Annotated in this window: 51 protein-coding genes, 1 other RNA gene and 2 pseudogenes (2 of these 54 cut by a window edge); 33 read left to right on the top strand and 21 right to left on the bottom strand. The window is 42.7% G+C overall.

Annotation, left to right across the window (positions count from 1 at the left end):
- Positions 1 to 117, bottom strand: partial view of a 1-aminocyclopropane-1-carboxylate deaminase/D-cysteine desulfhydrase gene (locus H4I94_RS09200; protein ID WP_261182890.1) — the 5' end (the start) only. Its footprint begins 765 nt before the window's first position; 117 of the gene's 882 nt are visible here — the first part of the coding sequence; the start codon lies at positions 115 to 117; the stop codon falls past the left edge of the window.
- A gap of 273 nt (positions 118 to 390) precedes the next feature.
- Between H4I94_RS09200 and H4I94_RS09195 the strand changes: the two genes are divergently transcribed.
- The 5 genes from H4I94_RS09195 (at position 391) to H4I94_RS09175 (ending at position 3,457) form a co-directional block, all read left to right on the top strand.
- Complete coding sequence (locus H4I94_RS09195; protein ID WP_261182878.1) at positions 391 to 579, top strand: NF038215 family lipoprotein; 189 nt, start codon at positions 391 to 393, stop codon at positions 577 to 579.
- Between the two features lie 426 nt (positions 580 to 1,005).
- Entirely contained in the window at positions 1,006 to 1,629 is a 624-nt protein-coding gene (locus H4I94_RS09190; protein WP_092818834.1) for a LysE family translocator, read from the top strand.
- A 151-nt stretch (positions 1,630 to 1,780) separates the two neighbouring features.
- A complete protein-coding gene (locus H4I94_RS09185) occupies positions 1,781 to 1,912 on the top strand; it encodes a hypothetical protein (RefSeq protein WP_261182877.1) in 132 nt (43 codons plus the stop codon).
- Positions 1,913 to 2,032: 120 nt separating this feature from the next.
- Positions 2,033 to 2,476 carry an ABZJ_00895 family protein gene (locus H4I94_RS09180; protein WP_261182876.1) on the top strand — a complete coding sequence of 148 codons (444 nt, stop codon included), beginning with the start codon at positions 2,033 to 2,035 and terminating at the stop codon, positions 2,474 to 2,476.
- 72 nt (positions 2,477 to 2,548) lie between these two features.
- Positions 2,549 to 3,457: a TIGR01777 family oxidoreductase gene (locus H4I94_RS09175; RefSeq protein ID WP_261182875.1), complete on the top strand. Its 909-nt coding sequence runs from the start codon at positions 2,549 to 2,551 to the stop codon at positions 3,455 to 3,457.
- Here H4I94_RS09175 and thiO read toward each other — a convergent pair.
- Positions 3,443 to 4,567: a glycine oxidase ThiO gene (thiO, locus tag H4I94_RS09170; RefSeq protein ID WP_261182874.1), complete on the bottom strand. Its 1,125-nt coding sequence runs from the start codon at positions 4,565 to 4,567 to the stop codon at positions 3,443 to 3,445. The two genes, H4I94_RS09175 and thiO, sit on opposite strands and share 15 nt — an antisense overlap.
- An 18-nt stretch (positions 4,568 to 4,585) precedes the next feature.
- Positions 4,586 to 5,599, bottom strand: coding sequence for a porphobilinogen synthase (gene hemB / locus H4I94_RS09165; protein WP_092818830.1), 1,014 nt, complete (start codon positions 5,597 to 5,599; stop codon positions 4,586 to 4,588).
- A 102-nt stretch (positions 5,600 to 5,701) separates the two neighbouring features.
- On the opposite strand from hemB, the gene H4I94_RS09160 reads away from it, so the two are divergent.
- From H4I94_RS09160 to H4I94_RS09150, 3 genes are all read left to right on the top strand, one after another.
- Positions 5,702 to 6,202: a thioesterase family protein gene (locus tag H4I94_RS09160; protein ID WP_131273655.1), complete on the top strand. Its 501-nt coding sequence runs from the start codon at positions 5,702 to 5,704 to the stop codon at positions 6,200 to 6,202.
- A 278-nt stretch (positions 6,203 to 6,480) separates the two neighbouring features.
- Positions 6,481 to 7,632, top strand: a complete 1,152-nt coding sequence (locus tag H4I94_RS09155) for an HlyD family efflux transporter periplasmic adaptor subunit (RefSeq protein WP_261182872.1) — start codon at positions 6,481 to 6,483, stop codon at positions 7,630 to 7,632.
- 6 nt (positions 7,633 to 7,638) lie between these two features.
- Complete coding sequence (locus H4I94_RS09150; protein WP_261182871.1) at positions 7,639 to 9,168, top strand: DHA2 family efflux MFS transporter permease subunit; 1,530 nt, start codon at positions 7,639 to 7,641, stop codon at positions 9,166 to 9,168.
- Between the two features lie 56 nt (positions 9,169 to 9,224).
- Here H4I94_RS09150 and glpK read toward each other — a convergent pair whose 3' ends face one another.
- Positions 9,225 to 10,709 carry a glycerol kinase GlpK gene (gene glpK, locus H4I94_RS09145; protein WP_261182870.1) on the bottom strand — a complete coding sequence of 495 codons (1,485 nt, stop codon included), beginning with the start codon at positions 10,707 to 10,709 and terminating at the stop codon, positions 9,225 to 9,227.
- Positions 10,710 to 10,840: 131 nt separating this feature from the next.
- On the opposite strand from glpK, the gene ssrA reads away from it, so the two are divergent.
- The 6 genes and pseudogenes from ssrA (at position 10,841) to H4I94_RS09105 (ending at position 18,028) form a co-directional block, all read left to right on the top strand.
- Positions 10,841 to 11,200, top strand: a transfer-messenger RNA (tmRNA) gene (ssrA, locus tag H4I94_RS09140).
- A gap of 183 nt (positions 11,201 to 11,383) precedes the next feature.
- Positions 11,384 to 11,620 (top strand): Arm DNA-binding domain-containing protein, encoded by a 237-nt coding sequence (locus tag H4I94_RS16320; RefSeq protein WP_409976757.1) that lies wholly within the window; start codon positions 11,384 to 11,386, stop codon positions 11,618 to 11,620.
- Positions 11,607 to 15,806: a hemagglutinin repeat-containing protein gene (locus tag H4I94_RS16315; RefSeq protein WP_409976760.1), complete on the top strand. Its 4,200-nt coding sequence runs from the start codon at positions 11,607 to 11,609 to the stop codon at positions 15,804 to 15,806. Before H4I94_RS16320 ends, H4I94_RS16315 begins: the two co-directional genes overlap by 14 nt.
- A gap of 2 nt (positions 15,807 to 15,808) precedes the next feature.
- Positions 15,809 to 16,138, top strand: coding sequence for a hypothetical protein (locus tag H4I94_RS09115; RefSeq protein ID WP_261182869.1), 330 nt, complete (start codon positions 15,809 to 15,811; stop codon positions 16,136 to 16,138).
- Positions 16,139 to 16,143: 5 nt separating this feature from the next.
- A pseudogene (locus H4I94_RS09110) lies at positions 16,144 to 17,471 on the top strand (VENN motif pre-toxin domain-containing protein); the annotation flags it as partial.
- 2 nt (positions 17,472 to 17,473) lie between these two features.
- Positions 17,474 to 18,028: a hypothetical protein gene (locus H4I94_RS09105; protein ID WP_261182868.1), complete on the top strand. Its 555-nt coding sequence runs from the start codon at positions 17,474 to 17,476 to the stop codon at positions 18,026 to 18,028.
- A 246-nt stretch (positions 18,029 to 18,274) separates the two neighbouring features.
- Here the strand turns inward: H4I94_RS09105 and H4I94_RS09100 are convergent, their stop codons facing one another.
- Both H4I94_RS09100 and H4I94_RS09095 read right to left on the bottom strand, forming a co-directional pair.
- The gene (locus tag H4I94_RS09100) at positions 18,275 to 19,006 is read right to left on the bottom strand and encodes a Fic family protein (RefSeq protein WP_261182867.1); all 732 of its coding nucleotides are present in this window, start codon (positions 19,004 to 19,006) and stop codon (positions 18,275 to 18,277) included.
- Between the two features lie 363 nt (positions 19,007 to 19,369).
- Positions 19,370 to 19,993 (bottom strand): TetR/AcrR family transcriptional regulator, encoded by a 624-nt coding sequence (locus tag H4I94_RS09095; protein ID WP_261182866.1) that lies wholly within the window; start codon positions 19,991 to 19,993, stop codon positions 19,370 to 19,372.
- Positions 19,994 to 20,109: 116 nt separating this feature from the next.
- On the opposite strand from H4I94_RS09095, the gene H4I94_RS09090 reads away from it, so the two are divergent.
- Positions 20,110 to 20,709, top strand: coding sequence for an NAD(P)H-dependent oxidoreductase (locus tag H4I94_RS09090; RefSeq protein ID WP_261182865.1), 600 nt, complete (start codon positions 20,110 to 20,112; stop codon positions 20,707 to 20,709).
- Between the two features lie 150 nt (positions 20,710 to 20,859).
- On the opposite strand, the gene H4I94_RS09085 is transcribed toward H4I94_RS09090, so the two are convergent.
- Complete coding sequence (locus H4I94_RS09085) at positions 20,860 to 22,305, bottom strand: amino acid permease (RefSeq protein WP_180176442.1); 1,446 nt, start codon at positions 22,303 to 22,305, stop codon at positions 20,860 to 20,862.
- Between the two features lie 417 nt (positions 22,306 to 22,722).
- Positions 22,723 to 24,225 carry a PLP-dependent aminotransferase family protein gene (locus tag H4I94_RS09080; protein WP_131273627.1) on the bottom strand — a complete coding sequence of 501 codons (1,503 nt, stop codon included), beginning with the start codon at positions 24,223 to 24,225 and terminating at the stop codon, positions 22,723 to 22,725.
- Positions 24,226 to 24,544: 319 nt separating this feature from the next.
- Between H4I94_RS09080 and H4I94_RS09075 the strand changes: the two genes are divergently transcribed.
- The 7 genes from H4I94_RS09075 to H4I94_RS09045 all read left to right on the top strand — a co-directional run bounded on the left by H4I94_RS09075 (position 24,545) and on the right by H4I94_RS09045 (position 34,629).
- On the top strand, positions 24,545 to 25,816 hold the full coding sequence (locus H4I94_RS09075) for a Glu/Leu/Phe/Val family dehydrogenase (protein WP_409976761.1): 1,272 nt from the start codon (positions 24,545 to 24,547) through the stop codon (positions 25,814 to 25,816).
- A gap of 145 nt (positions 25,817 to 25,961) precedes the next feature.
- On the top strand, positions 25,962 to 27,143 hold the full coding sequence (locus H4I94_RS09070) for a hypothetical protein (protein WP_409976758.1): 1,182 nt from the start codon (positions 25,962 to 25,964) through the stop codon (positions 27,141 to 27,143).
- A 280-nt stretch (positions 27,144 to 27,423) separates the two neighbouring features.
- Positions 27,424 to 28,686, top strand: coding sequence for a 4-aminobutyrate--2-oxoglutarate transaminase (gene gabT, locus H4I94_RS09065; RefSeq protein WP_261182862.1), 1,263 nt, complete (start codon positions 27,424 to 27,426; stop codon positions 28,684 to 28,686).
- Positions 28,687 to 28,702: 16 nt separating this feature from the next.
- A complete protein-coding gene (locus H4I94_RS09060) occupies positions 28,703 to 30,151 on the top strand; it encodes an NAD-dependent succinate-semialdehyde dehydrogenase (protein WP_131273702.1) in 1,449 nt (482 codons plus the stop codon).
- Between the two features lie 406 nt (positions 30,152 to 30,557).
- Positions 30,558 to 32,753, top strand: a complete 2,196-nt coding sequence (locus H4I94_RS09055; RefSeq protein WP_261182861.1) for a TonB-dependent receptor — start codon at positions 30,558 to 30,560, stop codon at positions 32,751 to 32,753.
- Positions 32,754 to 32,826: 73 nt separating this feature from the next.
- Positions 32,827 to 33,111 carry a hypothetical protein gene (locus tag H4I94_RS09050; protein WP_261182860.1) on the top strand — a complete coding sequence of 95 codons (285 nt, stop codon included), beginning with the start codon at positions 32,827 to 32,829 and terminating at the stop codon, positions 33,109 to 33,111.
- Entirely contained in the window at positions 33,112 to 34,629 is a 1,518-nt protein-coding gene (locus H4I94_RS09045; protein ID WP_261182859.1) for a PepSY-associated TM helix domain-containing protein, read from the top strand.
- 476 nt (positions 34,630 to 35,105) lie between these two features.
- Here the strand turns inward: H4I94_RS09045 and H4I94_RS16260 are convergent.
- The 4 genes and pseudogenes from H4I94_RS16260 to hcaE form a co-directional block, all read right to left on the bottom strand.
- Positions 35,106 to 35,231 (bottom strand): annotated as a pseudogene (locus H4I94_RS16260) (FAD-dependent oxidoreductase); the annotation flags it as partial.
- A 13-nt stretch (positions 35,232 to 35,244) separates the two neighbouring features.
- Positions 35,245 to 36,210 carry a 3-carboxyethylcatechol 2,3-dioxygenase gene (locus H4I94_RS09040; protein WP_261182858.1) on the bottom strand — a complete coding sequence of 322 codons (966 nt, stop codon included), beginning with the start codon at positions 36,208 to 36,210 and terminating at the stop codon, positions 35,245 to 35,247.
- A gap of 48 nt (positions 36,211 to 36,258) precedes the next feature.
- Complete coding sequence (hcaF, locus tag H4I94_RS09035; protein ID WP_261182857.1) at positions 36,259 to 36,777, bottom strand: 3-phenylpropionate/cinnamic acid dioxygenase subunit beta; 519 nt, start codon at positions 36,775 to 36,777, stop codon at positions 36,259 to 36,261.
- Entirely contained in the window at positions 36,774 to 38,141 is a 1,368-nt protein-coding gene (gene hcaE, locus H4I94_RS09030) for a 3-phenylpropionate/cinnamic acid dioxygenase subunit alpha (RefSeq protein WP_131273617.1), read from the bottom strand. Before hcaE ends, hcaF begins: the two co-directional genes overlap by 4 nt.
- A 1,592-nt stretch (positions 38,142 to 39,733) precedes the next feature.
- Here hcaE and H4I94_RS09025 point away from each other — a divergent pair.
- Positions 39,734 to 40,216 (top strand): VOC family protein, encoded by a 483-nt coding sequence (locus H4I94_RS09025; protein ID WP_261182888.1) that lies wholly within the window; start codon positions 39,734 to 39,736, stop codon positions 40,214 to 40,216.
- Positions 40,217 to 40,243: 27 nt separating this feature from the next.
- Here the strand turns inward: H4I94_RS09025 and H4I94_RS09020 are convergent, their stop codons facing one another.
- The 6 genes from H4I94_RS09020 to fahA are packed head-to-tail and all read right to left on the bottom strand — an operon-like array spanning position 40,244 to position 44,347.
- On the bottom strand, positions 40,244 to 40,456 hold the full coding sequence (locus tag H4I94_RS09020) for a hypothetical protein (RefSeq protein WP_261182856.1): 213 nt from the start codon (positions 40,454 to 40,456) through the stop codon (positions 40,244 to 40,246).
- A complete protein-coding gene (locus H4I94_RS09015) occupies positions 40,440 to 41,090 on the bottom strand; it encodes a 3-oxoacid CoA-transferase subunit B (RefSeq protein WP_261182854.1) in 651 nt (216 codons plus the stop codon). The genes H4I94_RS09020 and H4I94_RS09015 overlap by 17 nt, the downstream gene beginning before the upstream one ends.
- A 3-nt stretch (positions 41,091 to 41,093) precedes the next feature.
- A complete protein-coding gene (locus H4I94_RS09010) occupies positions 41,094 to 41,795 on the bottom strand; it encodes a CoA transferase subunit A (RefSeq protein WP_131273616.1) in 702 nt (233 codons plus the stop codon).
- A gap of 17 nt (positions 41,796 to 41,812) precedes the next feature.
- Entirely contained in the window at positions 41,813 to 42,388 is a 576-nt protein-coding gene (locus H4I94_RS09005; protein WP_131273615.1) for a VOC family protein, read from the bottom strand.
- A 22-nt stretch (positions 42,389 to 42,410) separates the two neighbouring features.
- Complete coding sequence (gene maiA, locus H4I94_RS09000; RefSeq protein WP_261182852.1) at positions 42,411 to 43,049, bottom strand: maleylacetoacetate isomerase; 639 nt, start codon at positions 43,047 to 43,049, stop codon at positions 42,411 to 42,413.
- Positions 43,050 to 43,066: 17 nt separating this feature from the next.
- Positions 43,067 to 44,347 carry a fumarylacetoacetase gene (fahA, locus tag H4I94_RS08995; protein ID WP_261182851.1) on the bottom strand — a complete coding sequence of 427 codons (1,281 nt, stop codon included), beginning with the start codon at positions 44,345 to 44,347 and terminating at the stop codon, positions 43,067 to 43,069.
- Positions 44,348 to 44,693: 346 nt separating this feature from the next.
- Here fahA and H4I94_RS08990 point away from each other — a divergent pair, with 346 nt between their 5' ends.
- From H4I94_RS08990 to H4I94_RS08980, 3 genes are all read left to right on the top strand, one after another.
- Entirely contained in the window at positions 44,694 to 45,479 is a 786-nt protein-coding gene (locus H4I94_RS08990; RefSeq protein ID WP_092818801.1) for an IclR family transcriptional regulator, read from the top strand.
- A gap of 168 nt (positions 45,480 to 45,647) precedes the next feature.
- Positions 45,648 to 45,992 (top strand): FAD-dependent monooxygenase, encoded by a 345-nt coding sequence (locus H4I94_RS08985; protein WP_261182850.1) that lies wholly within the window; start codon positions 45,648 to 45,650, stop codon positions 45,990 to 45,992.
- 28 nt (positions 45,993 to 46,020) lie between these two features.
- Positions 46,021 to 46,326 carry a hypothetical protein gene (locus H4I94_RS08980; RefSeq protein WP_261182849.1) on the top strand — a complete coding sequence of 102 codons (306 nt, stop codon included), beginning with the start codon at positions 46,021 to 46,023 and terminating at the stop codon, positions 46,324 to 46,326.
- Positions 46,327 to 46,580: 254 nt separating this feature from the next.
- Here H4I94_RS08980 and H4I94_RS08975 read toward each other — a convergent pair whose 3' ends face one another.
- Entirely contained in the window at positions 46,581 to 46,868 is a 288-nt protein-coding gene (locus H4I94_RS08975; protein ID WP_092818800.1) for a hypothetical protein, read from the bottom strand.
- A gap of 305 nt (positions 46,869 to 47,173) precedes the next feature.
- Between H4I94_RS08975 and apbC the strand changes: the two genes are divergently transcribed.
- Positions 47,174 to 48,451, top strand: coding sequence for an iron-sulfur cluster carrier protein ApbC (gene apbC / locus H4I94_RS08970; RefSeq protein WP_261182848.1), 1,278 nt, complete (start codon positions 47,174 to 47,176; stop codon positions 48,449 to 48,451).
- Positions 48,452 to 48,623: 172 nt separating this feature from the next.
- On the opposite strand, the gene H4I94_RS08965 is transcribed toward apbC, so the two are convergent.
- Positions 48,624 to 49,166, bottom strand: a complete 543-nt coding sequence (locus H4I94_RS08965) for a DUF2062 domain-containing protein (protein WP_261182847.1) — start codon at positions 49,164 to 49,166, stop codon at positions 48,624 to 48,626.
- Positions 49,167 to 49,442: 276 nt separating this feature from the next.
- On the opposite strand from H4I94_RS08965, the gene H4I94_RS08960 reads away from it, so the two are divergent.
- From H4I94_RS08960 to H4I94_RS08935, 6 genes are all read left to right on the top strand, one after another.
- A complete protein-coding gene (locus H4I94_RS08960; protein ID WP_261182846.1) occupies positions 49,443 to 50,036 on the top strand; it encodes a LysE family translocator in 594 nt (197 codons plus the stop codon).
- Between the two features lie 157 nt (positions 50,037 to 50,193).
- Complete coding sequence (gene dcd, locus H4I94_RS08955) at positions 50,194 to 50,763, top strand: dCTP deaminase (protein ID WP_092818796.1); 570 nt, start codon at positions 50,194 to 50,196, stop codon at positions 50,761 to 50,763.
- Positions 50,764 to 51,008: 245 nt separating this feature from the next.
- The gene (locus tag H4I94_RS08950) at positions 51,009 to 53,102 is read left to right on the top strand and encodes a hypothetical protein (RefSeq protein ID WP_261182845.1); all 2,094 of its coding nucleotides are present in this window, start codon (positions 51,009 to 51,011) and stop codon (positions 53,100 to 53,102) included.
- 11 nt (positions 53,103 to 53,113) lie between these two features.
- A complete protein-coding gene (locus H4I94_RS08945; protein ID WP_409976759.1) occupies positions 53,114 to 53,833 on the top strand; it encodes a hypothetical protein in 720 nt (239 codons plus the stop codon).
- A gap of 28 nt (positions 53,834 to 53,861) precedes the next feature.
- A complete protein-coding gene (locus H4I94_RS08940; RefSeq protein ID WP_261182844.1) occupies positions 53,862 to 56,186 on the top strand; it encodes a DUF6160 family protein in 2,325 nt (774 codons plus the stop codon).
- Positions 56,187 to 56,225: 39 nt separating this feature from the next.
- Entirely contained in the window at positions 56,226 to 57,518 is a 1,293-nt protein-coding gene (locus H4I94_RS08935; protein ID WP_131273607.1) for a hypothetical protein, read from the top strand.
- Positions 57,519 to 57,572: 54 nt separating this feature from the next.
- Here the strand turns inward: H4I94_RS08935 and H4I94_RS08930 are convergent, their stop codons facing one another.
- Positions 57,573 to 57,671: the end of a proline--tRNA ligase gene (locus tag H4I94_RS08930; protein WP_261182843.1), read on the bottom strand. Its footprint extends 1,620 nt past the window's final position; the window shows 99 of its 1,719 coding nt (coding positions 1,621–1,719); its start codon lies off the right edge, out of view; the stop codon is at positions 57,573 to 57,575.

The raw sequence follows: 57,671 nt of genomic DNA, 5'->3' as shown, positions 1-57,671 counted from the left end.
AAACTTGTTGCCGGAAATTTGTGGATGAATCTGATCCAAACGCTTCACGGTCACAGTCACGGGGGCATCCAGTCTTAGCTTTTGGTAAGTCACTGACTGGGCAATAGGGTCAAACATTTCATCATGATCCATCAATATGAGACTGCATTGTACGTAAAATAAAATGATTTATGGCACGCTGTTTTCGTCAGGATCATCACAGCGATATTTCAATATCAGGCAGGACCTGAAAATAATGCCTGATGATTTTTGCTCTTGCGCATATTTACACAGGGCTTATTTGTAAATATATCTTAAATAATTGAATTAAAATTATAAAAATAATGATTGAAAAATACTCATTAGTGTTAATCTAAAAGTTAGAACAATGATGAAAAAAGAGGATATGTGATGAAGACGCTATCCGTGGGTTTATCGCTATGCATGTTACTGTTAATGACAGCTTGCGATGCCGAAAATGATTATAACAAGCCGAAAACAGCACGTACCATGATTATTGGTGGTGTACCTGTGCATGATCAGGATTACCAGCTTTCTCAACTGAATGCGCGTGAAATCCAGCCTGTTGCTCAAGAGTAAACCGAGCTGAAACCGATATTTAATCTCATGTTAAATCAAGCTCGACCTGCCAATTGGCAGGTCTGAATTTATATGTATCTAAAAAATTATTACTGAAATGATATGCGGATTTTTTGTCTGTTTGAGTACATTCATAAAAATATATGTATACAGCCAATTTCATTGTAACTGTAACGATCTTTTACCCTATAAACCTCTATTTTATATTCCTCCATATCTCTCGCTACGCAGAGCCATACTTGTGTTCATTTCATCCATTTTCTAATAAATGAGGGCTTTGATTGCCTGCTTAGTGATTTATTAGGCAATTGATTTAATTCTTGGTGAATGATGCGGTGAAATTCTGAAAAAGAGGTGAAATTCAGGGGGATATTCAGGCTTTTAAATTGTAAAATTGCCGCGGAATTAATTTCAGTAGGTGGACTTGTGGAATCATTTTGGATTTTGGGCTCAATTGCATTTGCCTTAATGCTAGGCGCAATGAGTCCTGGACCGACTTCGATTTATGTCGCTAAAAATTCAATTGCGATTTCACGTCGGCATGGTGTGTTTACCGCTTTAGGGACAGGCACAGGCGCTGCCATTTTTGGCCTGTTGGCTGTGCTTGGATTGCAGGCATTTTTATTGGCGGTGCCATCTGCTTATTTGGCTTTGAAAATTTGCGGCGGTTTATATTTGCTGTGGCTGGCGTTTAAAATTATTAAACATGCCAAAACACCGATTGAATCTGGCCATGATTTACAGGCCCAAATGTCATTGCGCCGTGCATTCGCCACAGGCCTGATTACCCAGCTTTCCAATCCGAAAATTGCGATTGTGCTGGCCAGTATTTTTACCGCACTTTTACCCAAAGAAATTCCGACCTATTATTATTTTGTGTTGCCGCTACTGTGTTTCTTTATTGATGCAGGCTGGTGCTCACTGGTTGCAGTGGCCTTGTCGGCGGAAAAACCACGCCGTGTCTATTTAAAATTTAAAGCCGCTTTTGACCGTGCCGCAGGCGGGATCATGACGCTGTTGGGATTGAAGCTCATCTTTGGAATGAAGTAAATCACGGCATGGGTAAATCAATTTTGAATGGCTTACTCATTTGTTATTTTATAAAAACAGTGATTGATGCAAGAAGTGTATAGATCTATTCCCGGACTGAAACTTAAGATTAAAATAGAATGTAGAAAATAAAAGACCGACGATTCGAGTGATGATGAAATCGTCGGTCAAAAAATCTGTTGCAAGTTTTAGCTTGGGCTGCTGTTCCTCACTAAAACCTGAAACCAAGTTTATTGCTTTAGAAAAGTTCACCGAAAATATTGTGGATGCCGGTACAAATTAACGGTTTATGAACTTCGTACCCTATATAACGCAGCATTTTACAGATTGGTTGACAATAAAATGAAAAAAAACTCAATTTTTTTTATACTGATCATCTAAAAGTTGCTCATGCAGGCCTGTTGTGTCACTAACCCGATATTTTTTATGGTTTTTTTTCTTCTGTTTTATTTTTACCTGTATCTGCGGTGTATTGGCTGCTTTATTGCCAACCGGCATGGGCGGCATTCTGACCATCGTGCCTTATTTAACGGCCATGATTTTGGTGCTGTATAAGTTTTTAAAACAGCAACGACGCGCGCCAACCGCGCAAGAACAAAAAAAAATCACCTTGGGATTCAGCCTGATTTTCTGGGGCTATAACCTGGCCTTTTTATTGCTCGGCATTGTCCTTTTTGCCAAAAATGACCCCGAAGTCTGGCAGAATTTTCTTTTATATCTCAAAAATCCGAAATTTATGAGTATGGTGCTGATCATGGTCTTGCTGATTGCCATTCCGCTGTATCTTTTGACCTATTGGTTTTACGGCAAACAGGCACAGCGCATGGCGCAAAAAATGTTTGGCTAAACGAAACGGATGTAGGCTTGAGTTTTATACCGTCTTGATCTATAGATAAGAAAAAACAGGCGAGATCCGAAAATGCAAAAAGCATGTGTCTTGATTACAGGCGGCAGTGGTTTTATCGGCTCGCATCTGCTGCCTTATTTGTTGGATCGGGATTATGCCGTGGTGGGGCTGACCCGCCAGAAAAATAAACGCTCAAATCATCCGGATCTCATCTGGATTCAGCATTTAGATGAACTGAAAACCGACCGCATTGATTACGTGATCAACCTGGCGGGTGAAAGCATTGGACAGGGACGCTGGACAGCCAAAAGAAAACAACAACTGATTGAAAGTCGGGTAGAAACCACGCAGCAGCTCTATCGCTACCTGGAAAAAAGACAGATTTTTCCAAAGCGGATTATTTCCGGTTCCGCCGTTGGCTATTACGGTATAGACCCGACTGAACAATGGTTAGAAACATGTACCGAACAGTCCGCACCCCAGTCCATTTTTATGTCGGAATTGTGCCAGTTGTGGGAGCAGGCTGCCCTCAGTTTTAGTCAGCAAAAAACCACGATTATTCGTCTTGGCATTGTGTTTGGGAAAAATGGCGGGATTCTGCCGCGCATGCTCTTGCCGATTAAACTGAATCTGGCGGGACAGATTGGACACGGGCGGCAACCCGTCGTGTGGGTGCATGTTCAGGATGTGCTGCGTGCCATCGAATTTTTAATGCTGCATGAAACTGAAGCACAAATATTTAATGTCGTGTCACCTGAAAAAGTCTCGCAAGCGCAGTTTGTCCAAACTGCTGCCCAGGTTTTAAAACGTAAACCGGTGTTCTCTTTACCAGCTTTCGTTTTGCGATGCATGCTGGGTGAGCAGTCACAACTGGTATTGAATGGCCAATATGTACAATCACAAGCACTCAAAAAGGCCGGTTTTGAGTTTAAATATCCGACCTTGAACAGCGCTTTGGAAGAGATATTAGTGCACCATTAACTCTGCTTCAGATTTGAGGCGTGCAGGGCTGTAAGCTGCCGGGTTTACGAGAGGAGTTTGGCCCAGCATCAGCTGTCTGAGCAATTGTGCAGAGGCGGGACCCATACACAAGCCATTACGGAAATGTCCGAAGTTGGCCCACACATTCTCCATCTCGGGTATTTTACCGACATAAGGGATACCGGTTGGGGAACCCGGTCTTAAACCGGCCCATTGTTTTTCGATGGGAAAATTAGCCAGTTCGGGTACCATCTCGAAACAGGCCTCCAGAATTTTCTGCTTGGTTGCTACTGTTGGGGTGGTGTCAAAACCACAATCCGCCATACTGGAACCACAGACCACATGACCGTCCAGACGTGGAATTAAATACATCACATCATTCATGCACATGGTCGGTAACCAGTTTGCCGGGGTTTTAAACAGCACCATCTGTCCCTGAACCGGACGAACTGGAATTTCCAGATCCAGTTGTTCAGACCAGCGCTGCGACCAGGCGCCAGTGGTGATTACAAACTGATCTGCATCATAAGTTTTGCCATTTTTAGCCTGTACAGACTGAACCTTGCCATTTTTGATATTGAACTGTTCAATCGGGCAGTGTTCGATAAATTCGACTTGTGGATGCTGTTTTAAATAGGCCACCATAGATTGCAGTAAGCGCGGGTTTCGAACATTGGCAATCTGGGGAAAATAAATGGCGTGTTGAAATTTGGAATCAATATAAGGATTCAGCTGTTCGATCTGTTCCTGTTGTAAATATTCACATTGCTGCATCGGTTCCTGAAACTGCTCGGCATAATTCAGACCGCTTTCAAAATCAGCTTCATCAAAAATCAGCATACCGCTTTCATGAATTTCAAAGTCAATGCCGGAAACAGGCTTTAACTTTTTGTTCCAGTCTAAATACAATTGCTTGCCATATTGCGCCAGCTGATTCACCGCGTGCGGATAGCGCCATGGATACATTGGGGAGAGAATCCCGCCACCGGCCCAGGAGGCAGCTTTTCCTGCCTGCTGCTGATCGAAAATCCTCACGGAACATCCCTGTTCCACCAGTTCTAAAGCAGACAGCAGACCGCTAATGCCCGCTCCAATAATGGCAATTTTCATCGCTTAGACCACAAATCCTTATTTCATGTCTTTCAGTTTAAGAGCCGCTTCTTCGGCAAAGTAGGTCCAGATGCCATCAGCACCGGCACGGCGGCAACTCATCAGGGATTCAATAATCACGCTGTCGGACAGCCAGCCATTTTGAATGGCACCGGCCAGCATGGCGTATTCACCACTGACCTGATACACGAATGTCGGAACCCCAAACGTGTCTTTCACTTCACGGACGATATCCAGATAAGGCATGCCCGGTTTGACAATCACCATGTCTGCACCTTCCTGAATATCCAGGGCAATTTCATGCAGCGCTTCGGCACGGTTGCCGATGTCCATCTGGTAATTGTACTTGTTGCCACCTTTCAGGTTTGTCGATGAACCGACGGCATCACGGAAGGGACCATAGAAGCTGGAGGCATATTTGGCTGAATAAGCCATGATATTGGTATAGATATGACCATTGGCTTCCAGCGCATGACGAATAGCACCAATCCGGCCATCCATCATGTCACTCGGTGCAACCACATCTGCACCGGCTTCGGCATGACTTAAGGCTTGTTTAATCAGACATTCTACCGTTTCATCATTTAGTACATAGCCGGTGTCATCAATGATGCCGTCCTGGCCATGCGTGGTATAGGGGTCTAAAGCGCCATCCGTGATCAGCACCATTTCTGGCAATTCTTTTTTTAGCAGGCGAACGGTATTTTGGACCAGACCATCCTCACGCCAGGCCGCTTCAGCGGACAGACTTTTATCTTCTTGTGGGGTAACAGGGAAGAGCGCTAATTTAGAAACGCCCAATTCCAGTAGACGTTCAGATTTTTTTAACAGCAGGTCGGCAGACAGACGCTGTACATTCGGCATGCTTGGAATGTCTTGGGTTTGGTTCTGCCCCGGAAGGACGAATACTGGGTAAATGAGATGATCGGTCGTCAGCTGGGTTTCACGTACCATGGCACGTAACTGGTCGTTTTTACGGATGCGGCGCATGCGGGTAGCGGGAAATGCTGGACGATTGAACGTATAGGTCATAACAATCTCAATGATCAGTATTAAACTTTGGCTATTGTAGCCCTAGAATATGTTTTTGGGTGATGTTTAACAGATTTTTATTCAATCAGGAAATTCGAGCGAATGGTAAACGAAAGAGAAAAAAGTTGGACCGGTCATATACATTTCGGCTCGAAAGTTGATATTGATGTACTGCTGAACCAGTTATGCAAGGCTTTTAACAAATCTCCTTTCTTTCAGCACAATGGCATGAACATGCGGGTGGTGGATGGGCAGATTGAGGCCCATATCGACATGCAGCCGTATATGATTGGCAATGTGGCATTCCAGATTTTGCATGGCGGCGTTGCGGCGACCATTTTGGACAGCATTGGCGGCATTGTGGCTATGGGGGAGCTGTACAAGAAAGCTACGCCTGATGATTTACCCGAGACCATTAAAAAGGTATCGCGTTTGGCAACAGTCGATATGCGGGTCGATTATCTCGCGCCGGGTCGTGGCAAGTCCTTTACCGCACATGCCGAAACTTTACGTTTAGGCCGTAAGGGGTGCACCATGCGCATGACTTTAGTGAATGATGAAAACAAACCGATTGCAACCGCAATTGCTTCTTATGCGTATTAAGTTTGTTTTAAGCCTGACAAGGTAAAAGAAGTAAAACCAAGAGCAATAATTCGGCATTGAATGAAAATTCGGTGCCGAATTTGTTTTCTAAACTGGCGAGTTACATTTTTATTCTCATATTATGAATTTTTACCATTAAAATTGGCAGTATAAAATTGAAAAAATGACTTTCTCATCGATATCATCTCAGGGCAACTCTTGTCTCTATGCCTGTAGCTTAACACTACAAGGCATTCAGGATGGCTGGTGACCAAGTTTGTTGGATTTAGGACATATTGATGACAGATGCTCAAAACACCCTGCCAGAAACAAAAAACGATGAACCCGTTTCAGATACGACCTTAAAAGCCAAGCGTAAAAAAGCCTTGGGTTTTGTCGCGCTGATTTTAATCATTGCCGTGATTTTGTATGCCGTCTGGACAGTATTTTTTAACCATTCTGTTGATACCGACAATGCCTATGTCGGGGCTGAAACAGCATCAATTACCTCCATGGTGACTGGACAGGTTGAACAGGTACTGGTGAGTGATACTCAAACGGTCAAAAAAGGTCAGCTGCTGGTTCGTGTTGATCAGCGCGATGCAGAAATTGCCCTGGCTACCGCCAAAGCGGAACTGGTCAAGGCGCAGCGTCAATACAAGCAGACGCAGGCCAATAGCAGCTCGCTGAATTCACAGATTTTTGTCAGTGATGATGCCATTCATAGTGCCGAAGCCAAAGTGGCCGAAGCCAAAGCAGAAATGGACAAGGCACAGGATGACTTAAGCCGTCGTGAAAAGCTCAGTGCCTCTGGTGCCATTTCTAAAGAAGAACTCAGCACTGCGCAAAGTGCATTGAATACCGCCAAAGCGGTTTATGCATCGGCTCAAGCCGGTTTGGCGCAAGCGAAATCTAGCCAAAAAGCCGCACAAAGCAACCTGGCGGCCAATGAAGCGCTGATTCGCGGTGCCGATGAAAATAGCACGCCTGATGTTTTGGTGGCACAGGCCAAATTAAAGCAGGCCTTGCTAGATCTGGCACGTACCGAAATCAAGGCACCTTTTGAGGGGGTGGTGACACGCCGTAATATTCAGGTCGGTCAGCGTGTGGCACCCGGCACAGTATTGATGATGGTGGTGCCGACCTCACAGCTGTATGTTGATGCCAACTTTAAAGAAAGCCAGCTGGAGAAAGTCCGTCCCGGTCAAAAAGCGGTGTTAACCTCTGACCTGTATGGCGATTCAGTTGAGTATCACGGCACGGTACAAGGTTTCTCTGGCGGAACTGGTTCTGCTTTTGCCCTGATTCCGGCACAAAATGCGACGGGTAACTGGATTAAGGTGGTTCAGCGCTTGCCGGTTCGCATCAAGCTTGATCCCAAAGAACTGGCTGAACATCCATTAAGGGTCGGCTTGTCCATGGAAGCGAAGATCGATTTGTCTTCGAAGTAGTCATGTATGAATAACTACGCTCCAATACCGAACTTGACTGGCGGCCGCTTGCTTCTGGCGGCATTTGTACTGGCCTTTGCCAACTTTATGGTCGTGCTGGACATGACCATTGCCAATGTCTCGGTTCCGCATATTACCGGCAGCCTTGCGGTTTCTGCATCGCAAGGGACCTGGGTCATTACCTCCTATGCCGTTGCCGAAGCCATTTGTGTGCCTTTAACCGGTTGGCTGGCGGGACGCTTTGGCACGGTCCGGATTTTTGTCATCAGCCTGTTCGGCTTTACCCTGTTTTCGGTGCTATGCGGTTTATCCACCAGCCTGGAAATGCTGGTATTTTGCCGGATTGGACAAGGCCTGTTTGGCGGGCCGATTATGCCGCTCAGTCAAACCCTGCTGATGCGTATTTTCCCGCCGGAGAAACAGTCGCAGGCCATGGGCATGTGGGCCATGACCACCGTGGTAGGACCCATTCTGGGGCCAATTCTGGGTGGTACCATTAGTGATAACTGGTCCTGGCACTGGATTTTCTTTATCAATATTCCGGTCGGGATTGGCTGTGCGCTCGCTGCGATGCGTTTGCTGAAATCTGCGGAAACAGCCACCAATACACTGAAAATTGATAGGGGCGGATTATTGCTGTTGATTTTATGGATTGGGGCATTGCAGCTGATGCTGGATTTAGGCCATGAGTATGACTGGTTTAATCATCCCTTTATTGTCATTTTGGCCATGATTGCCTTGATCGGGCTCATCGTTTTTACCATTTGGGAGCTTACCGAGCGTCATCCAGTGGTCAATATCCAGATCTTCAGATATCGTGGTTTTACCATTTCTGTCCTGGCACTGGCCTTTGGCTTTGGTGCTTTCTTTGGCAGTATCGTTATGATTCCACAGTGGTTACAGGTGAATCTGGGCTATACCGCCACCTGGGCAGGCTATCTGACCGCAACCATGGGTTTTGGCAGCTTGCTGATGTCGCCCATTGTGGCCAAACTGGCGACCAAATATGATCAGCGGGCTTTGGCCAGTTTTGGTTTGTGCCTGCTGGGCGGAGTAACCTTGATGCGGGCCTTCTGGACCACAGAAGCCGACTTTATGGCCTTGGCATTGCCGCAAATCTTGCAAGGCTTTGCCGTACCGTTCTTCTTTATTCCACTCTCGAATATGGCATTGGCTTCAGTGTTGCCACAGGAAATGGCTTCTGCCGCAGGGTTGATGAACTTCCTCAGAACCATGGCAGGGGCAATTGGTGCATCGATTGCGGTAACCCTGTGGGATGATCATGCAAAGGTGGCACGTAGTGAGATGGCAGGAAGCCTGCATGTGGATGAAGTGCAAAATACCCTGCTGCAAAGAGGAATGAGTCCAGAAAGCAGTTTGGCCTATATTTCGAGTCTGGTCGATAAAGAAGCCTCTACCTTATCTGCCAACCATGTGTTTTTAATTCTGGCGATGGTGTTTGTTTTTGCCGCGCTGATTATCTGGCTATGTCCAAGACCCAAAACCGGTGTCACCGGGGGTGGACATGCACATTAAGCAAAAACCGCTTTTCGAGGCGGTTTTTGCTTATCTGGGACTAACATTTGAATATATTAAATATCTGATTTGGCCCGCTTTAATGCAGTTTGCCATTTGCTGAGATGAAACTGGCGCTGGTCTTCATTCATATTGGGTTCAAAAGCCCGCTCCAGTTGCCAGGATGCGGAAATATCCGACATACTGGAAAATACGCCAGCTTTTAATCCGGCCATGGCTGCCGCACCCCAAGCGGTAGATTCCAGCATCTTAGGACGCAATACCGGCACATTTAAGATATCCGCCTGAAACTGCATCAGCATGTCATTGCTACTTGCACCGCCATCGACACGTAGTTCTTTTAAGGGATGGGTAATATCGGATTGCATGGCCATCAGGACATCGGAGACCTGAAAGGCAATCGACTCCAGGGCAGCACGGGCAATGTGAGCTTTATTTGTTCCACGCGACATGCCGCAGAGCAGGGCACGCGCATCACTGTCCCAATGCGGCGCACCGAGTCCGGTAAACGCCGGCACCAAAACTACGCCGTCGGTATCTTTTACCTGACAAGCCAGCTGTTCGACTTCACGACTGTTTTGAATAATTCCTAAACCATCACGCAGCCATTGCACAATGGCACCCGCCATAAATACACTGCCTTCCAGTGCATACGTGGTTTTTTCATGACATTGCCAGGCTAAGGTGCTCAAGAGCTTGTTGTGGCTAAATTGCACCTTATGCCCGGTATTGAACAGCATGAAGCAACCCGTGCCATAGGTATTTTTTGCACTGCCCACTTCAAAGCAGGACTGACCAAAAAGGGCCGATTGCTGATCGCCCAGAATTCCCATAATGGGGATATTTGCGCCCAATAAACCTGTAGCCGTGTCGGCCATATAGCTATCCGAAGCAATAATTTGCGGCAGAACCGATTTAGGGATATTAAACAGCTCCAGCAATTCTTCATCCCAGGCCTGAGTTTGCAGATTCATTAGCATGGTACGGGAGGCATTGCTGGCTTCAATGACATGTTCTGCACCTTGGGTTAGATTCCACATCAGCCAGCTATCGACGGTACCAAAAGCCACATGTCCCTGTTGTGCCAGATCATACAGGCCTTCGATATTTTCCAGCAGCCAGACCAGTTTTCCGGCACTGAAATAAGGGTCGATCAATAAACCGGTTTTTTGCTGGATGGTCGGTTGCAAATTTTGTTGCAGTAGCTGGTTGCACCATTCGGTTGCACGGCGGTCCTGCCAGACAATGGCAGGGGCAAGCGGCTTGCCATTGCGCTTATCCCAAACTACGGTCGTTTCACGCTGATTGGTCAGTCCAATGGCTTTAATGTCTTTGGCCAGAATACGGGCAGAAGCAAGGGCTTGCTGCACAACGGCAATTTGTGTGGTCCAGATTTCCTGTGCATCCTGTTCTACCCAGCCTGAATGTGGGGTAGAGATATGTATTTCACGCTGAGCTGTTGCCTGCACTTTTCCCTGTTCATTGAAGATAATTGCACGGCTAGAAGTGGTTCCCTGATCGAGTGCAAGTAAATAGCTCATAATTTTTTTCTTTTATAGGACTTGAAAAATAAAATATTAACGCAATTATTGAATTAATCGCATCAGTTTGTGTAAATGTTTAAAAAACGCGCTGCGGGTTTGAACATTTATGTTATGATTGTGATTACTTTGGGGGTGTTTCTGGCTTCGACGCTGGTGATGAAACTCATAGATGCATGTCGAGAGCGCATTTTCTCTCGTAAATCAAATTTGCATTTTAATAGTCGCAAACGACGAATCATACGCTCTAGCTGCCTAAGGGCAGCTTGTCCGCATCTCTGAATACTTGTGGTTAGAGATCCCGACTGAAGCGCACGCACACAAGTCCGTATAAAGCCAAGCCTCGGGGCTTTGTACTAAACTTAGAGGATCGCGATTTGTACCCTGTTCGTCGGGTCACAAAGAGTTAAAACAATAGACGATATCTAAGCATGTAGTATTCTCGAGCGTAGTGCTGGCGGACGCGGGTTCAACTCCCGCCACCTCCACCAAAATTCTTTCCGAAGTAATCCATCGGAATCTAAAAAAGCCTTTAAACTCAATGTTTAAAGGCTTTTTTATTGGCTGTATTGTCCGACCATGTCCTAAGCTGTTTGACCCTATTTTTGCTTTCTTGGGGTCAAAATTGGGACAATTTGACCCACTAAATAAGTTTAATTATGTGGGACAAAGATATGTCGCTTACTGATGTGCTGTGTAAAAAAGCATTACCGAAGGAAAAACAGTACCGCCTTTCTGATAGTAACGGTCTGTCTTTACGAATCGATCCGAATGGCAAAAAATATTGGTCTAGACCGTGTTGCCGGACTGTATGTCAACGGTTCGCTGAATACGCAAAATACCGATACAGAGAATTTAAGCACCACAATCAGTATCCGTGTGGGCGGCAATACCCACATGAAGGCTGCTGAAATCGCCAACAGCAATGGCTCTACTGTTATTCAGACGGCTGGGGATGTGGATGTCGGGACAGTCAATGTGGGCCGTACTACGCATATTCAGTCAGATGCGCAAAACTTCAACCATAGCAGCTACCGAACAGATGTCGGCAGCCAAATTGCAGGACAAGGCGATATTTACCTGACGGGTCAGAATATTCAGATCACAGGTTCTAACATATCCAGTGTTACAGGAACTGCGGCGCTTTCAGCGCAACACAATTTGACGATCTCAGAAGGGCGGACAGAACAGAAAGTTGAAGCGCGGAATATTGAAACCGGCGGCAGCGCTTTCAGTAAAAAAACCTCAAATTCGTATTTTAAAACACAGCGCAATGAAGCGCTTGCCAGCAGCATTGATGGCAACAAGGTCATTCTGGATGGCAATAATGTCAGCATCCGCGGCAGCAATGTCATTTCTGATGATTTAACGCAGATACAGGCGAAAGAGAATATTTCAATTAAGGCTGCTGAAAACCAGTCTTCAGAAGTATCAGAAAGCACGGTTAAAAAATCTGGATTTACAGCCAGTGTTTCAGATGGCGTGGCAAGTGTTGGCTATGGAAAATCCAATGTGCACAGCAAAGATGCCGCTCAATCTACCGATTTGACGCAAAGTGTGGTATCGAGTCTGGCTGGCGATGTGAATATTGTGGCTGGTAAAGATTTGACTGCAGAAGCGGCACAGCTGTCAGCAGCTAAAGACATGAATCTGCAAGGCGCGAATGTTCATTTAAATGCCTTGAATATCAGTCAGGAACAGCAAAGCCAGTTTGATAGCAAGCAGTCCGGCATCTCTGTCGGCATCACTTACAGCGCTGAAGCTGCCGCGGCCTCTTCTGTGAAGAAGAGCAAGGAGAATAATGACTTCTCTGACAGCGCAGTGGGCAAGATCATGTCCAGCGCAGAAACTGCACGCAAAGCGACTATGTCGGCAACGACACCGGTTGTGATCACGGCCAGTCATCAAAAGATTAACAATAGCTCTCAATCAACATCCACTCAGTCGGTAGGCACCGAAGTGACCGCCGGCGGCAATTTAAATATTATTGCCAGAGACGGTGATATCCGCAGTCAAGGTGCGAAAATCTCTGCAGAAGGCAATGCTTTGCTGCATGCCAAGAATAATATTGATCTGTTGGCGGTTTCCAATACAGAAAGCCAAAGTGCAGATACCAAACGCAGCGGCTTCAGTATCGATACCCGGGATCACCTTGCCCCAATCGGTGTTTATAACGACAAAGGGGTCGGCAATGGCAGTTTGAGTCAAAGTGTAGGGACAGAACTTTCTGTCGGCGGAAAAACAGTCCTGCAGACAGAGGTGGGTGATATTAATATCATTGGCAGCAAAGTGGTTTCACAAAATGATCTCAGCCTGTCTGCAGGCAGGGACATCAACATTCAGTCTGCGCAAAGCACCCAAAATCAAAGCGAAAGCCAAAAGGGCAAAGGCTGGGGCAGCGCACAGATTTCTGATACAGAACGCTTTGACGGCTACATGGCCAATCAGAATAACAGCAGCAGCGTCAGTATGACGCAAGAGCGCAGTCAACTGGGCAGCTTAGATGGCAATGTCAACATTGCAGCAGGGAATAACGACAATCAAAAAGTAGCTGATGTGGTTGCCGGTAAAGATATCAACATCACCGCAAAAAACATCAGCATCGTCGATGACCAGAATACTGGCAGTGACAGCCAATCGAGCAAAGACCTCAAAGTAGGTGTATTTAGCCGAATTACATCGCCACTCATTGATTTGATTAATGCAGTCGATAATGCTGGCAAGAGTAAAGCTGATGACCGTACACAAGCATTACAAGGTGTTGCTGCAGCAGCACAAGGTTACCAAACCTATAGCGATATCCAAGGTGGCGCATTATTTAAAGCTGAGACTGGTATTGGGTTTAGTACCAGTAAAAACAGCCAAGACAAGAGCTATTCAGCGTCACAATCCAATTTGCTGAATGCAGGTGGCAATATCAATCTGACCAGTACAGCGGGAGACATCCATCTCAAAAACACACAGGTTAAAGCAAAAGATACCATCAGCTTAGACTCTGCAAAAGATATCCTTTTAGAGTCAGGTCAAAGCCAGCAAAAAGCGGATGGTAAAAACAGTAATGCCGGTGCACAAGTTGGTGTAGGTGTATCAGTAGGCGCACAAACAGGTGTATATGTCTATGCCGAAGCAGGTTATGGCAAAGGCAGCAATCACTTAGAAAGCACCACACATAACAACACGGCGCTTAATGCAAATCAAATCAGCATCAAGAGCAAAGGCGATATCACGCTGAAAGGTGCACAAGCCAGAGCCAACCGTATTGATGCAGATGTCGGTGGAAAGCTTAATATCATCAGCCAGCAAGATACCCTTGCACAAGACAGTGAGCAAACAGGGGCTGGCATACGTTTACAGGCATCACTTGGTACGGCATGGCAAGCCTCAGGAAATTATAGCAACAGTAATGCTTCCGGTGATTATGCGAGTGTTAATCAGCAGACAGGCTTATTTGCCGGTGATGGCGGTTATCACGTTAAAGCGGACAGTGTAGACTTGCAAGGCGGCGCAATTACTTCCACTGCCAGCAAAGAAAACAATGATTTAACTGCCAACAGCCTGAGCTTCAGCAATATTGAAAATCACAGCGGCTATAAAGCGACTTCGGTTGCCTTGTCGGGCGGTACCCAACTGGGTCAAGCAGACGGTAAAAGCCCAGCACCGCAGCCGACTAGCAACAGCAACTGGAAAGACAGCAAAAGCTTTAGTCCAAGTCTGCCGCAGCAGGATAAAGATAAAGACAGTAGTATCACTTATGCGACGATCAGTGCAGGTAATATTAATATTGGTGGCAAGGCAACGACAGTAGAACAGCTCGGTATACATAGTGATGCAGCGACAGCGAGCAGAACACTTGAGACCTTACCAAACTTACAAGCCATTTTGGATAAGCAAAAGACAGTAGCGGATGCAACTTCTACGATTGCGGCAGCTTCACGGACCTATGCTCAAGACCAAGTAAAACAAGCGGTTTCTGAAAAAGAAGCGATTGGTAAACAACTTGCGAGTCAATTAAGTCCAGAAGAACAGGCTAAACTTGAAAAGATGCCTGTGGCAGAGAAGGATAGCTATTTGGCGCAAAATGCTGCTTATGCTTCGGCCCTTGCGAATGAAAAAGCAGTAACCCAACAATGGGGTATGGGCGGCGACAAGAGTCGAGCATTGAATGCAGTGACGATGGCAGTCACAGGTGCACTTGGTGGTCAAACCGATCTTCAAGTTGCAGCCAACGCACTTGCTCCGTATGCAGCCAATGTGATTGGTGAGAAGTTTGGGCATGGTGAGGACAAGAATACCGCAGCACAGTTAGTGTCTCATGCGATATTAGGTGCAACACTTGCTTATATTAATGGTGGTGACCCAACGGCAGGCGGAAGTGCTGCGGTTGCCAGTGAAGCTGCAGCAAACTACTTAACCAACCAACTCGCAGAAAAATATAAAGATGATCCTAAGTACTTTGTAAATGGTGAGTTCCAAGCGAACTTGCTGTCAGAAGCCGAAAAAGCGCAAATCAGAGATTTAACCGCAGGGATTGGTGCAGTGATAGGTGGAGCGGCAGGAGATTCTAGCTATAACGCGCAATTGGCTGGTGTGATTGGGCAGAATGCTGTGGAGAATAATGAGATGAATATTCCATTTCCTGTTAATCCAGATCGTATGTCTTCTGCCCAATCCCTTATTAAATATGGCGTTAATCAAGGATGGAGTAATGAAAAAATACAAGAAGAAGTTAATAAAACTTTAAGAGGAAAAGGGGTTGAAATCTCAAATGAGAATATTGTTGAGGTCTTAGATAAGACTGGTAAAGTTGCTACAATTATTGGAATTTACCCTTCACCATATACAAAGCCTATAGGGGCTGTAGGTGGAGCTTTAGGTACTGCAAGTATATTAGTTGATAATAAAAAAACTGGGAAGCAAAAAGTTTTTGAAATATTTGGCTCATCACTGGGTTCATTTGGTTCTGGTAGAGCATTAAAAAATGTACCTGTTTCAGAAGGTGTTAAAAATGCACATAGTACTATATCTGGTGAAATTGGTGGAAAAGCAGGTGAGGCTATGTACCAATGTATACAAAATCCTAAACAAGCTGGATGTTAAAAATGTTAAAAAAAGTACTTCTGAATTATGTAATGGGAAAATATCGTAAAAATTTAGCTATATTCTCAAGTCTTGTATGTACATTAAGTACAATACGATATTGCTATGCTATAGAGACACCATTATATTTTCCTGAGATAATATTTCTTTTATTAGTTCCTGTACCATTTGTGTTGGCACTTTATAATACTGCTGTAGTGGGAATGCCTTCTATAGATGAAAATTCGAGCGACTTAGATATTCAATTAAGATTTTATGGTTTAGTTGGAATGTTCGTCTTATTGCTAGGTTATATTTTTTTAACTTTTAATCCAGAGTTAATGAATTCCTAAAAGTAGGACAAACCGACTTACAAGTGGTGACTAATACTCTAGCACCGTATGCAGCGCAAGTGATTGGACAAGAATTTGGTCATTGTGAATATAAAAACACGGCTGAACAGTTAGTGTCTCATGCGATATTAGGTGCATCGCCTATATTAATGGTTGAGACTCGACTGCAGGCGGAAGTGCTGCGGTTGCGAGTGAGGCAGCAGCAACTTATTTTACGAACCAATATAATGATGGAAAAACAGCGATTGACCCTGTCACTGGAGAGTTTAATCCTAACTTATTATCAGAAGATATTAAAACCCAAATTAGGGATTTGACCACAGGCATAGGTGCTGTGATTGGCGGAGCAGCAGGTGATTCAACCTATAACGCTCAGTTAGCAGGTGTGATTGGGCAAAATGCGGTGGAGAATAATTATTTAAGCTATAAAGAAGTTTTGATTAAAGAACAAGCAAAAACAAAGCTTGCTAATTGTAATAGGACTAATAAATGCAGCCCTGATGAAATTAGACAAGCGGAGTTAACTGTAAAACTACTTGAGTCTAAAGATCAAATTACTGATACAAGAATTCTAGAGGCTTGTCGTGCAAATCCACAATCACCTGCATGCCAGCAACAGAAAAAAGCTCTTCAGACAGCAATTGCTTCATATGCATTTAAAGATAGCCCAGCTCAATATCAAGCAGCTTTGAACGCTGAACGAAATCAGGATTTAGGTTTATTGAAGAATTTACCAAAATCTTCTATTGTTCCTGCAGACTATACAAATGGTAATGGATTCGTCTATGAATTAGCACCAACATTCTTAACTGGGTTGCAACTAACAAGTGGTGGTAGTATTTCAAGTTTAGGAAAATATTCTGGTGAAATTATTGGAGCAGCAGGCGGTGCTGCGGCTGGCTATGTATCTGGTGGTGATGCTCAAAGTGTAGGGATAGGAGCAGCAGTAGGTATATTAGGTGGGAGATTGAATGAAAGTGTGGTTGGGAAAATTGATAGAAAACTTACTACAGCTGGTTATGACCCCTTAGCTGTAGGAATGGCAAAAGGAACAACTACGATTGGTATGGGAGGATTGAGTGGTGCAGGGGGAACTGTGATTAATAATTATTTTAATAATGATCCTTTAAAGAAAGATGTACCTAAATCTGCAGTTGTTGGTGCTTTAGTACCTGCAATCAGTGGTGAGGCGGCAGTTATTGCGGCAGGTGTTGGTGGTAAAATTCAAAAGGTTGTGAGTATAAATTCCGCTGTAGTTGGTACTGCAGCGGAAAAAATTCAAAAGGTAGAACCAAAAAAAGCTACTCAGAATCATAAAGAAGGAAATAAATAAGGATGGATAATTTAAAACAGTTAGAGCCCTCTTATATATATAAGGCTTCTGGTTGGTTGATAACATTAATAGCTTCAGTAATTGGTTGTGTAGGTTTATTCTTTGTTTTAAGAAGAATCTATCAAACAGGTTTTACTAATCTAATTATTAATTTTAATTTTGAAACAATTGTTTTAGTTGGGGTTTTAGTAGGATGGTTCTTTATGCTGCTTTCAGGGCTTTCTTCTGTATTTCCGGTTTATATTGATAGCCATGGTGGGCATTATAGGACGCTTTTTTTAAGGAAAAAAAATCTTGAGTGGAATGAAGTTAAAGAGATAATAATTGTAAAACAGAAAAACAATTGGAAACTCCAGTATCATATGATGGTTTCTCATATAAAGCCTGGTTCTTTAGTGTGGGGTGTGCCAACTTATAAAGGTGATAATTACGAGGAACTTTATAAGGTTGTTAATTATTATGTACAAAAATATAAAATTAAGGTGATATTGCAAGATCGATTGAATAATTCAATTCGGGTACTTGATGGTATGCCAAAAAAATTGGATTTTTTGTAAATTATGATAAGCAGTTTAAAGGAATATTGGCAGTATTTTTTAACAAGTTACTCATGTGGTGACAGTTAAAGACCTGAGCATCACTGCAAAATCGATCAATATTGTGGATGATCTGGGTATCGGTAGTGACAGTCGCTTCTCCAAAAACTTGAAAATAGGATTATTCAGCCGAATCAGTCTAACTATGAAGGTTTTTATGCTTAAAAATTGAAGAGATATTCTTTAAACCATATGTTAGCTTAGGGCTTATATATTTAATACAAGTTGATATGGTTTAAACCCTTCTACTACTGCATCAGCAACCAATTGTATAAAAGGCTTAGTCTTACCATGTGCCATCCACTGATCCAAAGCTTCATAGTATGACAATCTATTCTCAACAGTAATGACACAAGCTGGATAGCCTGCTTTAAGCAATTCTAGATTCATTAAAAGACGTGATGTGCGACCATTGCCATCAATAAACGGATGAATACTAACAAAATCAGCATGTACTTTAGCTGCACGTTCAATAGGATGAAGCTTATGTGCTTCAAGGTTATACCAATCAACTAGCTGGGCCATCTTGTCATTTAGCAGTGTATAGTCGGGTGGGGTGGTTGTAGCGCCTGAAATTAAGACGTTTTGCTGGCGATAACGCCCTGCATTGTCATCATCGATATTTTTTAAAATGAGTTGATGAATATTGCGAATTTGCCATTCAGAAAATGGTTCCTCTTTACGAATAATATCTTCCACGTAATAAATGGCATTTCTATGGTTAATTGCTTCGAAGTGCTCTCTTAATGCCTTCCCACCGACAGTTATACCTTCTAACACAACTTTGGTTTCTAATAGAGTAAGTGTATTCCCTTCAATAGCATTGGAATGATAAGTCCATCGTAGAATAAGGTCTTCTTGTAAATTTTTTACTATTGCAGGTGATAGAGGGCGATGCTGATCTAACTTATTTTTTAAATCATCAATAATTTCAAACATTACCTTGTCCCTGAGTGTGCCTAAAAGAATGATACATCAAAAAAGAAATATCAAAAAATGTAACCATATATCATTACATTTTATATTGATTGTAGAAGTGGTAATATTGGTACACCATTTCAAATCCTAAGACAGGATTTGAACAAGATATTAAAGTGATTTAATGCACTAAATCTAAGTTGGGTCAATGAATTTTTTTATTCAATAAAATATATTTAAAATTAATAGGTTAGGTTTTGAGTTCAATTGACGCCACCTCCACCAAAATTATTGTTATAAATCAGCCACTTACATAAGTGGCTTTTTTATTTTCATATATTTATTATAAAAATGTAGCTTACTTCCAGTTGTGAGACATTGGCTTCAATTTATATCCGTATTTAGGACTTCAAGACTGTGGTTTAAACTTTTAATAATAATATCTATATATTTTTCAATGTCATCTTTAAAAATCATATATTGCAAGGCTAAACCATAACTTAACGAGATGAGTTCAACAGTTATGTTCTCAATACGCTTCTGATCGACCAATTGCGTTGCTGGAATGAGTCTGCTTAAAATTCTGGCGACTTCATCTTGATGCGTCTGCCAAATTTTTTGATATTCCAATGCAAAAGCTTGATCACGAGCTGCATATAATTGCAGTTCAATGGATATTTTTAACCATTCAAAATTATTAAAAAAATCACTAAGCCAAATCCGGAGTCCATCAATAGTATGATCAATATTTGAGTTTTCTGTGGATATTATTTTTTGAAGCTGAATATTTTCCTTTTCAAACTGTAATCGCATTAATTCCAATAAAAAATCTTCTTTGTTGCTGAAATTAGAATAAAAAGCCCCTTGAGTATAATTGGCATGCTTGGAGATATTTCTAATAGAAACTGCCCCATAACCATGACTGGAAATGAGTGAAAATCCAGACTCAATGAGCGCCAGACGGGTTTTAAGCTGTTTTTCATCGCGTGAAAGTTTTGCTGGATTCATAAAGATAAAAGAAATGAGATAACAATTGATATCTTAAATTTTATACGATAAATTTGCTACTTGTTTTCAGATATCAATTGTAATTTGAAAAATATGGTTCAATTATAGAGATTGTTATGAGTTTGAGTACAGATAAACAAATCGTTGTTATTAATGGGCATCCTTCAAAAACCAGTTTTAATGCTGCCTTAACTGAAGCCTATGTATCCTATCTGGTAAAGTCCAATGTACAGGTTGATTTGATTGAAGTAGGGCTCTTGCATTTTGATCCTAATTTGAAACATGGCTATGAAAAGAGAATGGAGCTCGAGCCGGATTTAAAAGAGGCTTGGAAAAAAATTCAGCTTGCTGATCATTTGGTCTGGATTTTTCCAGTATGGTGGGGCGGACTACCTGCAATAACAAAGGGTTTTATTGACCGTGTATTTTTGCCTCGTACTGCTTTTAGTTATGTGGAGAACAGCCACCGTATCCAAGGGCATTTATTCAATAAAACAGCCAGAATCATCACCACATTGGACCAGCCGGGCTGGTTCTATAAATGGTATTATGGTGAACCGAGTACTCGGCAGCTGAAAAAAACCACCTTAGCATTCTGCGGTATAAAAAAGATCAAAACGGCTTATATTGGTTCTGTTCGCGGTTCAAGTGAGCTAAAACGTGAAAAATGGTTAAGACTAATGGAAAAGTATGCCAAACAGGATGCAACAGTTTAATGGCTTGGAAAGCCTGCTGATCAAAGAAGAGCAGTTTTTGAATGATAAAAGATTTTTTTATTGCGATTGGTAGGTGAAAATTTAGATTAAACATTCACCTACCAGCTGGGTCTGATTCTGTCAGCAAGATTTATTTTATCAGCTTGAGCATTAAATATTGTCGCTCAAGTTTATTCTATTTTGTGAAATTTTTTTTTGTGAATCTTTACCCCAATTGAATTTTTGTGCACAGATGCCTAATCCGACAATAAAGAGCGCAAGCAAGCTGGTATAAGTCACTTCTTTGAAATATGTTCCTTCAACCAGCATGGTAATCAGGGCGCCAATAATAAAGAAGATTGCCAGATAAGTCAGCCAAGGGAATAACCACATTTTAAAGTCAATCACTTGTCCTTCCGCTTCTAATTTCTTACGCATACGTAATTGAGAAAAAGCAATGGTGAGATAGACATAGAGTGCTGCTGTACCTGTCGCTAACATAAAGATGTCGTAGACATTCATGCTTTCAGTGGCAGTCAGGTAGGTTGCCAATAAAGCGAATGATGATGACACCAGAACACCCATCCAAGGACTACCATTACGGTTGATTAAACCAAAGCTTTTCGGTGCATCGTGACGTTTTGACAATGAAAACAGCATACGTGAACAGGTATACAGTGCAGAGTTAAAACAGCTACACACTGAAGTCAGGACCACAAAATTGACAATGTGTTTTGCTTCTGGAATACCGAGTGCAGTTAAGGTCACACTATAGGTTCCCCAAGTTGGGTCTTTGAGTAGTGGATTGTTATGTGGAATCAGGCAGACGGTAATAAGCATTGAACCGACATAAAACAACATGATACGCCATACCACTGAGTTAGATGCTTTGCGGATTTCACGTGCAGGGTTTTGTGATTCTGCGGCAGCCACCGTCACAATTTCAGCGCCAATGTAGGCAAACATAACCCCGAGTAATGCCGTGATTACCGCAGAGAAACCATTGGGCATGAAACCTTCAGAGGTTAAATGGGTAATACCTGACACACCTGCTTGGCTCCACGGCCATAAGTGCATAACTGCCAAGCTACCAATGACTAAGAAAATAACAATTGCGATTACTTTGATCAGGGCAAACCAAAACTCAAATTCGCCATAGTTTTTGACATTTTGTAAGTTAACGACAACCAATGACACAATAACTAGGAGCATGTAGCCCCAGATGGGGATAAACGGAAACCAGCTGTTGAGAATTTTACCTGCGACATACGCTTCCCAGCCCATCAGTAATGCCCAAGAACACCAATACAGCCAGCCAATGGTAAAACCTGCCCAGCGGCCAATTGCACGATCAGCATAAGTTGAGAATGAACCGCTATCCGGGTTGAGAACGGCCATTTCACCCAGCATGCGCATGATTAATAGAATGAGCAATCCACCAAAGGCATAGGCCAAAATTGCAGCGGGACCTGCCGAGTAGATTACATTACCAGAGCCAATGAACAGTGAGCCACCAATTACCCCGGCAATCGAGATCATTGTAAGATGACGTGACTTAAGTCCACTTTTTAAGCCGTGTGATGAATCGGGCGTGGAGACATGTTGATGTTCTGCCATATAATTTCCCTTAATATCCATAGTGCAACAGCAATAGAGCTCTCTACCTTGTGTACACTATCTATCCTTTGAAACTGTAACCGAATTCGCAATCACTTCATTAATTTTAAGTTAAACTTAATAAAGCCGATGTTTCTATAAACACATGAAAAATCACACTTAGATTACAAAACTGTTACATGCTGTGTATGTATGCTGCTAATTTCTCTTTTTTGTTGTCAGGTGACGAGAGCCATTTTTTAGCTATTGAAGGGAGCCAATTGCGTTAAAAAGGTGAAAATTACAGAAAGAAATGTTTACAGAAAAATAAAGACTAAATAAAATGAAGGGGCCATAAAAGGTTTTACTCCTTGTTTAAAAACAGGCCGAGAATATATTGATTTTAAAAATAAAATTTTAATTAGAATCGAAATTTTACTAATTTAAAGTATGAATTCCATTGTCGCGCAAGCATTTCAACAGTACGCCGAAAGCCACCAATATTTCTTGTTCGCTCACGCAGGCGAAACCGAGCAGTAATCCTTTCTGCCGGGTAGAATAGTGCTTGGTATAGTATTGCGACAGGGCTCTGACCTTAATACCTTGATCAAGTGCATTCGATGCAATCAGGACATCGTCACTGCTGCTTGGCAATTTTAAAATCAGGTGTAGGCCTGCTGCCGTGTTGTATTCGTGCAGAAAATCTTCACCTAAATGGCGATGAATTAAATCAATCAGAAATGCATGACGTTTACTGTAGAGTAATCGCATGCGCCGGATATGCGCCTCATAATGGCCCTCACGGATAAATTCTGCCAGTGCCTTCTGATCAATTAAATGTCCACCGCGATAGAGTTCTGAGGCCACAATGCGTAGCGGGGAAAACAGTTTCTTCGGAACCACCAGATAGCCGATACGCAGGGCAGGATAAATGGTTTTGCTGAATGTGCCCATATAAATGACCGGGGAATCAGGTTCCAATCCTTGTAAAGACGGATAGGGCTGGCCTGAAAACCTGAATTCACTGTCATAATCATCTTCCACAATCCAGCTTTTATGCTGCCGGGCAATTGCTATCAGCTGTTTGCGCCGTTCCAGGCTGAGATGTGAACCTAGGGGATACTGGTGGGAAGGTGTAACAAAGATCAGCTTGGGAGGTACTTTCGGATCAAGATCAGGAATAATGCCTTCCTGATCGACCGGTAGTGAACGCAGATTGACCCCGTTAATGCGCAAAATATTGCGGGCGCCCCAGTAGGCTGGGTCTTCGATCCAGACTTCATCGCCAATGTCGCTCAAGGTACGCGAGACTAGATCAATCGCCTGATGCGTGCCTTCGGTAATAATGATCTGATCGGCATCGCATTGCACCGAACGTGCAATTTTCAGATATTCCGCCAGTTCTTGGCGCAGTTCCAGACAGCCGCCGGCATTGCTGTAAATTAGGCGGGTAATTTCCGGTTCACGGCTCAAACGGGTCTGAATTTTGCTAAAAATGTGATGCGGAAACTCTGTCACATCTGGTGCACCAGGGACAAAAGCACCCCATTGATAAGGCGAAGCTGCTGAATAACCGATTAAGTAAGAACCGCGCTGGGACAAGCTGTAACTTTGCTGAGATTTTTTTTCTTGAACAGGGGCGTTGCTATTTTCCGCCTTGACTAAAAAGGATTCGGGCAGTTTATCTGTGACCCAGGTGCCTTGTCCTGTGCGGGCATCGACATAGCCTTGTGCCTGTAATTGTTCATACGCGCTTAATACCGTATTGCGGGAAACCTTGATCTCTTTGGCCAGATCGCGGGATGCCGGCAGGCGAGTCTTGGGTGCCAATACGCCATCAATTATGGCATTGCGCAAGCAGCGAAATAATCGCAGCTGCAATGTTCCATCGATATCTTGCTGTAATCGCTGCAGCAAATAGTCTCCAAGCAAGCTACGCAATTGGCTCTCTCCTACAAATTCAAAGTGGCTCTCGTGAGAGCGATATCGGTATGTGCAAAATAATCTGGTCAGGCAGTAATTGTAAAGTATCCCGTTCTTGCGCAGTGCATGTAAATACGGGCCTGTAAACGGCAGGCAATATACACATATCTTGGTTAAAGCCAAAGCGAAAAATCCACGCTGTATGTTTTAGCCCAGATCACGCTGGCTAGAGACCTGGATCAATAAATGCCGACAAGCAGAGATAAATTTATATTTTTTGCGGCCGCAAGGAAATGCGTCTGCATACAAAAAACAGGATCATGCAATGAACACAATGATGAAGGGGCTCACCTATACCGAGCACGGTACGACGGCCTGGAACAATTATCTGAAACAGCTGGATAAAGTGGCTCCTTATCTGGGTGAACTCAGCGAAAGACTGGATATGTTGCGACGCCCGAAACGAAGCCTGATTGTGGATATTCCGGTGATTATGGATGATGGCAGCGTTCAGCATTTTGAAGGTTATCGGGTTCAGCATAATTTGACCCGCGGTCCGGGCAAGGGCGGTGTACGCTTCCATCCTGATGTCAATCTAGATGAAGTGATGGCACTGTCTGCATGGATGACGATTAAGTGTGCGGCGTTGAATTTACCTTTTGGTGGTGCCAAAGGCGGGGTACGGGTTGATCCAAGCCAGTTATCCAAGCGTGAACTGGAACGATTGACACGGCGTTATACCGCAGAAATCAATTTGGTTATTGGGCCGCAAAAAGATATTCCGGCACCGGATGTGGGGACAAATCCGCAAATCATGGCCTGGATGATGGACACCTTTTCCATGAATGCCGGTTCTACCATTACCGGTGTGGTGACCGGAAAACCCGTGCATCTTGGCGGTTCTTTAGGCCGCAGTAAAGCTACAGGACGTGGCGTGTATATTAGCGGACGTGAAGTGGCTCAGCAAATTGACCTGGATTTAAAGGATGCCCGGGTGTGCGTGCAGGGATTTGGGAATGTCGGCAGCGAAGCCGCCTTGCTGTTTCATGAAAATGGCAGCAAAGTGATTTGCGTACAGGATCATTCCGCAACCCTATATCAGGAACAAGGCATTGATATTCCCAAGTTAATGGAATATTCAAACACCCATCACAAGATTCAGGGGTTTGCTGCAAGCGACGAAATCGCGGCGGCAAAATTCTGGAAAATTCCCGCGGAAGTGTTTATTCCGGCAGCGCTGGAAGGGGTAATTGATGTGCAGGTTGCCCAAACCATTCAAGCCAAGATCATTTTGGAAGGGGCCAATGGTCCGACCCTCACTGAAGCGGATGAAATCCTGAGTCAGCGTCAAATCACGGTTGTACCAGACGTGATCTGCAATGCCGGTGGCGTGACTGTTAGCTATTTCGAATGGGTACAAGACCTTGCCAGCTATTTCTGGACAGAAGAAGAAATCAATCAGCGCATGGACGTAATCATGAAAAATGCCGTGCATGACGTTTGGCTCAAAGCCATGCAGGCCGGATGTTCTTTACGTACCGCAGCTTATATTTTGGCATGTGAACGGATTTTGATGGCTCGCCAAGAGCGCGGCATCTATCCAGGTTAAGGGTAGGGTCTCTTGCAGGATGCAATATTTGACCCGGCATAAGTTTGGATATTTAACGCCTTTGCTGATTCCAGTTGGTCAGAAATTTTGCTTATGCCAGCGACCTGGTTTTGAAGATTATTATTTCTTTTTTGGGGCTTCTATGATGTCGCAACGTTTTTTAGTGAAACCATTTTCGTTCTGTGCGCTTGTCGCCAGTACCCTTACGATGTCTGCCACCGTGCAGGCAGATACGCTCTCTTGGGGAGATGCCGATACCGATTTAGGCAAACTGACCGTATCGGGGTGGCTACGAGCGAATTATCAGGATAAGGATTATTCGGACAGTGACCATAAATTAAAGTTTAATGCGGCGAAACTCAGCCTGAAATATGATGCCAAGTCATTGTTCGGCGATGTGGAATACCGTTGCTATCAAAATGATACCCTGTGTGATTTTTCAACCTTGGTAAATGCCAACCTGGGCTATAAGCTGAATGATGACAGCCGCATCACCCTGGGTCTGCAAGATATGCCTTTTGGTATTGGCCGCTTCTGGAGCAGCAGTTGGTACGGCAGTTCAATGGACAATGCCGGACTGGAAGATGTGCATAATCTGGGTATTAACTGGCAGCAGCAGCTCGGTACAAATACCAAGGTCAATGTGGCTTATTTTGTGCGTGATGGGGGAAGTTTTGCCGGCACTGGTGACGATGCGGCGCGTTATGCGGCCAATTATGTCAAGCCGGAAGATGCCAGCACCGATGACATTGAAGAAAAAAACATGTGGGTTGCACGCATCAATCAGCAGATTCCGCTGCAGGACAGCCCGGTTAAGCTGAATGTCGGCGGCTCTTACTGGTATTCAGATTTGGAAAATAACCGCAATGGTCAAACCGGGCATCGCAATGCATGGAATGTGTTTGGTCGCTTAAACTACCAGAATGCAAACCTGACCCTGACTGCCGGACAGAATCGCGCAGATACCCAGGCTGTAGAGAATCCAGATTATGCGACGGTAGGTTCTTTTGAATCGAAGTATCATGTGGCCAATAAAGCCAATTATTATGTGGCGAATCTGGATTATCAAATGACTGATTTTTACAAAGATTACGATCTGACGCCTTATGTCAGCTATACCGTCTTTGACAAAGAGAAGTCCGGTTTTGCCACATCTACACGCAATATTTTGGGTGCTCAGCTGGATGTTAAGCAGTTTTCGCTGGCAGCCGAATATATCACCGGTAAAAATGATGTATTCATTGGTGGTGATGCTGGTTCTTTGGCGCAAGGAGATGCAGCAGGCCATAGCCGGCTGCTGAATTTACTGTTTATGTATAATTTTTAAATTTTTGCTCTTAGTTATCAAAATGGCACCTTGTAAAAAAGGTGCCATTTTTATGGTGTAATTTCAAGCTTATGATTTGTATATAATTATCCTGTTTTTTTGATTTTTAAAATCTTCGGGGTGGGGTGAATTGGCTCTGTCTATCTGATTCAAAGTGGCTCTCGTATCAGGCCGATAAAAGCGCAAAATGAGGAAGATCAATCAGTCATTTGCATATCATCAAGCACATGATATGGATGCCAAAATTTTACAATGTATGAATCAAGAATGAGGATACAAAATGGACAGTAAACACTCTGCACTGAATGCACGTAAACAGCAAGCGACGCCTCGTGGTGTTGGTGTCATGTGTCAATGGTACGCGGAGAAAGCAGAGAACTCGACAATTTGGGATGCCGAAGGCAATCAATATATCGATTTCGCAGGTGGTATTGCGGTACTGAATACCGGTCATCGTCACCCTAAAATTATTGCTGCTGTTACTGAACAATTAACAAAATTTACCCATACCGCCTATCAGGTTGTACCTTACGAAAGCTATGTCTCTCTTGCTGAGCGTATCAATGAGCGTGCACCGATTGATGGTCCTGCAAAAACCTCATTCTTTTCTACCGGCGCTGAAGCAGTAGAAAACGCAGTTAAAATTGCCCGTGCCTATACTGGCCGTCACGGCATTGTGACTTTTGGTAACGGTTTCCATGGCCGTTCATTCATGACCATGGCCATGACGGGTAAAACTGCCCCTTACAAACGTGACTTTGGGGTAATGCCAGCGGGTGTTTTCCATGCACGCTATCCGGTAGAGTCAAAAGGCATTACTGTGGACGATGCCATCCAAAGCATTGAAGACATTTTTGCTGAAGATGTGGCTGCACATGATGTGGCGGCAATCGTACTTGAGCCTGTGCAAGGTGAAGGCGGTTTTAATGTTGTACCGGCAGAATTTTTAAAGCGTTTACGTACATTGTGTGATCAGCATGGTATTTTGATGATTGCAGATGAAGTGCAAACAGGTTTTGCCCGTACCGGTAAACTGTTTGCCATGAATCACTACGAAACCAAAGCAGACCTGATCACGATGGCAAAAAGCCTGGGCGGTGGTTTCCCGATTTCTGGCGTGGTTGGTCGTACTGAAGTTATGGATGCACCGAATCCTGGCGGCTTAGGCGGTACTTATGCGGGCAGTCCGATTGCAGTTGCTGCAGCACATGCAGTTATTGATGTGATTGAAGAAGAAGGTCTTTGTGAACGCGCCAATGTATTAGGTGCAGAGTTAGTTGAGGTTCTAAATGAACTGAAACAGTCTTCTTCTATTGTCAAAGATATTCGTGCCTTAGGTTCAATGGTTGCTGTAGAACTGGAAACGGCTGATCAAGCCAAAGCGGTGCAAAACTATGCCATGCAAAATGGCTTGCTCATTTTGACATGTGGTCGTTATGGTAATGTGATTCGTTTCTTATATCCTTTAACGATTCCTGCAGAGCAATTCCGTGCTGGCTTAAACATTTTAAAACAAGGTTTTGCACTTTCTGCTGCAGCATAATTGAAGAGTAATGACTATGCTTCAAGCGCAATATAAAGATTTATTACAGCATCCAGACATTCATTTTGATCAACCTGAAACAGGTGATTACATCGAAGTTAAAGATGCGGCAACACATGATACATTGGCATGGGTGAAATCCCATGACCGTGCGTCGGTAGAACAAGCAATTGCTCGTTCACAGACGGCACAGACGGCATGGAAAGCACAAACAGCATTACAACGCGCTGATGTGCTGTGGGCCTGGTTTAATTTGATGCAGGAAAATAAAGAGTCGTTGGCTCAGATTTTGACTGCTGAACAAGGTAAACCTTTAGCTGAAGCGCGCGGTGAAATTGCTTATGCTGCCTCCTTTATCCGCTGGTTTGCTGAACAGGCACGCCGTATTGACGGTGAAGTGCTGACACCAACGCTGCCGAATCAGCGTTTGCTGGTCATCAAACAGGCAATTGGGGTCACCGCTGCAATTACGCCGTGGAATTTCCCTGCAGCCATGATTACCCGTAAGGCTGCCCCTGCAATTGCTGCCGGCTGTTCTATGCTGGTTAAACCGGCCGAGCAAACGCCATTAACAGCCTATGCTCTGGAAGTGCTGGCTTTGCAGGCAGGTTTACCACAAGATGTATTGCTGCACATTAGTGGCGATGCCATTGAAGTGGGCAAAACCTTGTGTGAAAGCGATACAGTGAAAAAGCTGAGCTTTACCGGTTCAACTCAAGTCGGCCGCATTCTCATGCAGCAATGTGCGCCAACCATCAAAAAACTGTCACTTGAGCTGGGTGGCAATGCGCCAGTACTGGTTTTTGATGATGCCAATCTGGAGCAGGCGGTTCAGGGCATTATGGTCAGCAAGTTCCGTAATAGCGGTCAAACCTGTGTCTGTGCCAACCGTATTTATGTGCAAGATGGCATTTATGATGCGCTGGCTGAGAAATTGACTGCAGCTGTGGCCAATTTAAAAGTGGGTGATGGCCGTCAAGACGGTTCCACTCAAGGCCCGTTAATTGATGAAGATGCAATTGCCAAAGTGCAGTCGCATATTGCAGATGCCGCGAGCAAAGGTGCGCAGATTAAAATTGGTGGCCAGCGTTCAAGTCTAGGTGGCACTTTCTTTGAGCCTACCGTGCTGACTGAAGTAACCCAGGACATGAAAGTGGCTAAAGAAGAAACTTTTGGTCCATTGGCTCCGTTATTCCGCTTCCACACGGAAGAAGAAGCGGTGGCGATGGCAAATGATACCGAGTTTGGCCTGGCTACCTATATATTCACACAGAGTACAGCGCGTCAATGGCGTGTGGGTGAAGCATTGGAATATGGCATGGTCGGAATTAATACCGGTGCCATTTCTAATGAAGTTGCGCCATTTGGTGGTGTGAAGCAATCTGGTTTAGGACGTGAAGGTTCTAAATTCGGTATTGATGAATATCTCGAAATGAAATATCTGTGTGTAGATTTATCTTCATAATAAATGCTCCATCAACCAGTTAAAAATCAGCCCTGCCCATTCAGGGCTGATTTTTAATTAACTGTTTTTTTATACAATAAAAACAGTTTAAATTTAACTCACACAGCAGTTAAAAAATATTTTTAAGCAACAAGATTTATCTATAGCAAGAACAGGAATTGATTTTCTGCCAAACATCTTTATTGGCTAAAATGCTTCTGATCCTAGCCAAAATTCCAGACACACTTCACCATTTTTTATCGTTTTTAAAATTCGGATTTTCCTAGTTAGGGATTTAGCTTAATTCATAAAGAGCAAATCGAAAAAGGATATAAAAAACAGTAAATATGGCAATAAAAAATTTACATTGATAATAGTAATGATTATTATTTGCGTCATTATTAATATTTGTGTAAGGGGATTAAAAATGCGACTATCTCAATTTAGTCTGTGTTTTCTTAGTGTCGCTATTTCTTCACAACTGTACGCAGAAGAGTTTGGTCCTGCATCGAAGGAGCCTGAAGGTTCAGATCAAACAATAAAGCTTTCTCCTATTGTGGTCACAGCAACCCGTACCCCTAAAACGATTGCTGAAGTTGCAGGAACTGTACAGACCATTCAGGGTGAAGAAATTGCTCAACAGGCTGGAGCGAGTCGAAAAGTTGCAGATGTTTTAGCGCAGCTGGTACCTTCATTGGCACCAAGCAGCGGGACCAGCAGTAATTACGGTCAGACCATGCGTGGGCGGAATGTACTGGTGATGATTGACGGAGTTTCACAGACCGGTTCGCGCGATGTGGCGCGTCAGCTCAACAGCATCAGTCCGAATATGATAGATCATATCGAGGTGGTTTCAGGTGCGACCAGTATTTATGGTTCAGGTGCGACGGGCGGAATCATTAATATTATTACCAAACGTGCGGACAAATCGAAACCGATCAGCTTTCAGACCAAGTTAGGCCTGACATCGGCTGATAATTTTCGTCGTGACAGTTTGGCTTATCAAGTGGGGCAGACTGCTTCATTTAGTCATGACAAGATGGACGGTTTTTTAGGGGTAGATTTTACCAGTCGGGGTTCTCAGTTTGATGGTAACGGCGACCGTATCTCGTTAAGCCCTTGGCAGGGCAGCACGATGGATACCGATACGCTTGATGTGAATGGTCGTTTAAACTTTAATTTAACCGATAAGCAAAGCTTAAGTTTTGGTGCACAATATTATAATGATGAACAGGATACCGAATATGGTCCTGACTATTCTTATCTGCAAACCGGGACACAGCCTTCTTATAAAGCCATTAAAGGGTGGAGTTTAGATCAACAACCCTTTACAGAACGCTATGCGTTTAATACCCAGTATCAAAACCAGGATTTTCTGGGACAAATTTTGAATGTTGAAGCGTATTACCGTAATGAAAAAGCGCGTTTTGTACCGTATGGTTATTCAAAAGATGGCGTGAATGTAAAGCAAAGCCAATCCAATGTGGACTATGCAGGAATTCGCTCTACTGTTCAATCTGACCTGCAGGTGGCCGAGCGAGATTTAAAGCTGACTTATGGCCTGGACTATGACTGGGAAAAAGACCATCAGTGGGCTGATTTCTATACGCCAAGTCACAATGGCCTGGTCTATACCCCGACAGGTGAGAAACAAGGTTCTGGACCGGATACAGAAATCCAGAATATTGGCACATTTGTACAAAGTGATTATGCACTGACGGATCGTTTAAATGTTCAGGCCGGTGTGCGTTATCAGTATGTTCAGGCAGACACTGACAGTTATTTAACTGCACGCAATCCGGTTACTTTAATGGCGGCTGACTCTACCGATGCTGACAAGTTCCTGTTCAATTTAGGTGCAGTCTATGAGTTAACAGACGCGCAGCAAGTTTATGCCAACTTCTCACAAGGTTATAGTTATCCCGATGTACAACGGGTGCTGCGTGATGTAGCTGCCTATACCTTAACGACGTCAGGTATTGCACCGATCACGGTCAACAGCTATGAATTGGGTTGGCGCTTAAATCAGGACGACGGCTTAAACTTGGGTCTAACGGGTTTCTATAACACCTCTGATAAAGTTGTACAGTTCAACGCAGACCGTTCAGTAAATGTGGTAGATACCGATCAACGCATTTATGGAGCAGAAGCGACTGTAAGCTACCCATTTATGGAAAACTACAAGGTCGGTGGTACCTTGGGTTATACGCGGGGACAGTATAAAGATGCCGCAGATCACTGGCATGAACTGAATGCGTTTGCTGTTTCCCCGGTGAAAGGCACTCTGTTTGCTGAATGGAATAATGATGAAGGCTATGGTGTGCGTGCACAAATGCAAGCCATTAAAGGCACAGACGAAGCCTACAAAGATGACCAGGCATTAAAAGCTGCAGGTTTAACTGATGGTAATAGTGCAGCAGAGATTAAAGGCTATACCACTATGGATGTCTTGGCCCATTTCCCTGTAGCGAAAGGCCGTGTCGATTTTGGTGTCTATAATGTCTGGGACAAGCAGTATAAAAATGTATTTGCACAGCAAGCAGCCGTAACCAATGGCAACTCCCTGTTGGCCATCCCTGCTGAGGGTCGTACTTTTAGCCTGAGCTATACCATTAATTATTAATACTCACCCAGGAAGTATCTGTCGCCGTACAGATACTTCCTCATTTCCTGATATGTGATGAAAGATAAGGTCAATGGATAAACAGAAACCAGAATGGTTATCTATTCAAGAAATTTTTTATATCTGCTTGGCCGCTTATGGCTATAGCCTATGGATCTCTTGGGTTTTACCTGATTATTTGCCATTTGCAAAAGCTGAAAATATCTATTTATCCGCTCTTCTAAGTTTTATTTTTCTCATTTTTTATATTGTTTTAGTTCCTTGTATTCCCTCTAAATTATGGCAAAAGAGAATCAATTATCTCAGTTATATTTTATTGCTGGGCTATTGGATCATAAGGAAATTGGGAGAACATTAAATGCAATTTCGCCAGGTACAGGCAACTTTACACAGCTGGTTCGGTATCGTTGTATTGTGGTCAGTTTTCCTGATTTTTTTTACCGGGTCTATTGCCTATTTCAGAACAGAAATCAATCTCTGGTCTAAACCTGAAAATTTTTTATATCTAAAAGCGTCTCCCAGTTCCCTTGAGTCGGCCCAGGTTGCCTATGATTATTTAAATACCCATGCGCCCGATGCAAAAAGATGGCGAGTGAATCTTGCCACTTCCCGAATGCCTTTTAACACTTTGGAATGGCAAGACCAAACCAGTAAGTACCATAAACTGCAAGACCCGAATACAGGGTTAATTTTAACAGAGGGTCGGGAAAGTCTGGGGGGTGACTTCTTTTTTAAATTACATTACAGTCTTTATCCTTTGCCTGATGTCGTGGGTAGAACGCTTGTGGTGATTGTAGGGGGTCTATTTCTCATCGCATTAATCACCGGGATATTTACCCATAAAAAAATAATTAAAGATTTTTTTGTATTCCGGAGCTTTAAGGGACAGCGTACCTTATTGGATTTACATCATATTACCGGCGTAGTGACCCTGCCTTTTTATCTGATTATGGCCTTTACCGGTGTCATGATTTTCTTCTATCTGCTCATGCCTATGGGTATTCATCAACAATATGGCGAGAATGGAATAAAAAAGTTTTATAGTGAAATACAATATAGCAATGTTCCAAAACCGGCAGAAGATTCAGGTATTCAATTAAAAGAATTCTCCATATTTTCTCGTCAATTGCCTCAGCAGGGGAGTAATGGGGCTGTTCTGGAAAAATTTGAAGTCAAAAACCCAAATACTGCAGAAGCGTTAATTACGTTTGATTATGGATATAACAAATTAATTACTTTCAATAATCCACAATTTATTTTTGCAGCAAATACCGGGAAGAATCTGAGTTCTGAAAGAAACCTGCATCCTGTCGCTCAAATCAGTTCGGCAACCTATGGCATTCATTTAGGATATTATGCCAGTCAATGGATGAGATGGATGCTGGCAAGTTTAGGTTTAATCGGTTGTATCATGCTGGTCGCGGGAGCTTTATTATGGCAAAGGAAACGCATTAAACAGCACAATAAATTAAGTTATACAGTGGTGAGTTACCTTAATTATTTCACCTTCCTGGGTTTGCCGTTGGCAACAGCCATGTATTTTTTGGCTAACCGGATTTTACTGGCCAGTCTTGAGCATCGGGTTCAGTATGAGTTATTCATATTTTTTATGAGCTGGATTGGAATTCTGGTCATTCCGATGCTGGTTAAAATGCAAAAAGCCATTGTTTTAGCCTTCATACTTACAGCTTTTATTTTATGGATGACGGTATTCAGTCCAATATTTCTATCTCCACAAGCTTTCATTTTCAATACATTGCGGCATCAGCAATGGTCGGTGGCAGGCGTTGATCTGGTATTTATATTCATAGCCACAGGATATATTTTTGCCTGTTATTATTTCAGGAAAATAAAAATGAGGGAGGTGGCTAAATGAGTTTGGCTGCAATATTGTGGGCAATTGTTGCAATGATGCAGCTGTGTATGACCAGTCAAAGTGGAATGAAAAAACTCAATTATAATTTCCTGACCTTTGATTATGCTCAATCTTCGTTAAAAATATGCTCATTTATTTTTATGGGTATTTCTTTATACTTGAACTGTCTGGACCATGATCTTTCTGTGGGAATGATCACCTGGATTTTCCTGATCATAACTTCAGCATTTTTTTTACAGCTTTTATTTTACTATCACTTTAAACGATGGTTTTTTTTCGCCTGGATATTTTTATTTTTCTTATCTGTTCTGTATTCATTAATTAAATATACTCAATAATAAATCTCTCCTAAATCACTTTTATTTAGTTTCAAGGTGTAGATTCGTTCCAAGTTGTAGATTCCAGCGATTAAATTGAATCTCAAAACCGAGTCTTTTACCTTTATTTCGATCGTGTACCTCTTTTTCTGGTCGCTATTGATGTGCTGCACCTTCAGTTGTAAGCAACAGTTTGTGATCAGCAACAACGTCACCATTTTGAAGTTCAACCGTAGGTGCTTCAGCGTTGATTTTATTTACCCTATGGCCACGGATGGTTTCGATGTTGCTGATGTGATTAAGCTTTTAATTCTGCAGATACGATGCCGAAGCCTGCGATCCACTCACTGATGTCTTCATAGCAATGTGTTGTCATCTCGTAGTGACCCACTTCATGCAGGGCTGCAAAAGCTGCCATCCATGCCCGAACTTCCTGACCGCCACGACCGCCATCCCGTCGAATCTCCGCTTCAGTCATGGCCTCTAAAGCTGGAAAATCAGCATTTTCGAATTTCTCCAGCAAAGCCAAATCCCAGTCACGATTCAAGGGCACTGAAACAGAGGTATCACCCGCTGCTAATTTTTGCCCCACAGCAATGACCTTGGCTTGACGTGCCTCACGTGCTTCAGCTGTTGGGTTACGACCCGCAATCAGGAATTCTTCCACCTCAGGCGGCACGGATCCCATTTGCGGTGTCGGTGGATCGTGAGAAAGACCACCGGTTCCCAAAATCAGTACACGTTCATTTTCAAGGTTTAAAGACTGGATAAATTGACCCACAGCACGACCTAAAGCAATGGTGCGCTTGGTGGTGGGCATCGGTGCAGCAGCGCCATTGACAAAGATCGGAATGGTTGGATAACGGTCCAGCTGACCTTCACACAAGAAGTGCAGGGGTTGGGTCACGCCATGATCGGCTTGCATACGATAGGAATAAGCCACATCCACGCCTTGATCCAGCACTTGGCGCACCAAGGCCAAGGCTTTCTCTTCAGGGACATTGATCTGATCATTGTCTTTACCGTAGTCCCAATCACCTGCTGCGGCGGCACGAATGCCCACACAGAAACTTGGCATCAAGTCATAAAAGAAACCATTAAAATGGTCAGGACCAAAGCTAATGATCAGGGTCGGGTCATAGGCTTTGACCTCAATTGCAAGTTTGGCAAAAGCATCACGAACGGCTTGTTCTTTGTATTGTTCTTGAGGTGTCGCAAATTCCATTAACGGGCTATGCGAAGCACAAATCAGTTTAACGGCCATGAAAAGCTCCTGAAAAAAAGGCAGCCGATACAGGCTGCCGATCCGTTCTTAGAAGAACACGCTTAGGTTATGTGAGGTGTAGGTCACCTGATCGAGGGTGATCTTACGGTTAAAGATTTGGAAACCTAAACCGCCTTCCACTTTGCGAATCTTGTCATGACGCTTACCACAGTAAATCACCACGTCTTTTTCCTTCTGTGAGCGGTAGAGCAGGTAAGTCACATACACATCGTATTCGCCTTCAACCTCAGTCGGCTCCACAATCACGTTACTGACCATATGCGTGGTACGTGATGGAGGCTCTTCAGCCCAAGCCATACCTGTTTCAAGGCGTGCCACACGACGTTCCAACAGAAATTTATTGTCGTTAAATACCCAAGTCGTTGGTGGCTCCACTGAACGACGACGGTCACGTGTTTGAGCGTTTGGCGTAGTCCGCAGGGTATAGGAAATATCTTCAGCGAGTATGTCTAACCATTCGCGGAATTTCCAGTCATCCAGCAATTTTGCTTCACGATACAGGAACTGGCTAATTTGGTAATGAAGTTCTAGGCTCACTTGGCTCATTTCACAAGCTCCTTTTCATATGCTTCAGTTGCTTTTTCAACGTCTTCCCATTCTTTATGAACCAGAAGATCTGCCCAACGGCGATAGAAACCACGTGCGGCTGTTTCAGAGAAAATATAGCTGGTGATCCCGGGCACACCGTCTTCACGGACTTTTTCAGTGCCTTTGCCCATTTCGACAATCAGTTTGCTGTTACGGGCTTTATAACCACGCAGTACTTTCTGGATTTCAACCCAGTTTTCCGAGTCATCTTGCTCCAGGAAACCCGCAGGGCCAAAGGCACGTGTTGCAGAACGTTCGAATGCATCTTTTACGTCTTGTGGTGCATCAGCATCACAGATACAGAATGCCCAAACCTCAGTTTTGTTTGGTCCACGTGGATGCCAGACACGAAGCGTCGCGGTACCATTGAGCCAAGACAGCGTTGGGAACATGGTGTTGTGACCGGCAAGACGTAAGGCACGGATTTCACCTAAACGTTCTTTCACTTCTTCATAGGTTTCACGGAAATAGTTGGCGACTTCACCATCGACCCACACGTTTGCATCGGGTTTTTCAGTAAAGAAGAAGCCTGAACCGTGACCTTTAGAACCGAATTGCAAGGCATCTTTGGCAGTTTCCCACACAGGGCGAGGCGTCTGTTCCTTACCTAAGGTTTTGGTCGATTCATCATCCGGTTTTGCACCAAGTACTTGTACTGCAGATGCGTGTGAGAACAGGGCATGGTATTGGTCAGAGGCGAACTGTTCCGCTGCAAATTTCCAGTTACATTCAATTTCCCATTTATGTACGCCACCCACGATACAGGTACCGCCCTCACGACGATCCAGCACACCATCTAAGTACCATGCCATGTCGCCCATGTAGTCGATCAGGTCAGGTGTGGTTTCATCCCAGCAACCGAAAACCAAGCCTTTATAAGTTTCAACACGGTTGACTTCGAGTAAACCCCATTTTTCTTTGCAGGCGCCTTGCGGATAAGCACGGTCTTCTAATGGAATGTCTTTTAATGAGCCATCGACGCCATAGGACCAGCCGTGATATGGACAGGTAAAGGCACGGGTATTACCGCAGTCTGCAAAGCTGACACGCATCGCACGGTGACGGCATTGATTTAAAAATGCTTTGATTGAACCGTCTTTTTGGCGTGCCACGATAATCGGGTCTTCGCCCATATAGGTATTGAAAAAGTCGCCTGCTTTTGGAATTTGGCTTTCATGGCAAAGGAATAACCAGGTACGGCCGAAGACACGTTCAAGTTCCAGTTCATAAAGGCCAGGATCGGTATAGATCGCTGGGGTAATACGTCCATTTTGTGCATCGACCAAAGCGTCGATTTCGCACACATCAATTTTTCCATTCATGAAAACTTCTCCTGTGACCCGTCTAGGTACAAAGTCATAGATTCAAACTTTGCAACGATGATGGAAGCAAAGGGGATTTTGATGAAATATATTTTTTATTTTAATTGAGATATTAAATGGATTATTGTTGGTGGTTTAATTCCTATTAAATTGGTCATGATTTTGATTTATTTTTTATTTTAATCGGGGTATTTTTTTATATTAATTCCGACTAAATTACTGGTATTTAAAATGTTTTATTTTATTTTAATGAATATTGCTTAAATGAAATTATTTTTTTAATTATATTGTTTATTTACAAATACTTAATCTAAATAAACTTGTTCTTTTCGATCTGTTTTTTTAATTGTTCTTTTGGGGTAATTCCTACTAAATCACTAGTGTTTTTAAGGTTTGATTTTATTTTAATTTTTTTGTTTTATAATCATAGTTAAAGTGTTAATTCCTACCAAAATACTTGTATTTAATCTGGGTTTATTTATTTTTTTAGGAGTGATGTTTTTTATTACTCAACGGGCCAGTTATATAAAATTATGGCGACTGCATGATTTTATAATCGTTGCTGAAGAATTGAACTTCTCTCAGTCCATAAAGCAAAGATTGGGATAAGGCGTTGATGTGAAAAGCCGCACTGCATCAAGCTTAAAGTGACGTTTGCTCTGGAAAGTGTATTTTCCTTAAATGGGCACTTGAAATGGTCACTTGGCGCTGCACAACGAGATTCTAGACTTACTCAAGCTAAGGACCTCGAATTTAAGAGGGGACAAAAAACCAATAATGTCCTGTTTAGCATCAACTCGATCGGGATGGACTTAGCATGTCGCATTTTGCTGGGCTATATCGCGCCATTGACCATGAATAACCGTGATTCAACTACGGCAACCACTGGATGTAGAGTTCTTGCTCTGTATGTTATTGATCGTAAAGAAAGTAAGACTATAACGGTGAAAAAATACTTGAAATACTGTCATGTATTGATCTGAGCATGCATCGCGATCTGCCATCCTGACCCTTTAGGCAAGTCCGAATGCAGTTATGGAGAAGTTCAGCAGTACATTTTTATTTCTTTTAATAAATCGTTTATTTTTAAATCAGACTCAATCGCTGAGATGGAGCAATTTTAGCTATTTTTCTAAGCATGGCAGCATCAAAAAAAACTATCAAAAAGCCTACGTTAATCAATTCCTGTGTAAATATGCTCTATCTTTTACTACTTAAGTCTAATGCGGTGTTCATGAATGAAAATAGGGATTTAGATGTCCAAAATATTATGCAGATTAGGTTGAACTCTAAATCGGTATTTAATAAAAGTCGCAATCATTAAATTATCCCAGAATTCTTCCAAGTCAAGACTCAAATTTCTTTGGTAAAAAATGAATTAAATCATTTTCAATTTCAGCTTTACAAACAATTTTAGTTTTTCAAAGGATTTATGAAAGAAGTCTAATAAAAATACAATTATGAAATAGGTCTATTTCATTTTTTGGTCAAATATAGAAACGGTGTTGAACAAAATATTTAAACCAATATGGGGAACGCGTGCTAGTCATTCCGAATCACATAAGCCGCATTCTTTATAAAGAGGTGAAATGATGAATATAGCAAAGAATACCATATGCCTGTGGTACAACAATGACGCTGAAGGCGCTGCAAGATTTTATGCCGAGACCTTTCCAGATTCATCGGTCGGTGCGGTACACCGTGCACCTGGAAATTATCCGTCAGGGAAGGAAGGAGATATTTTAACTGTGGAGTTTACTGTACTTGGCGTTGCCTGCCTCGGGCTGAATGGTGGCCCCGTGTTTCAGCACAACGAAGCGTTCTCATTTCAGGTGGCGACCGAGAATCAGGAGGAAACGGATCGCTACTGGAATGCAATTGTCGGCAATGGCGGTCAGGAGAGCGAATGCGGCTGGTGTAAAGACAAATGGGGCATCTCCTGGCAGATTACGCCGATTGCCCTAACCAAGGCATACACTAGCCCCGACCGTGCAGCCGCCAAACGTGCATTTGATGCCATGATGACGATGAGAAAAATTGACATTGCTGTAATAGAAGCGGCATTTCGTGGTTGAGATGTGCGTGGAAGCCTGATCACGCTTTCAAGTGGTAACCGCTGCGTTGGATGAATCAACATAAAGCATGCTGAAAAGAGCCATATTTAAAAACCCAATTAAATATGAGAAAACTTTTATGAGAAAACTTTTACCAGTTGCCTGATTGGAAGCTGCAAAATTAAAGTATTCTGAATTTTCAGCACAGAGCAAAGCAGCCGAAGCTGCTTTTTTCATGAAAAATTTACGCTGCCACCACATTTGAGGAGATAACCAGATCGACCCCTGATGCTGCCTGAATCTGTTCAAGCGTGACATCTTGAGCAAGTTCAACCAGTTTTACGCCTTCAGAAGTGATGTCCATTACGCCAAGTTCAGTGATGACACGATTCACGACGCCTTGACCTGTCAGGGGCAGGGCACAATTTTTAACGATTTTCGGGCTACCGTCTTTTGCGCTGTGTTCCATCAGTACCACCACTTTTTGCACGCCGGCAACCAGATCCATCGCACCGCCCATCCCTTTGACTTTTTTGCCTGGAATCATCCAGTTGGCCAAATCGCCGCGTTCCGAAACTTCCATTGCTCCTAAAATGGCAATGTTCACGTGTCCGCCGCGAATCATGGCAAAAGATTCTGAACTTGAGAAAAACGCCGCACCCTGTCGTGCGGTCACGGTCTGCTTGCCGGCATTGATCAGATCGGGGTCAACGGTTTCTGCAGTCGGGAACTCGTCAATACCCAACAAGCCATTTTCAGACTGTAGCCAGACGTTGATATTTTCAGGAATATAATTGGCAACCAGTGTCGGCAGCCCAATGCCTAAGTTCACATAGAAGCCATCTTCAAGCTCAAGCGCAGCGCGCTGTGCCATTTCATTGCGTGTCCAAGCCATGATTTAAGCCTCCGCCTTTAACGTCATTTGTTCAATGCGCTTTTCAGGTGTTGCATTGACGATGATACGGTTTACATAAATACCCGGAAGATGGGTCTCATCAGGATCGATCTCACCAATCTCCACAATCTGTTCCACTTCAACCACAGTGAATTTTCCAGCCACAGCACATTCAGGGTTAAAGTTGCGTGCCGTTTTCCGGAACACTAAATTACCGGCTTTATCGGCTTTATAGGCTTTGACCAAGGCCACATCGGCAGTTAAGGTATCTTCAAGAATATATTCCTGACCCTCAAATATGCGGCTTTCCTTGCCCTCGGCAATTAAAGTGCCGACACCTGTACGGGTGTAAAATGCAGGAATGCCAGCACCGCCTGAACGTAATTTTTCGGCTAGTGTGCCTTGAGGGGTGAGTTCTACTTCCAGCTCGCCGCTTAAGTATTGACGTTCAAATTCCTTGTTTTCACCCACGTAAGATGAAATCATTTTTTTAATTTGTTTGGTTTGCAGCAATTTGCCTAAACCAAAGTCATCAACGCCGGCATTATTGGAAATACAGGTCAGATTCTTAACCCCAGTGTCTTTTAGGGCATCAATTAATGCTTCAGGAATACCACATAAGCCAAAACCACCCACTGCAACGGTTTGACCGTCTGCAACAATGCCATCCAGGGCTTCTGCTGCACTTGCAACCCATTTATTCATCCGATTTATCCTTTTAATCAATGATCCACTTTGGCTTGTGCAGAATTGTTTTCCAATTCATCTGCATGCAGGAAATGCGTATGGTGCGGGGCACGTTTGGTCTGCGACCATTCAGCCAGCATTTCTTCTTTCATTTCTTCGCTAATCATAGCAATTTTTTCAGGCGCTTTTTCGTCGTCATAAGCGAGTTCCAGGCGGTGACCGTTTGGATCGAAGAAGTAAATGGAATGGAAAATTCCGTGATTGGTAATGCCCAAAACATCCACGCCATTGGCTTCCAGATGTGCTTTGGCTTCAATGAGTGCGGCACGGTCTTTGACTTTTAAAGCAATATGCTGAACCCATTTTGGCGTGTTTTCATCGCGACCCATTTCAGGCTGAGTAGGCAGCTCAAAAAATGCCAGAACGTTACCGTTGCCTGCATCTAAAAATAAATGCATATAGGGATCAAAGGCTTTGGTCGATGGCACATGATCTTCGGCAAATGCCAAAATAAAGTTCATGTTCAGATTTTTTTTGTACCAGTCCACCGTTTCTTTGGCATCTTTGCAACGGTATGCAACGTGGTGAATTTTTTCAATTTGTATTGCCATTTTGAATGTCCTTTTCTTGAAATTAAGCCGCTTCTTGCTGTGCTTCTGGGGCAGCCTGTTGAAATGCTGCAAGAGTGTTGCAATGCTGATAAATAGATGCAATTTGGGGATAAGCTGTGATATCCACATTAAAACGTAAGGCGTTATAGACTTGTGGAATCAGGCAGCAGTCGGCAAATGTGGGTTGATCGCCAAAGCAGAAACGGCCATTGGAGCTGTGCAGCAAGGCTTCCAGGGTTTTAAAACCAGTGTCCACCCAGTGGCGATACCAGGTATTTTTTTGCTCATCCGTTACCTCCAGTGTGCCTGACAGATATTGCAGTACACGCAGGTTGTTCAGGGGATGAATGTCACAGGCAATCGCGAGACTGAACGCACGCACCAAGGCACGTTGCTGAATATCTTGAGGAAGCAGTGCTGTCTCGGGATACCGTTCTTCCAGATATTCCAAAATGCTTAGCGATTGACTGAGCTGAAATTCATTATTGACCAGGCTTGGAACCAGTTCAGATGGATTGACCGCTTTATAGGCATCGCTATGTTGTTCACCGCCGTTGTTGAGCAAATGCACAGGAATATAATCGGCATTTAAGCCTTTTAAATTCAGCGCAATGCGGACACGATAGGCCGCCGAGCTACGAAAATAGGTATACAGTTGCATCGCTTTGATCCCCGGAATTACTGAAAATCAAACTGAAGTGCAGGTAAAACTTTGCCACTGACTTCGCCAAAGCCAATGCGTAAACCGTCTTTTTCACAGTGACCTTTCATAATCACGGTGTCGCCATCCTGAATAAAGGTACGCTGTTCGCCATTGCTCAGCGTTAAGGGTTTGGTCGCATTCCAGGTGATTTCCAGTAAAGATCCATAAGAATCGGGGGTCGGCCCGGAAATGGTCCCTGAACCCATTAAATCGCCGACCTGTACATTACAGCCAGCAATGGTGTGATGCGCCAATTGCTGTGCCATTGACCAGTACATGTATTTAAAATTGGTTTCACAAATGACATCAGCCTGTGCTGCCTGCTCAGCTTGAATTTCCACAGACAGCTGAATGTCGTAGCTGTTTGCTGAATGGTCTTCACGTAAGTAAGCCAATGGCTGAGGTTCTTGAACAGGTGAACTTGTTTTAAAGGGTTCCAGCGCTTCTAAGGTGACAATCCATGGCGAAATGGAAGAGGCAAAGGTTTTGGAGTTGAACGGACCGAGTGGCACGTATTCCCACTGTTGCAAGTCACGTGCTGACCAGTCATTGAACAGTACCATACCGAAGATATGATCCCATGCATTTTCAACGGAAATGGGCTGACCCAATTGATTTTGTTTGCCAATGATAAAACCGGTTTCAAGTTCAAAATCGAGCTTGCGGCACGCTGAAAATTGCGGGCGTTCTTCATTTGGCAACTTGATCTGACCAGAAGGGCGCACAATGTCTGTACCGCTGACAATTACAGAGCTGGCACGGCCGTTATAACCCACAGGAAGTTCGGACCAGTTGGCCAGCAGGGCATTTTTAGGATCACGGAACATGCAGCCCACGTTTGTTGCATGTTCTTTAGAAGAATAAAAATCGGTATAGCCTGGAACATGTACCGGTAAATGCAAGGTCACATTGGCCTGCTTAAAGAACACCTGTTCACGAAGTGCGCTGTTGTCACGTAATTCAGCATTGTCTGCAGACAACAGCTTTTGTAATTCTGCGCGTACTTTAGACCAGCTGGATTTTCCTGAATCAATAAATTTGTTCAGGGTGGGCTGATTGAAATACTGTTCACCCGGCTGAAGGGCTAAATAGCCGTTCGCTTCCAATGCTGCAAGATCTACCACCCATTCACCCAAGGCTACGCCAATACGACGTGTGCCTTCAGCTGTCTCGCTAAATACGCCGTAAGGTAAGTTCTGGATAGGGAAATCTGAATCTTGAGCAACCTCAATAAACGATTTTAATTGGCGAGTCATGTCCATGTTCCTTATGTAAAACCACCGGGGTCAATGCAACCCTGATATCAATTTTTGTTTCAAATTGGCTTGAAACCAGTCCGTAAATTAAATATAAAAATATTAAAAACAATAACTTATATATTTTTATAAAAAATCATGAATCTGATGTCCAAGACCTATTGATTTTTGGGATTAATCTCATCATACTGATTTTCATAAATTACGCAATACATAAATTAATTACGTATTACGTAAATTTAATAAATTGAATTGAGATTTCTCGATGCTCTCCTGCGGTTTGATTTTTGGTAATCAGATGGCTTCGAGTAGAATAGGCGCCATTCAAAATGAGAGTTGTCGACTAATGTCTGAAGAAAAAACACAAGGTGGTGTGCAATCCTTGGAAGTGGGCCTGGGTGTGCTGGATGCCTTAATTGCACATCGCAATCCCATGATGCTGAAGGAACTGGCTGAAGCATTGGCGATGCATCCGGCAAAAGTGCACCGCTATGTGGTGAGTTTGGTGCGGATGAATTATGCCAAGCAGCTTGAAGACGGACGTTATGCATTGGGTGACCAGGCATGGCGGCTGGGCTTGCAATGCATCCAGCGTACCGATGTGATTCAGGCAGCGCAGCCTTATATTCAGGCTTTGCATCGTGAAATTCACTGTGGTTTGCAAATCAGTCGCTGGACTTCGCAAGGACCATTGATTGTGCAGTTTATTGAACCTGATCAGCCGGTATCGGTCATCACGCGGGTCGGTTCAATCATGCCATTGCTCAATTCGGCAACGGGTCGCGCATTTGCGAGCTTTATGCCAGAAAATGTGGTTCGGCCTTTACTTGAACGTGAATGGCAGGACAAACAAAAACAGGGTGTACAGGTTTATCCGGCAAACTGGAACGAATTTTTAAATATGAAACAGGACATTGTGTCACAGGGCGCAGCGACTGTTTCAGGCGATATGTTGGTGGGGGTGAACTCGTTTTGTGTCCCGGTTTTTAATATTCACGGTGACATTGAGTTCTGTATTGCAGCACTGGGCAACGAGGCATATTTACCGATGGACTTTGAACATGAAAAAGTCCGTATTTTAAAAGCCACCGCTCAGGCACTTACAGATTTTGTGACCAAAGGACAAGCATAGCAAAGGACTATGAGGGTTCATCGGGCTGCAAAGGATCTGCCAGCATCATTAACAAAATGAAAAGATGATAAGAAAACATTCAATTTCAGTGTGTAACTGAATTGCATGTGCAGGGGTTTAATTAAACGATTGATATCGTTTTAGCATAATCAGGACAAGGAGTTCGAAATGCATTTTCCAGCAACGCAGCCACGAAAATCTCTTTATTACCAATATCAGGTATTTCCGCATTTTCACAGCCAAGAAGCTGTGGTCACCGATGCAGACACGGTCACGATTGTCGGTGCCGGTCCCATTGGCATGACCACGGCACTGCTTTTGGCGAAACAGGGTGTGAAAGTCATTTTGTTATCGTCAGAACTGCAGCTGTCTGAAGGTAGTCGTGCCCTGGTCTATACCAAACGATCGATGGAAATTTTGTATGCTGCGGGTGCTGCTGAAAAAATCATGTCGAAAGCCTTGCCGTGGACCCATGGCAATTCCATTTATAAGGGGCAGGTGGCATTCACCTGATAATCCGACGACCCCCGGTCCAGACCCGATGTGCATGGACAAGGCTGCGCTGGAATGGGCAGAAGCCTGGATGGGACACAAACCGCCAAATGTAGGTAAAATCGGCTTTATATACATGTTAGAGGGAGGAACCGATGCCAGTAATACCGATCCGTATGCCCAAAAAACCACCAAAGGTAACCACTGGATCAAGACGGGTCCTCACGTCATAATTGTGGGTGCCGAACCCGGTTTTTATGACATGTATCCCAAAAATGCCCAGCCGGATACTGCTGTACCTTATGTCATGTGGCCAGGAACACCTTACCAGCACTTGATGATCCCGATTAAATAAAGGGTAGATCAGGGTCAGAGTGCCTCGTCGCAGTCATGGTTTTTTCAACGCAAGTACATTGCTGGAGATAAACAATTCATCCTGTATTGCAGCGGTTTGCTGTACATGCCGCTGCAATTTGAATAGCTAAAAAAAACAGCCATCCACACCTTGTGTAAATTAAAAAATAATCAGCTTAGACCTGCTCTGTTTTAAAGGGAGTTTGGCACTAAGCATTATCCACTTTAGCTATCTTTTTTATGTATGCTTTTGAATCATTCTTTGGTCATTTGATCTTTTTTAATGTCCTGATCAGTATTCAACCATTCAATTTTTTTCACCTGATCGTTCACAATGGTAATGGTATAAAGCATATTTTCAACTTCATAGGTATAGTCCATAGCCAGATAATCTTTTTTATTTTCTTTGAACTCGCGGCTAACCATAGAGCTTGGAGATAAATGCAGACGAGTTTGCATGTCAGTAAAAGAATCGCCCAAGCTGAGAGTTTGACCTTCAGGCGTGCGTATTGAAGCTGTTTCAGCTGCATGACCAAATGTCATTATTGACAAAAACATAAATGGAATTAGGTACTTAAATAACATGTTATCCCCAAATTAAAATTATAATAATTTAACAATATAAAGAACAAAATAGCAGCATGTCTGTAGCAGAATTATTAACAGAAATAAGCAGACTGGCAGACAAATCAATCGGATTTAAGACTGTTTTATTGAATCGTCCAAGCAGGAGATTCATTTGAATTTATCTTCCCATACTTCCAGCGATATAGAACTATGCTTAACCTTCGCCGCATTTAAAGCTAAACTATGCTATTCAGCTGTATGCCCATACTTGGAGTAAACTTATGTCGTGGCTTTCTTCGCTTAAATCTGTGTTTTCACCTGCGCAAGAGGTGAAGGAGGAAGAAATCCAGAATGTGCTACAAGGCTATATCTTGCCCAATTCCAAGCATGCCCTGAAAGACCGGATTACTCAGGTCAATGTAGAAGGTCAGGTATTACAACTCACTCTGCATACTTATCCCGAAGAAGCTGATCATCTGCAAAAAATTCATGATGATTTGGCCGATGCACTGGAAAAATGCGGCATCCGGGAACTGAATATGCATGTTATTCAGCAAAAGCATAAACGCGGTGAAAGCTGTTCTAACCCTGATCATGGCAAACAGGGGCATAACTGTGCAAGTAATGCACAGGCTTCAACGGCAGCTTCAGCGCAAAAACTTCCCCCTGTGGTAGATGCTGCTGGACAAACGGCTCCAGCTGAAAGCAAAGCTGCGGAAGATCCGAATAATCCACCGATCCAGAAACCCGCACCGCAGCAAAGAGATGTGCCCAAGCATCCACGCATTCAAAATGTGATCCTGGTTTCATCGGGCAAAGGTGGTGTGGGTAAATCGACCACCACCGTCAATCTTGCATTGGCTTTACAAAAACTGGGCTTAAAAGTCGGTGTTCTGGATGCAGATATCTACGGGCCAAGTATTCCGACCATGCTGGGCAATGCCGGACGTACCCCCATGATTGAAGCAGAGAATTTTGTTCCGCTGGATGCATATGGCATGGCCGTGCTTTCCATTGGCCATTTAACCGGAGACCACAACACGCCGGTTGCCTGGCGTGGTCCCAAAGCCACCGGTGCTTTAATGCAGCTCTTTAACCAGACTTTATGGCCAGATCTGGATGTATTGATGATTGATATGCCACCAGGAACAGGCGATATTCAATTAACCTTGGCGCAGCGCATTCCGGTGACAGGTGCGGTCATTGTTACCACACCACAAAATGTTGCCTTGCTGGATGCCACCAAAGGCATTGAACTGTTTAATAAAGTTCAGATTCCTGTAATTGGTGTAGTGGAAAACATGTCGACGCATATCTGCTCTAATTGTGGATATGAGGAACAGATTTTTGGTACAGGGGGCGGTGACAAACTGGCTGAACAATACCATATTCCTTTACTCGGGCGTTTACCGTTAAATGTGCAAATTCGCGAAAATGCCGATGCCGGTAAACCTTCTGTGCTGGTAGGAGATGATGCTGCGGAAAGCTATATGGCCATTGCCCAGAAAATTGCCGATCAATTGCCAAAGACAGAAAAGCCACAAAACCGGATTTTCTAATTTTCCTTGTTTAATCAAGCCAATGTCTTTGAAAAGCCTAAGCTTGTTTGGGCTTTTTATATTTTAGATTCAGCTCTTGTTTTTAATAGAGAAAATTCCATAAATCAGCTTGGTTTCATTTTAGTCGTTAAAGAGCATGTGAATAAGCTAAATAGGGTTAAAGATACAATGATTATTGAAAATCTCGGCGCCGTTTATGGTGCTGAATAATATTCCATCGCCACAATAATCGCGTAATTACGAAGAATACAATTGCAAAGATGAAAGCCTCTAGTATCAAGCCGGATAATAAAATTTTCGCCAGGCTCAAGTCGATGTGTCCATGCCCAAAGTGAGTGATAGCATGGCTGATTTGATGCAACACACCCAGCATCATATCCTGATCAATCATATTGACCTGGAAAATTTTGCTGCCTAACCAGAACCCCAAATACAGGATCGGAACCAGGGTAAAAGGATTGGTCAGCCAGGCAAGACATAAGCTCACAGGCAAATTGACTTCAAATAGCAATACGGTCAATACAATCAAAATACTGTGAAAAGGTAAGGGCATCATGCCCCAAAACGTGCCAATAAAAACGGCTTTTGAAATGGACTTTCTGTTCACATACCAAAGTAAAGGATTTAAGGTGCGTTCACCAAAAATCTTCATTACTTTCATCCCTGCAACTTTTTGCGGAGAGGGAAGCCATGACTGAAAGAACTGTTTTGCCATAGAAAGAGGCCGCTTAAGTGATGAGGTATTGTGCCTGAATCGATCCCTGAGGGACAGATCAAGCTGGGTAAATGTAAATGATTAACCTTAAAAAAAGATTTATTGAAATTTTTTTTAACAAATGACTCAAGAGTTAAATGATATTAATGATTTTAATTTATTGAATTTTAAATGATTTTAAAAACAGATTTTAGGTTTTTAAAAGATGTAAAATTTCTGATTTGCTAAGTACAATAAAGTGATTTACTCTTCGCGCACTCTATAGAGAGATCGCATATGATTTCATGGTTATTCATTGGTTTAGTCATTACCATTCTATTGACGCCTGGCCCAACAAATACCTTGCTAGCCTCTTCTGGCATTCAGGTCGGTGTACGTAAATCATTGCGATTAATTCCTGCGGAGTCATGTGGCTACTTAATTGCAATTACTGTTTGGGGCTTAATCATTGGTACCGTTTCTGCAAAATTTCCAATATTACCTATCATCCTAAAACTTGTGAGTGCCGGCTATATTGTTTTTCTGGCAATTAAACTTTGGAAAACCGCAGATATTGAAGCAAGTTTTAATCTGCCGACGATTCGTCCTCAGGAATTGTTCTGTGCAACTTTACTGAACCCTAAAGCCTTGCTCTTTGCTTCCGCTGTTTTTCCAGGTACAGCATGGCTCAGCATAAATCATTATATGGCACATATTGTGATGTTCCTGCTTTTAATTGTCCCGATTGCCTTGTTCTGGATTTTTATCGGTTCCATCCTTGCTTCCAATAAAGTACGCTGGCTCAATCAGTCCAATTTACAAAAAACTGCTTCATTGGTTTTATTAAGCTTTTCCATTCCACTCAGTTATTCAGCTCTTTTAAGTCTTTAAACTTTTGAATCTTTAAACTTTTAAGTCTTGAAATCACGCTGATGAAAATGTTCATTTTGTAAAAAATGACATCATCGCCCGATCATTATTTTCATTGTAGCCAATTTCAGTTAAAGTACAGCGCAATAATCGAATTAACTATTTTTGGATTGAAATAATGGCAATTAAGTCTGATCGTTGGATTCGCGAAATGAGCGAAAAACACGGCATGATTGAACCGTATGCAGAAAACCAGGTACGTTATGATGAAGCAGGTGAAAAACTCATCTCTTACGGTGTTTCAAGCTATGGTTATGATGTTCGTTGTGCACGTGAATTTAAAGTATTTACCAATGTACATTCAGCAATTGTCGATCCAAAAAACTTTGATGAAAAAAGTTTTATTGATATTGAATCAGATGTCTGCATTATTCCACCCAATTCATTTGCCTTGGCCCGTACCGTTGAATATTTCCGTATTCCGCGTAATGTCTTGACAGTATGTCTTGGTAAATCGACTTATGCACGCTGCGGTATTATTGTAAATGTCACGCCGCTTGAACCGGAATGGGAAGGTCATGTGACACTGGAGTTCTCTAACACCACCAACTTGCCGGCACGTATTTATGCAGGTGAGGGTGTGGCGCAAATGTTGTTCTTTGAATCGGATGAAGTATGCGAAACCTCCTATAAAGACCGTGGCGGTAAATACCAGGGACAAACCGGTGTAACGTTGCCGAAAGCATAAAGATTATAAACAATTGAATAAACGGACCATTTGGGTCCGTTTATTTTTTATGTGATTCATTCATCGGAAACTGGGTTCATTCGACCAGTTTTTTTTGCAATTGCAATAATATTCAGCATAATAAAAAGTTGTACAGACTTGGTAATAACATTGTCGTCATGACAAATAAGTAAAAATTAGGCATACCAAGCATAGGATGAATTAAAAATAATGATGCGGAGCATCTGATAAAAAGGAAGGTCGTGATGACTCAAAGTTGGAATAATGCAAGATTTAAAAAATCTTGTTTGGTGAGTATGCTCGCAGCTTTACTTAGCCCATCAGTTTATGCGCTTGAATCTTTGTCAGATGATCATCTTTCTGAAACCACAGGTGAAGGGGTTGCACTGGCTCTTGAAAATTTCAAGATTGTCTTTCAGGGCCCAAACGAAATTTCACAAGCTTCAAGTTATGGCAAAGGAATTACCGATCCAGGACAGTATGATACGGGCTTTATCCGCATTATTCCGACCGGTGAAAATTATGAACTGCTGGGTCAGCGTGCTTACACAAAAATCTATAATCAAACCTATACCGATGCTTACTTAAGCGGGAAGGCTGCGAATTATAACGGTGTTTACGAAACTACCTATCAATCTGCTTATAATACTTATAGAACAAATAATTATACTGCCGTTAACACAACTGTAAAGAATGATTATACTGCTGAATATCGGGGTAACGTAGTACAGAGTTATGTCGATTCTCCTTTAATGAAACAATATTATCAACAACGTTATGATGATTATTATGATGGTACCATCGTTACAGGATTGGTTAATGATGGAACCACAACACATACTTTGACTGCATGGCAGACGAATAAGTCTAAGGAATACGCCGCACAAAATACCTTGGAAATGATTGAATTGCTTTATGGTAATCGTTCAACTGAAATTATACCGTCAACCACCTATTCACAAAGTGTAACCAGACAAAATATAATCGACCCCACTGTTGCGAATCAGCTGGAAGCCAAAACACAACAAGTGCTTAATCAACAAGCCGCTGAATATGCGAAGAATCAAGCTACTACAGCAAGTAATACTGCACTTGCTGCGGTTGAAACTGAAGCCATTCGATTGGCAAAATTGGCAGCAGCTCAAGCTACAGTAGGAAGTTTAAGAACCAAAGCAGACGTTTTTATTTATGGCCTGGCCCTGTCTAAAAGTGACGGGTCCTTGAGCACCCGATACAGTAATCAAGGTTTTAATTGGGGAACTGCAGCAAATCCATGGCTGATTCGTGCAGGTAATGTGGATACGATTCAGTTTGCAAAAGGCAATAAGGCCAATGTGGGTTATATTGCATTGGAGGCACCTTTAAAGCTAAAAGGTACAGATACCAGTGATACTTTTAAATTGGGTTTCTGGAGCGATATTTTTTCACGCCAATTAAATTCAAGTAATACTGTAGATCCCTTAACTGGAGCACCTACTTCTGGTCTGGATAAAGATTATCGTTTGAGAACCCAGTTTATTGCCAATGGCTTGAATTTAAATGGGTCACAAGTTCGATTATTCCAAACATTACCAGCGACGAGCAATGCCAATTACAATCAAACTTTAGGCATGGCTGCAATTTTACGTCTAAATACTAATGATGATCCATCTACGCTAAAAGCAACGGATTCTAATTTAGATGCTCGTGGAATTAGACTCAGTACTGCTGCCAAAAAAGGTCCGGACAGTAATCCTGATTTATATGATGGCACAGCAGTCACTCCAGCTATTGACCGCTCATTAGCTCCTATATTTAATGATGTGGAAGGGATGTATTTATATAGTCCCAATATCAACTTGGTATTAGGAAATATGTATCAGCCTTTTATTTTAGGGTCTGAAGGCAATAATATTATTTTAGAAATTACCCGTATTCCAAATGTGCCAGAAATATATTCACAAATTTATACCTATTATAGTGACACAGACTCAACCACTGTGTTGAAAGATAAAAATAATCAGAATATTGCGATGGTCGATAAAGATGGAGTGACCTACACAACACTTTCTAGTTATTTAAAAGGTTCAACCTGTAATGTTTATAGTTGCGGTACTGAAATTGCTACGACTGCAAATAATATTACTACGACTTATCAAGGTCGAAATGCAACCCATAGTAGTATTACGATTGGTACGGTAGAACGGTCAGCTACGGGCAATTTGTTAAATGCGAACAAAACTGCCGATGCAACCGGGGTGGTCTTTAAAAATATTAATGGCCAGGCGACAAATTTAGGCACGGTTGCAATTGATGGTGTACTCATTCAGCACCTAAAAATAAAAACAACAGGTTTATAGGAGAATAGGCTATGTATCCACGTGTTAAGACTTCTATCCTGAACCTGGTTTGTTCAATTTCTATGCTGGCGTTTATCCCTGTTACCAATGCACAGTTAGTGGGTATGGATAATCATGAGATGACTGATGTATCAGGACAAGGCGGTGCAGATTTAAGTTGGACGTTATCGTTAAATCATCGTTATGCTAAAGATTTATCTCTAAAAAATATTTCAGTTTTTGATGCAACAGGTAAGGCCACAGAGGCATTTTATTCTTATAGTTGTACGGACAATGTATTTTGTCGTTTAGCGATTGCACCGAATAATCATAAAGATGCTATGGGTAATAAAAAATGGTTGGTTTTTAAAGGCATTCAAGGCACTTTACAAATTGATCAGTTTTCATTAGATGGTTCGACCATTATAAACCGTGACGGTAATCCTCAAACTGCATTACAAATTTCTTTTTTTGATGATAAGCCCCTTAAAATTCGAAATTTAGGTTTTAATACTTTGGCGGTCGAAACAGGCACTTCAAGTGCTGAGGGTTATGCCAACAATATGATTTATACTACCTATACAGAAAAAAAGTCTGATGGAACTACAGTTCCTGGCTTAGATGTCCCCATGTTTGATAAAAATACAGAAAAAGGGTTTATGGGCTTAAATATGCATGGCAATTTGCACCTGTCAGGCAATTTAAAAATATTCAGTTTTAACTGTACAGGTGCTGGAACTGCGCGCTGTTAATTGAATAAAGCCAAATAGGGATATAAGAATGAAAAAAATAACAAAGTTAAAAATACTTACGGCGAGTATTTTGATTGCACAGCAAAGCTATGCATTTGAGCAACTTTCTGATGACTCTCTTGGTTCGGTAACAGGGCAAGATGGTATCACCATTACGCATGAGATCTCCAAGGCAAGCATTAATGCTGTCAACTGGGTGGATTCTTCTTCAAAAAGCAATCCTAGCGATTCATTGCAACGCCCTGATACCATGAAGCTTGGTCTGAAAGATGTAACCCTGTTAGGTGTCAATAATCAATCGATTGTTTCTAAACTTGACTTTGATGTCGGTACAACAGCTCGGGGGGCGGGAATTCGTATAGAAGCGAACTTTTCTCCATTTGAATTAGCTGTCAAGGATGTCATGTTATTGTGCACTGATGCAACTAAATGTCAGACTCCTCAACAAAGTTTAGGTTCTCTTGATATCAAAACCAGTTCACCGCTTCGCGTACTTCTTCAAACGCAAGCAGGATTATTCAATCGGGATGAGACCGCACACCTTAATTTTCAATTACAAAATGCCAGTATCAGTCATGGATTAAACGAGCAAAAGCTCACTCTGAAAGACTTTAACTTCAATTTTTCTGGTGATGGCTATATGTATCTGAGTTCTTATCAAGAAAGAACATCAAACAGCTACATGGATGAAGGAATTGTCCTGACCACGAAGAGTCGTGATGGTGCCACGGATCATGTTGTGATGTTGGGGAGAGTGGATGACAGCGATCCAGTTGCCAGTGCAAATTCACAGCCTGGTCGTGATACCGTACATTCATCAAGAACCACGGCAACCAATCCAGGGATAAATATTGACCTGCGTTATGGCAGTGATCCGACTCAGCAGCGAAATTTAATTCGTATGGGAGCCTCGGGTGCAGTCACCAACGCCACAATTTTCTTAAATGCCAATCAAAGTGGGATCACCGATTTTGGCCGTACCTCAACAGCCACAATAACAGGTTATGATGCGGTAGGGTTGGGTGGACTGCATTTTGGTGTTTCTGCCGATTTCACCCGTGAAGGGAATACGCTTTTAGGTACTAATCAGACCCCAACAACCCTTGAAATTGGTCATACAGGTAATGGAAGTTATGCGATTGAATTTTCCAATTTATCACCTTTAACTGTTCGTAATTCGAGTACTAAAACAGATGTAAATACCAAAAATGCCTATATTGATTTTGGTGACATTTATATTAATGCGATACAGGCAAAAAGTTTAGATTTTTTAATTAACGATAAAATTAAAAAAACTTTAGGGGTGAGCGGTTTAGTTCAGACACAGCAATTATCCTCTCTTGAAAAAGGGAATGACTTTGCACTGATTGCTATACGCGGTATGGATTTTCAATCGATTGCACGTAAAGCACGGTTTATTGCAGATAACTCTTTGGCTGAAATTACCAATGATACCAGTAGCTGGGGAATTGGTATCCCTATTTATAATTTGAATGCGAATGTCGCACTTGCAGGCACAGAATATACATCGAAAGTGGATGCTGGGACCAAAAAAGGAATAGCCTACAATGTGATGGCAAGTACCGATGGGTATGGAATTGACAAAAAAACAGGTGCAGCGAGTACAACATCGTTAATTTTAATCGATGGTAAGAAAGGTCTGCACGATGAGGAAGTAAATTACTATGCGGGTTTACGTAATATTGATGCATTTGTCAAAGCCAAAGGCGTGATTGGTTATGAAGAGCAAGGAATCTATATTAGTGCCGATGATTTACTGGTTGCTGCCAGCGCAGAAATTGCGATTGGTCAATTACCTGGCTCACTCTATAACTGTACCACTGGCTCTGCTAAATGTGGCAGTGTCGTGCCTGTTGATAATTTCGCCCGTAAAGATGATGTGCTGACCTCCATCGCCTTTAAACTCGATGGTAAAGGGGATTTGTTCATTATTCCCGGTATGAATGATAATGCAGAAAATAATTTCTTATCTTTCCGTGCCAATTTTGAATTTAATGCATTATCAGACACAGATAAATTGAACCCAAATATTTTGGGGAGCTACTTTAGTTTGATTAACGAAGACGTCGATGCGAATAATACGGTTATAAAAACTTCAAGTATTAATTTTAATAAATTGCAAGGTGCTCTAGCACTTGAATCACGAGTCAAGATGCAAAAAGATACCGTCATATTTGATAATAAAGTGGATATTAATCCAGCTAAAACTTTAAATCAGGTATTCAGGACCGAATTATCGATGTCAACCATGCCGAATCAAATGCAAAAGATGGCAGATATTGCAATTACAGGTGGAAGTATAAGAAGTAATTTAGGGATTACTCCACGTTAATCTGCTTGAGAATAAATAAAAGAATAGGGATAGAATCTTATGAAAAAAATATTATTAGCAAGTTTGATTGTTTCATCTATTGCAATACCAGGTTTAAGTCATGCAATGGTGGCTATGGATGATGATTCATTATCTGGTGTAAGTGGTCAGGCATTATTGTCTATGGAATATAATGCAGGTTATAACGTTATTGATGCTAAGGGACAAAATGTAGACCAGACGAATCTGGGGTTTTATAAATTGGGTCTGGAAGCTGAAATGGAAATCAACGCCAATATTAAAAAGCTGCAATTAGGTTGTGGTGGGGTAAATGGTATTGGCAAATGTGATATTGATATTGATAATATTTCTTTAAGTGGTTTGCAAGGCGCAAATTATACTTCTGATGATCGTGCAGCAAGCTCAGCCCTTATTACTAATCCATTTGTTGAGTTTGCTATTAAAAATCCAAAATCTGCTTCTACTCGTGAGGTATTGGGCTTTCGTTTAAGTGCTGAAAAAATTGCTGGCTTAATGACAATAGGAACAGAAAATAGCAGTACGCCGAATGGGATTAACTCCTTTAGTGGTTATATGAAAACCAAAGCCTCTTCTGGAGTAGCAACCACAGATCCAAGGGTGATGAATTATGCTGCAACGGGTCAGTATATTGAAGGTGCTGTAATAGGAACATTGATTGGTATCCCTTTAGAATTACATTATAAGTCAAATGATTATTCATTTAACTTAACTTCAACAACAGCACCTTTTACCATTCCATCTACAATTGTATCTGGAACACGTCTGACTGAGGCAGTCCTAAAAGGAACGGGAACGGTAAATAAAATCGATTTTGCTGGACCTTTAGCTGCACAGATTTCAGCATTGGGTTTAAATTTAACACTTGATAAAGACATTACCGGCTCTTTAACCGGCTTGCAGACTGATATTACAGTGAACCAGAATTTAGGTTTGATCCATTCTTTGTATCTAAATAACGCAAGTTCATTATCGCTACAGACACAGCAAATATTATGGCCAGGTGCATCGGTTGCTGCAAATCGAGGATGGTGGTTAGCAATTGAAGATGAAGTGGATTTAGGGAGTATCAGTCCAACAACCAATGTAAAAATCACCGACGAAGTGCTTAAACAAACAATTGCAGGGATTAATCATGATTTAACCTCTAAGCCACGTCCCTGTGGGGATTTGCTTATCGGATGTGTTGCCACTGCAGCGCTTGATGTGGGTGAAATTAAGAACCCTGCAGTGATTAATTTTCCATTACAAAACTTAACCTTGCAAGGGCAGAACTTTAAGTCAAACTGTTTCGGTGGTCTGAAATTCTGTTAATCCTAAAATAAAAAAATCCCGCTAAATGGCGGGATTTTTTATTTTAAGGAGCACTTACTTTGCAATTTTAGCCAGTAATTCTTCTTTAGAGATATTTACAGATTCAGCATCGGTCCGGCCTTTATATTCAAAGGTGCCAGCATCCAGACCTTT

It is taken from the genome of Acinetobacter sp. T_3_1, assembly GCF_025377055.1.
GTDB lineage: Bacteria > Pseudomonadota > Gammaproteobacteria > Pseudomonadales > Moraxellaceae > Acinetobacter > Acinetobacter kookii.
Note: the sequence above shows the minus strand (reverse complement) of the source record. Positions and strands in the feature narration are given on the sequence as shown.

Excerpts from the sequence above, each read along its gene's own strand:
- H4I94_RS09195 (WP_261182878.1), top strand. The coding sequence starts at position 391 with ATGAAGACGCTATCCGTGGGTTTATCGCTATGCATGTTACTGTTAATG.
- H4I94_RS09185 (WP_261182877.1), top strand. The coding sequence starts at position 1,781 with ATGATGAAATCGTCGGTCAAAAAATCTGTTGCAAGTTTTAGCTTGGGC.
- H4I94_RS09175 (WP_261182875.1), top strand. The coding sequence starts at position 2,549 with ATGCAAAAAGCATGTGTCTTGATTACAGGCGGCAGTGGTTTTATCGGC.
- thiO (WP_261182874.1), bottom strand. The coding sequence starts at position 4,567 with ATGAAAATTGCCATTATTGGAGCGGGCATTAGCGGTCTGCTGTCTGCT.
- hemB (WP_092818830.1), bottom strand. The coding sequence starts at position 5,599 with ATGACCTATACGTTCAATCGTCCAGCATTTCCCGCTACCCGCATGCGC.
- H4I94_RS09160 (WP_131273655.1), top strand. The coding sequence starts at position 5,702 with ATGGTAAACGAAAGAGAAAAAAGTTGGACCGGTCATATACATTTCGGC.
- H4I94_RS09155 (WP_261182872.1), top strand. The coding sequence starts at position 6,481 with ATGACAGATGCTCAAAACACCCTGCCAGAAACAAAAAACGATGAACCC.
- H4I94_RS09150 (WP_261182871.1), top strand. The coding sequence starts at position 7,639 with ATGAATAACTACGCTCCAATACCGAACTTGACTGGCGGCCGCTTGCTT.
- glpK (WP_261182870.1), bottom strand. The coding sequence starts at position 10,709 with ATGAGCTATTTACTTGCACTCGATCAGGGAACCACTTCTAGCCGTGCA.
- H4I94_RS16320 (WP_409976757.1), top strand. The coding sequence starts at position 11,384 with ATGTCGCTTACTGATGTGCTGTGTAAAAAAGCATTACCGAAGGAAAAA.
- H4I94_RS16315 (WP_409976760.1), top strand. The coding sequence starts at position 11,607 with ATGAAGGCTGCTGAAATCGCCAACAGCAATGGCTCTACTGTTATTCAG.
- H4I94_RS09115 (WP_261182869.1), top strand. The coding sequence starts at position 15,809 with ATGTTAAAAAAAGTACTTCTGAATTATGTAATGGGAAAATATCGTAAA.
- H4I94_RS09105 (WP_261182868.1), top strand. The coding sequence starts at position 17,474 with ATGGATAATTTAAAACAGTTAGAGCCCTCTTATATATATAAGGCTTCT.
- H4I94_RS09100 (WP_261182867.1), bottom strand. The coding sequence starts at position 19,006 with ATGTTTGAAATTATTGATGATTTAAAAAATAAGTTAGATCAGCATCGC.
- H4I94_RS09095 (WP_261182866.1), bottom strand. The coding sequence starts at position 19,993 with ATGAATCCAGCAAAACTTTCACGCGATGAAAAACAGCTTAAAACCCGT.
- H4I94_RS09090 (WP_261182865.1), top strand. The coding sequence starts at position 20,110 with ATGAGTTTGAGTACAGATAAACAAATCGTTGTTATTAATGGGCATCCT.
- H4I94_RS09085 (WP_180176442.1), bottom strand. The coding sequence starts at position 22,305 with ATGGCAGAACATCAACATGTCTCCACGCCCGATTCATCACACGGCTTA.
- H4I94_RS09075 (WP_409976761.1), top strand. The coding sequence starts at position 24,545 with ATGAAGGGGCTCACCTATACCGAGCACGGTACGACGGCCTGGAACAAT.
- H4I94_RS09070 (WP_409976758.1), top strand. The coding sequence starts at position 25,962 with ATGTCGCAACGTTTTTTAGTGAAACCATTTTCGTTCTGTGCGCTTGTC.
- gabT (WP_261182862.1), top strand. The coding sequence starts at position 27,424 with ATGGACAGTAAACACTCTGCACTGAATGCACGTAAACAGCAAGCGACG.
- H4I94_RS09060 (WP_131273702.1), top strand. The coding sequence starts at position 28,703 with ATGCTTCAAGCGCAATATAAAGATTTATTACAGCATCCAGACATTCAT.
- H4I94_RS09055 (WP_261182861.1), top strand. The coding sequence starts at position 30,558 with ATGCGACTATCTCAATTTAGTCTGTGTTTTCTTAGTGTCGCTATTTCT.
- H4I94_RS09050 (WP_261182860.1), top strand. The coding sequence starts at position 32,827 with ATGGATAAACAGAAACCAGAATGGTTATCTATTCAAGAAATTTTTTAT.
- H4I94_RS09045 (WP_261182859.1), top strand. The coding sequence starts at position 33,112 with ATGCAATTTCGCCAGGTACAGGCAACTTTACACAGCTGGTTCGGTATC.
- H4I94_RS09040 (WP_261182858.1), bottom strand. The coding sequence starts at position 36,210 with ATGGCCGTTAAACTGATTTGTGCTTCGCATAGCCCGTTAATGGAATTT.
- hcaF (WP_261182857.1), bottom strand. The coding sequence starts at position 36,777 with ATGAGCCAAGTGAGCCTAGAACTTCATTACCAAATTAGCCAGTTCCTG.
- hcaE (WP_131273617.1), bottom strand. The coding sequence starts at position 38,141 with ATGAATGGAAAAATTGATGTGTGCGAAATCGACGCTTTGGTCGATGCA.
- H4I94_RS09025 (WP_261182888.1), top strand. The coding sequence starts at position 39,734 with ATGAATATAGCAAAGAATACCATATGCCTGTGGTACAACAATGACGCT.
- H4I94_RS09020 (WP_261182856.1), bottom strand. The coding sequence starts at position 40,456 with ATGTGGTGGCAGCGTAAATTTTTCATGAAAAAAGCAGCTTCGGCTGCT.
- H4I94_RS09015 (WP_261182854.1), bottom strand. The coding sequence starts at position 41,090 with ATGGCTTGGACACGCAATGAAATGGCACAGCGCGCTGCGCTTGAGCTT.
- H4I94_RS09010 (WP_131273616.1), bottom strand. The coding sequence starts at position 41,795 with ATGAATAAATGGGTTGCAAGTGCAGCAGAAGCCCTGGATGGCATTGTT.
- H4I94_RS09005 (WP_131273615.1), bottom strand. The coding sequence starts at position 42,388 with ATGGCAATACAAATTGAAAAAATTCACCACGTTGCATACCGTTGCAAA.
- maiA (WP_261182852.1), bottom strand. The coding sequence starts at position 43,049 with ATGCAACTGTATACCTATTTTCGTAGCTCGGCGGCCTATCGTGTCCGC.
- fahA (WP_261182851.1), bottom strand. The coding sequence starts at position 44,347 with ATGACTCGCCAATTAAAATCGTTTATTGAGGTTGCTCAAGATTCAGAT.
- H4I94_RS08990 (WP_092818801.1), top strand. The coding sequence starts at position 44,694 with ATGTCTGAAGAAAAAACACAAGGTGGTGTGCAATCCTTGGAAGTGGGC.
- H4I94_RS08985 (WP_261182850.1), top strand. The coding sequence starts at position 45,648 with ATGCATTTTCCAGCAACGCAGCCACGAAAATCTCTTTATTACCAATAT.
- H4I94_RS08980 (WP_261182849.1), top strand. The coding sequence starts at position 46,021 with ATGTGCATGGACAAGGCTGCGCTGGAATGGGCAGAAGCCTGGATGGGA.
- H4I94_RS08975 (WP_092818800.1), bottom strand. The coding sequence starts at position 46,868 with ATGACATTTGGTCATGCAGCTGAAACAGCTTCAATACGCACGCCTGAA.
- apbC (WP_261182848.1), top strand. The coding sequence starts at position 47,174 with ATGTCGTGGCTTTCTTCGCTTAAATCTGTGTTTTCACCTGCGCAAGAG.
- H4I94_RS08965 (WP_261182847.1), bottom strand. The coding sequence starts at position 49,166 with ATGGCAAAACAGTTCTTTCAGTCATGGCTTCCCTCTCCGCAAAAAGTT.
- H4I94_RS08960 (WP_261182846.1), top strand. The coding sequence starts at position 49,443 with ATGATTTCATGGTTATTCATTGGTTTAGTCATTACCATTCTATTGACG.
- dcd (WP_092818796.1), top strand. The coding sequence starts at position 50,194 with ATGGCAATTAAGTCTGATCGTTGGATTCGCGAAATGAGCGAAAAACAC.
- H4I94_RS08950 (WP_261182845.1), top strand. The coding sequence starts at position 51,009 with ATGACTCAAAGTTGGAATAATGCAAGATTTAAAAAATCTTGTTTGGTG.
- H4I94_RS08945 (WP_409976759.1), top strand. The coding sequence starts at position 53,114 with ATGTATCCACGTGTTAAGACTTCTATCCTGAACCTGGTTTGTTCAATT.
- H4I94_RS08940 (WP_261182844.1), top strand. The coding sequence starts at position 53,862 with ATGAAAAAAATAACAAAGTTAAAAATACTTACGGCGAGTATTTTGATT.
- H4I94_RS08935 (WP_131273607.1), top strand. The coding sequence starts at position 56,226 with ATGAAAAAAATATTATTAGCAAGTTTGATTGTTTCATCTATTGCAATA.